General features: G+C 63.0%; 57 protein-coding genes and 2 pseudogenes (1 of these 59 only partly in view). 25 read left to right on the forward strand and 34 right to left on the reverse strand.

Features of this window, described 5'->3' with window-relative positions; translation table 11 throughout:
- Nucleotides 1-49: 49 nt before the first annotated feature.
- From phnA to LB519_RS00015, 3 genes are all read right to left on the reverse strand, one after another.
- Entirely contained in the window at nt 50-1,309 is a 1,260-nt protein-coding gene (gene phnA, locus LB519_RS00005) for a phosphonoacetate hydrolase (RefSeq protein WP_224618236.1), read from the reverse strand.
- A 134-nt stretch (nt 1,310-1,443) separates the two neighbouring features.
- Nucleotides 1,444-3,117 carry a Na/Pi cotransporter family protein gene (locus tag LB519_RS00010; protein ID WP_224618238.1) on the reverse strand — a complete coding sequence of 558 codons (1,674 nt, stop codon included), beginning with the start codon at nt 3,115-3,117 and terminating at the stop codon, nt 1,444-1,446.
- Nucleotides 3,118-3,201: 84 nt separating this feature from the next.
- Nucleotides 3,202-4,092: a LysR substrate-binding domain-containing protein gene (locus tag LB519_RS00015; RefSeq protein ID WP_224618239.1), complete on the reverse strand. Its 891-nt coding sequence runs from the start codon at nt 4,090-4,092 to the stop codon at nt 3,202-3,204.
- A gap of 94 nt (nt 4,093-4,186) precedes the next feature.
- Here LB519_RS00015 and LB519_RS00020 point away from each other — a divergent pair, with 94 nt between their 5' ends.
- From LB519_RS00020 to phnE (LB519_RS00040), 5 genes are all read left to right on the forward strand, one after another.
- Nucleotides 4,187-5,314: a phosphonoacetaldehyde reductase gene (locus LB519_RS00020; RefSeq protein WP_224618241.1), complete on the forward strand. Its 1,128-nt coding sequence runs from the start codon at nt 4,187-4,189 to the stop codon at nt 5,312-5,314.
- A 75-nt stretch (nt 5,315-5,389) separates the two neighbouring features.
- A complete protein-coding gene (locus LB519_RS00025; RefSeq protein ID WP_224618242.1) occupies nt 5,390-6,304 on the forward strand; it encodes a phosphate/phosphite/phosphonate ABC transporter substrate-binding protein in 915 nt (304 codons plus the stop codon).
- Entirely contained in the window at nt 6,301-7,122 is an 822-nt protein-coding gene (phnC, locus tag LB519_RS00030) for a phosphonate ABC transporter ATP-binding protein (RefSeq protein ID WP_224618244.1), read from the forward strand. The genes LB519_RS00025 and phnC overlap by 4 nt, the downstream gene beginning before the upstream one ends.
- The gene (gene phnE / locus LB519_RS00035) at nt 7,122-7,946 is read left to right on the forward strand and encodes a phosphonate ABC transporter, permease protein PhnE (RefSeq protein WP_224618246.1); all 825 of its coding nucleotides are present in this window, start codon (nt 7,122-7,124) and stop codon (nt 7,944-7,946) included. Before phnC ends, phnE (LB519_RS00035) begins: the two co-directional genes overlap by 1 nt.
- A gap of 9 nt (nt 7,947-7,955) precedes the next feature.
- Nucleotides 7,956-8,801: a phosphonate ABC transporter, permease protein PhnE gene (gene phnE / locus LB519_RS00040; protein WP_224618248.1), complete on the forward strand. Its 846-nt coding sequence runs from the start codon at nt 7,956-7,958 to the stop codon at nt 8,799-8,801.
- Between the two features lie 11 nt (nt 8,802-8,812).
- Here the strand turns inward: phnE (LB519_RS00040) and LB519_RS00045 are convergent.
- From LB519_RS00045 to LB519_RS00070, 5 genes and pseudogenes are all read right to left on the reverse strand, one after another.
- A pseudogene (locus LB519_RS00045) lies at nt 8,813-9,936 on the reverse strand (tyrosine-type recombinase/integrase); the annotation flags it as partial.
- A 31-nt stretch (nt 9,937-9,967) separates the two neighbouring features.
- Nucleotides 9,968-10,081: pseudogene (locus tag LB519_RS00050) on the reverse strand (DUF899 family protein); the annotation flags it as partial.
- A gap of 198 nt (nt 10,082-10,279) precedes the next feature.
- Complete coding sequence (locus tag LB519_RS00060; RefSeq protein WP_013528384.1) at nt 10,280-10,672, reverse strand: MAPEG family protein; 393 nt, start codon at nt 10,670-10,672, stop codon at nt 10,280-10,282.
- A complete protein-coding gene (locus LB519_RS00065; RefSeq protein ID WP_127223424.1) occupies nt 10,629-10,874 on the reverse strand; it encodes a hypothetical protein in 246 nt (81 codons plus the stop codon). Before LB519_RS00065 ends, LB519_RS00060 begins: the two co-directional genes overlap by 44 nt.
- A gap of 808 nt (nt 10,875-11,682) precedes the next feature.
- A complete protein-coding gene (locus LB519_RS00070; protein ID WP_224618251.1) occupies nt 11,683-12,786 on the reverse strand; it encodes a LacI family DNA-binding transcriptional regulator in 1,104 nt (367 codons plus the stop codon).
- Nucleotides 12,787-13,344: 558 nt separating this feature from the next.
- On the opposite strand from LB519_RS00070, the gene LB519_RS00075 reads away from it, so the two are divergent.
- The 3 genes from LB519_RS00075 to LB519_RS00085 all read left to right on the forward strand — a co-directional run bounded on the left by LB519_RS00075 (nt 13,345) and on the right by LB519_RS00085 (nt 17,070).
- Nucleotides 13,345-14,307: a sugar-binding protein gene (locus LB519_RS00075; RefSeq protein ID WP_013528381.1), complete on the forward strand. Its 963-nt coding sequence runs from the start codon at nt 13,345-13,347 to the stop codon at nt 14,305-14,307.
- Nucleotides 14,308-14,478: 171 nt separating this feature from the next.
- Nucleotides 14,479-16,023: a sugar ABC transporter ATP-binding protein gene (locus LB519_RS00080; RefSeq protein ID WP_081714222.1), complete on the forward strand. Its 1,545-nt coding sequence runs from the start codon at nt 14,479-14,481 to the stop codon at nt 16,021-16,023.
- A 51-nt stretch (nt 16,024-16,074) separates the two neighbouring features.
- Nucleotides 16,075-17,070: an ABC transporter permease gene (locus LB519_RS00085; RefSeq protein ID WP_027161057.1), complete on the forward strand. Its 996-nt coding sequence runs from the start codon at nt 16,075-16,077 to the stop codon at nt 17,068-17,070.
- 5 nt (nt 17,071-17,075) lie between these two features.
- Here LB519_RS00085 and phnN read toward each other — a convergent pair whose 3' ends face one another.
- The 9 genes from phnN to LB519_RS00130 form a co-directional block, all read right to left on the reverse strand.
- Nucleotides 17,076-17,705 carry a phosphonate metabolism protein/1,5-bisphosphokinase (PRPP-forming) PhnN gene (gene phnN / locus LB519_RS00090; RefSeq protein ID WP_224618253.1) on the reverse strand — a complete coding sequence of 210 codons (630 nt, stop codon included), beginning with the start codon at nt 17,703-17,705 and terminating at the stop codon, nt 17,076-17,078.
- Complete coding sequence (locus LB519_RS00095; protein WP_063169766.1) at nt 17,702-18,853, reverse strand: alpha-D-ribose 1-methylphosphonate 5-triphosphate diphosphatase; 1,152 nt, start codon at nt 18,851-18,853, stop codon at nt 17,702-17,704. Before LB519_RS00095 ends, phnN begins: the two co-directional genes overlap by 4 nt.
- Before the next feature lie 13 nt (nt 18,854-18,866).
- Nucleotides 18,867-19,574 carry a DUF1045 domain-containing protein gene (locus tag LB519_RS00100; protein ID WP_224618254.1) on the reverse strand — a complete coding sequence of 236 codons (708 nt, stop codon included), beginning with the start codon at nt 19,572-19,574 and terminating at the stop codon, nt 18,867-18,869.
- A 153-nt stretch (nt 19,575-19,727) separates the two neighbouring features.
- On the reverse strand, nt 19,728-20,540 hold the full coding sequence (iolB, locus tag LB519_RS00105; RefSeq protein ID WP_224618256.1) for a 5-deoxy-glucuronate isomerase: 813 nt from the start codon (nt 20,538-20,540) through the stop codon (nt 19,728-19,730).
- 150 nt (nt 20,541-20,690) lie between these two features.
- Entirely contained in the window at nt 20,691-20,909 is a 219-nt protein-coding gene (locus LB519_RS00110) for a hypothetical protein (protein WP_027161053.1), read from the reverse strand.
- 58 nt (nt 20,910-20,967) lie between these two features.
- Nucleotides 20,968-21,885, reverse strand: coding sequence for a myo-inosose-2 dehydratase (iolE, locus tag LB519_RS00115; RefSeq protein ID WP_024502017.1), 918 nt, complete (start codon nt 21,883-21,885; stop codon nt 20,968-20,970).
- 114 nt (nt 21,886-21,999) lie between these two features.
- On the reverse strand, nt 22,000-23,850 hold the full coding sequence (iolD, locus tag LB519_RS00120; RefSeq protein WP_224618257.1) for a 3D-(3,5/4)-trihydroxycyclohexane-1,2-dione acylhydrolase (decyclizing): 1,851 nt from the start codon (nt 23,848-23,850) through the stop codon (nt 22,000-22,002).
- Between the two features lie 34 nt (nt 23,851-23,884).
- A complete protein-coding gene (locus LB519_RS00125; protein WP_224618258.1) occupies nt 23,885-25,819 on the reverse strand; it encodes a bifunctional 5-dehydro-2-deoxygluconokinase/5-dehydro-2-deoxyphosphogluconate aldolase in 1,935 nt (644 codons plus the stop codon).
- 141 nt (nt 25,820-25,960) lie between these two features.
- Nucleotides 25,961-26,806 (reverse strand): MurR/RpiR family transcriptional regulator, encoded by an 846-nt coding sequence (locus LB519_RS00130; RefSeq protein WP_224618700.1) that lies wholly within the window; start codon nt 26,804-26,806, stop codon nt 25,961-25,963.
- 155 nt (nt 26,807-26,961) lie between these two features.
- Between LB519_RS00130 and LB519_RS00135 the strand changes: the two genes are divergently transcribed.
- A complete protein-coding gene (locus tag LB519_RS00135) occupies nt 26,962-28,071 on the forward strand; it encodes a Gfo/Idh/MocA family protein (RefSeq protein WP_013528369.1) in 1,110 nt (369 codons plus the stop codon).
- A gap of 167 nt (nt 28,072-28,238) precedes the next feature.
- Here LB519_RS00135 and LB519_RS00140 read toward each other — a convergent pair whose 3' ends face one another.
- Complete coding sequence (locus LB519_RS00140) at nt 28,239-28,937, reverse strand: helix-turn-helix transcriptional regulator (RefSeq protein WP_224618259.1); 699 nt, start codon at nt 28,935-28,937, stop codon at nt 28,239-28,241.
- Between the two features lie 129 nt (nt 28,938-29,066).
- Here LB519_RS00140 and LB519_RS00145 point away from each other — a divergent pair, with 129 nt between their 5' ends.
- Nucleotides 29,067-29,702, forward strand: coding sequence for a LysE family translocator (locus LB519_RS00145; RefSeq protein ID WP_224618264.1), 636 nt, complete (start codon nt 29,067-29,069; stop codon nt 29,700-29,702).
- Between the two features lie 34 nt (nt 29,703-29,736).
- Here LB519_RS00145 and LB519_RS00150 read toward each other — a convergent pair whose 3' ends face one another.
- The 7 genes from LB519_RS00150 to LB519_RS00180 form a co-directional block, all read right to left on the reverse strand.
- Nucleotides 29,737-30,828, reverse strand: a complete 1,092-nt coding sequence (locus LB519_RS00150; protein WP_224618266.1) for a 3-deoxy-7-phosphoheptulonate synthase — start codon at nt 30,826-30,828, stop codon at nt 29,737-29,739.
- Between the two features lie 517 nt (nt 30,829-31,345).
- Nucleotides 31,346-32,140 (reverse strand): SDR family oxidoreductase, encoded by a 795-nt coding sequence (locus LB519_RS00155; RefSeq protein ID WP_013528365.1) that lies wholly within the window; start codon nt 32,138-32,140, stop codon nt 31,346-31,348.
- A gap of 29 nt (nt 32,141-32,169) precedes the next feature.
- The gene (gene iolG, locus LB519_RS00160) at nt 32,170-33,165 is read right to left on the reverse strand and encodes an inositol 2-dehydrogenase (RefSeq protein ID WP_063169773.1); all 996 of its coding nucleotides are present in this window, start codon (nt 33,163-33,165) and stop codon (nt 32,170-32,172) included.
- Between the two features lie 111 nt (nt 33,166-33,276).
- Complete coding sequence (locus LB519_RS00165; RefSeq protein ID WP_023810655.1) at nt 33,277-34,044, reverse strand: ATP-binding cassette domain-containing protein; 768 nt, start codon at nt 34,042-34,044, stop codon at nt 33,277-33,279.
- Between the two features lie 2 nt (nt 34,045-34,046).
- Complete coding sequence (locus tag LB519_RS00170; protein ID WP_013528362.1) at nt 34,047-35,123, reverse strand: ABC transporter permease; 1,077 nt, start codon at nt 35,121-35,123, stop codon at nt 34,047-34,049.
- A 114-nt stretch (nt 35,124-35,237) separates the two neighbouring features.
- Nucleotides 35,238-36,179 carry a sugar ABC transporter substrate-binding protein gene (locus LB519_RS00175; protein WP_024502009.1) on the reverse strand — a complete coding sequence of 314 codons (942 nt, stop codon included), beginning with the start codon at nt 36,177-36,179 and terminating at the stop codon, nt 35,238-35,240.
- Nucleotides 36,180-36,479: 300 nt separating this feature from the next.
- Entirely contained in the window at nt 36,480-37,511 is a 1,032-nt protein-coding gene (locus tag LB519_RS00180; RefSeq protein WP_013528360.1) for a LacI family DNA-binding transcriptional regulator, read from the reverse strand.
- Between the two features lie 170 nt (nt 37,512-37,681).
- Between LB519_RS00180 and LB519_RS00185 the strand changes: the two genes are divergently transcribed.
- From LB519_RS00185 to LB519_RS00195, 3 genes are all read left to right on the forward strand, one after another.
- Entirely contained in the window at nt 37,682-38,773 is a 1,092-nt protein-coding gene (locus LB519_RS00185) for a fatty acid desaturase family protein (RefSeq protein WP_224618267.1), read from the forward strand.
- Between the two features lie 88 nt (nt 38,774-38,861).
- Nucleotides 38,862-39,176: a MocE family 2Fe-2S type ferredoxin gene (locus LB519_RS00190; RefSeq protein WP_013528358.1), complete on the forward strand. Its 315-nt coding sequence runs from the start codon at nt 38,862-38,864 to the stop codon at nt 39,174-39,176.
- Nucleotides 39,173-40,411: an NAD(P)/FAD-dependent oxidoreductase gene (locus LB519_RS00195; RefSeq protein ID WP_224618268.1), complete on the forward strand. Its 1,239-nt coding sequence runs from the start codon at nt 39,173-39,175 to the stop codon at nt 40,409-40,411. The genes LB519_RS00190 and LB519_RS00195 overlap by 4 nt, the downstream gene beginning before the upstream one ends.
- A gap of 117 nt (nt 40,412-40,528) precedes the next feature.
- On the opposite strand, the gene LB519_RS00200 is transcribed toward LB519_RS00195, so the two are convergent.
- The 6 genes from LB519_RS00200 to hslV form a co-directional block, all read right to left on the reverse strand.
- Entirely contained in the window at nt 40,529-41,488 is a 960-nt protein-coding gene (locus tag LB519_RS00200) for a DUF1402 family protein (protein WP_027161039.1), read from the reverse strand.
- Nucleotides 41,489-41,719: 231 nt separating this feature from the next.
- Nucleotides 41,720-43,030 carry an ATP-dependent protease ATPase subunit HslU gene (hslU, locus tag LB519_RS00205; RefSeq protein WP_024502005.1) on the reverse strand — a complete coding sequence of 437 codons (1,311 nt, stop codon included), beginning with the start codon at nt 43,028-43,030 and terminating at the stop codon, nt 41,720-41,722.
- Nucleotides 43,031-43,034: 4 nt separating this feature from the next.
- Entirely contained in the window at nt 43,035-43,634 is a 600-nt protein-coding gene (locus LB519_RS00210) for a DUF2585 domain-containing protein (RefSeq protein WP_013528354.1), read from the reverse strand.
- Between the two features lie 52 nt (nt 43,635-43,686).
- Nucleotides 43,687-44,847 (reverse strand): hypothetical protein, encoded by a 1,161-nt coding sequence (locus LB519_RS00215; protein ID WP_224618269.1) that lies wholly within the window; start codon nt 44,845-44,847, stop codon nt 43,687-43,689.
- A complete protein-coding gene (locus tag LB519_RS00220; RefSeq protein WP_127369768.1) occupies nt 44,844-45,359 on the reverse strand; it encodes a GNAT family N-acetyltransferase in 516 nt (171 codons plus the stop codon). Before LB519_RS00220 ends, LB519_RS00215 begins: the two co-directional genes overlap by 4 nt.
- Nucleotides 45,349-45,900, reverse strand: a complete 552-nt coding sequence (gene hslV, locus LB519_RS00225; RefSeq protein WP_013528351.1) for an ATP-dependent protease subunit HslV — start codon at nt 45,898-45,900, stop codon at nt 45,349-45,351. Before hslV ends, LB519_RS00220 begins: the two co-directional genes overlap by 11 nt.
- A gap of 242 nt (nt 45,901-46,142) precedes the next feature.
- Between hslV and hisB the strand changes: the two genes are divergently transcribed.
- The 9 genes from hisB (at nt 46,143) to coaA (ending at nt 52,024) form a co-directional block, all read left to right on the forward strand.
- Nucleotides 46,143-46,742: an imidazoleglycerol-phosphate dehydratase HisB gene (hisB, locus tag LB519_RS00230; RefSeq protein ID WP_063169777.1), complete on the forward strand. Its 600-nt coding sequence runs from the start codon at nt 46,143-46,145 to the stop codon at nt 46,740-46,742.
- A 4-nt stretch (nt 46,743-46,746) separates the two neighbouring features.
- The gene (locus tag LB519_RS00235; RefSeq protein ID WP_224618270.1) at nt 46,747-47,223 is read left to right on the forward strand and encodes a DUF2628 domain-containing protein; all 477 of its coding nucleotides are present in this window, start codon (nt 46,747-46,749) and stop codon (nt 47,221-47,223) included.
- Between the two features lie 23 nt (nt 47,224-47,246).
- Nucleotides 47,247-47,897: an imidazole glycerol phosphate synthase subunit HisH gene (gene hisH, locus LB519_RS00240; protein WP_024502000.1), complete on the forward strand. Its 651-nt coding sequence runs from the start codon at nt 47,247-47,249 to the stop codon at nt 47,895-47,897.
- Between the two features lie 86 nt (nt 47,898-47,983).
- Complete coding sequence (locus tag LB519_RS00245) at nt 47,984-48,274, forward strand: DUF1330 domain-containing protein (RefSeq protein WP_013528347.1); 291 nt, start codon at nt 47,984-47,986, stop codon at nt 48,272-48,274.
- 4 nt (nt 48,275-48,278) lie between these two features.
- Nucleotides 48,279-49,022: a 1-(5-phosphoribosyl)-5-[(5-phosphoribosylamino)methylideneamino]imidazole-4-carboxamide isomerase gene (gene hisA / locus LB519_RS00250; protein ID WP_224618271.1), complete on the forward strand. Its 744-nt coding sequence runs from the start codon at nt 48,279-48,281 to the stop codon at nt 49,020-49,022.
- On the forward strand, nt 49,019-49,855 hold the full coding sequence (locus LB519_RS00255) for an arginase family protein (protein WP_224618272.1): 837 nt from the start codon (nt 49,019-49,021) through the stop codon (nt 49,853-49,855). The genes hisA and LB519_RS00255 overlap by 4 nt, the downstream gene beginning before the upstream one ends.
- Nucleotides 49,852-50,646 (forward strand): imidazole glycerol phosphate synthase subunit HisF, encoded by a 795-nt coding sequence (gene hisF, locus LB519_RS00260; RefSeq protein ID WP_024501998.1) that lies wholly within the window; start codon nt 49,852-49,854, stop codon nt 50,644-50,646. The genes LB519_RS00255 and hisF overlap by 4 nt, the downstream gene beginning before the upstream one ends.
- Nucleotides 50,647-50,716: 70 nt before the next feature.
- Nucleotides 50,717-51,040 carry a phosphoribosyl-ATP diphosphatase gene (locus LB519_RS00265; protein ID WP_024501997.1) on the forward strand — a complete coding sequence of 108 codons (324 nt, stop codon included), beginning with the start codon at nt 50,717-50,719 and terminating at the stop codon, nt 51,038-51,040.
- Nucleotides 51,041-51,064: 24 nt separating this feature from the next.
- Nucleotides 51,065-52,024 (forward strand): type I pantothenate kinase, encoded by a 960-nt coding sequence (gene coaA, locus LB519_RS00270; protein WP_013528342.1) that lies wholly within the window; start codon nt 51,065-51,067, stop codon nt 52,022-52,024.
- Here coaA and LB519_RS00275 read toward each other — a convergent pair.
- From LB519_RS00275 to LB519_RS00285, 3 genes are all read right to left on the reverse strand, one after another.
- Nucleotides 52,011-52,640: an alpha-ketoglutarate-dependent dioxygenase AlkB family protein gene (locus LB519_RS00275; RefSeq protein ID WP_024501996.1), complete on the reverse strand. Its 630-nt coding sequence runs from the start codon at nt 52,638-52,640 to the stop codon at nt 52,011-52,013. The genes coaA and LB519_RS00275 overlap by 14 nt on opposite strands.
- 103 nt (nt 52,641-52,743) lie before the next feature.
- Nucleotides 52,744-53,217, reverse strand: coding sequence for a peptidoglycan-binding protein LysM (gene lysM, locus LB519_RS00280; RefSeq protein ID WP_013528340.1), 474 nt, complete (start codon nt 53,215-53,217; stop codon nt 52,744-52,746).
- A gap of 90 nt (nt 53,218-53,307) precedes the next feature.
- The gene (locus LB519_RS00285) at nt 53,308-53,823 is read right to left on the reverse strand and encodes a hypothetical protein (RefSeq protein ID WP_224618273.1); all 516 of its coding nucleotides are present in this window, start codon (nt 53,821-53,823) and stop codon (nt 53,308-53,310) included.
- On the opposite strand from LB519_RS00285, the gene LB519_RS00290 reads away from it, so the two are divergent.
- The 3 genes in view from LB519_RS00290 to LB519_RS00300 are tightly spaced (each overlapping or abutting the next) and all read left to right on the forward strand, a layout consistent with a single transcriptional unit that may run on beyond the window.
- Nucleotides 53,764-54,831, forward strand: coding sequence for a type III polyketide synthase (locus LB519_RS00290; protein ID WP_224618274.1), 1,068 nt, complete (start codon nt 53,764-53,766; stop codon nt 54,829-54,831). The genes LB519_RS00285 and LB519_RS00290 overlap by 60 nt on opposite strands.
- Entirely contained in the window at nt 54,828-55,547 is a 720-nt protein-coding gene (locus tag LB519_RS00295; RefSeq protein ID WP_224618276.1) for a methyltransferase domain-containing protein, read from the forward strand. Before LB519_RS00290 ends, LB519_RS00295 begins: the two co-directional genes overlap by 4 nt.
- Nucleotides 55,544-55,749, forward strand: partial view of an NAD(P)/FAD-dependent oxidoreductase gene (locus LB519_RS00300; protein WP_224618278.1) — the 5' portion only. 1,045 nt of this gene lie beyond the right edge of the window; the window shows 206 of its 1,251 coding nt (coding positions 1-206); it begins with the start codon at nt 55,544-55,546; its stop codon lies off the right edge, out of view. Before LB519_RS00295 ends, LB519_RS00300 begins: the two co-directional genes overlap by 4 nt.

A 55,749-nucleotide genomic window follows, 5' to 3' on the forward strand; every position in this document is an offset into this window, starting at 1 on the left:
GGGGGAGAGGTGCCGAGCGTAGCTCGGCGGAGTGGGGGTCGACATTGGCTCAGCCCGCCAGCGCCGCCGCCATCGTCGCGTAATAGAAGGCATCGAAATTGCGCAGCGTCGGCTCGTTCGGCAATTCCGGCAGCACACGATTGACGATGAACGGCACCTCCTGCTCGGTCAGCCCGCCATGCGACCGTAGCGGCTCGTTCAGAGCCGCCAGGTCATGGCGATGTTCCGAGGTGCCGATCGTCTTGTTCTCGGTCGAGATCAGCACGATGTCGCCGATGCGATCGGCCGGCAGTTCGAAGCGCTCGCAGGCGGTCGGGCTGTCGACGACCAGCATGATGCCATCGATCTTGGCCAACCGCGCCATGATGCCGGCCTGGTCTGCGCCATCAGGCAGATAGGCGGTGGCAAACGAGCCGAGCGCGCCATGATGCACGACATAGGGGTCGGTGATCGGCAGGATGACGCGGGCGGCGTCCTTGCCCAGCCACTCGTCGAGAAGGTCCTGGACATAGACGACATCAGGCGAACCGTCCGCCTTGTGCTTGGGCTTCATGCCATGGTCGGCGGTCACGACGATCGCCGCGCCCAGCGCATCGAGCTCGGTCAGGTATTTGTCGAACATCTCGTAGAAGGCGTTGGCCTGCGGCACGCCGGGCGCATATTTGTGCTGCACATAGTCGGTGGTCGTCAGGTACATGATGTCGGGGCGGAATTCCTTCAGCAACTGGACGCCGGCGGCGAAGACGAACTCCGACAATTCTGCCGAATAGACCTCCGGCACCGGCAGCCCAAAGTGCTTCGAGGCATTGTCGATGCCGTGCTCGGCCTTGCTGGTGGTGTCGGATTTTTCAGCCGAGAAGCACAGCGCGCGGCCTTCATCGAAGGCGAGGCCCTTGCCAAGCAAGGCACGCAGCTTGTCCTTGGCGGTGACCACGGCGACCTTGGCGCCGGCATCGTAGAAGGCCTGGAAGATGGTCGGCGCGCGCAGGAAGCGCGGGTCGTTCATCATCACTTCCTTGCCGGTCTCGCGCTCATAGAGATAATTACCGCAAATGCCATGCACCGACGGCGGCCGGCCGGTGGCGATCGACAGATTGTTGGGGTTGGTGAAGCTCGGGATGACCGAATGCGCAAAGCGCACCGTGCCCTTCTCTTTGATCCTGACCAGAGCCGGCATCAGCCCGGCCTCGATCGCCTCGTCGAGATAGGCCGGCTCGCAGCCGTCAAGGCAGATGGCGATCGCCGGCACGCGCGGCCAGGCATAGGTGCGGCCGTTGACCGCGACGTTGATGGGAGACATCTGGTTCATCACAGGAGCTTTCCCTGGTTCGAGCGGATGGGAAGTATCCGACCGCTGCGCCTTGTTTCGGTTTCGGAGACAGTCTTGGACCATTCCAATCTATTTTAAAAATCGTTATTCTGAATTGAAAGCATAGACAAAAGCTATGACTGACCGACCTTCGCCAGCCTGCTTTGCAGAAGGTCACCACTCTCGGTCAGGATAGGGTAGGCAACGGTCACCAGCAGCGAATTGATCTCCTTCAAGCCGCGCGCGAATTCGAGATGCAAACCGCTGGTCTCGATGCTTTCGGGTGTTCCCGATTGCAGCCGCTTCAGGTGGCGGTCATGGCTGCGGCGTTCGAGCGTACGCATCTTTTCCTTCTCGACGACAAGCTGGCGGGCCGACGACAGGTCCTGCGATACGAGCACGTTGAGGGCCAGATGCATGTTCTCCATCAGCCGCCCATGCAATTCGGTGAGTTCGGTCCAGCCTTCATTGGAAAAGCGCATTTGGCTTTCCGCGCGCTCGGCCGCCAGCACCAGAAGGTTCTTGGCTATTATGTCGCCGGCATGTTCGAGATTGATGGCGAAGTCGGTGAGTTCGATGCTGCGTCGCGCCTCTCCGGCAGTCATCTCTCCCCGATTGACTTCCGCCAGGTAGAGCTTGATGTCGGTGTGAGCCTGATTGACCGCCTCGTCGACGTCACGGACCTGCGCGATCTCGGCAGCCGCGCCGGTGCGCAACAGATCCATCACCGGGCGCACAATGATCTCGACCAGTTCGCCCATGCGCAGCAACTCGCGCGTCGCGCTGGCCAGCGCAAGTCTTGGCGTGTCGACCACGCTCTTGTCGAGCGCGCTGCTGCGGTGTTTGAGCAGATCGTTCTCGGTCTGCTTGTCCGGAGCATCGGGGAGCAGGCGTCGGATCAATTTGTCCATCGCGCCGCAGAACGGTAGGCTGGCGACAACCAGAGCGGCATTGAAACAGAGATGGAAATTGACCAGAGCGGCACCGGGATTGGTGCCTAGCGCCGAAACCGGAAGGCCAACCGTCTCGATTGCAATGAGTCCGACGACAGCCCCCGTCGCACGGAAGATCAGATTGCCGACCGGAATGCGCTGGGCGGCGACAGGCATGCCGCGCGACAGCCAGAATGCGATGAGGCCGCCGCCGAGATTGGCACCCAATATAAGCGGCACACCAGCCTCCAGCGGCAGCAAGCCTTGCGCGACGAAGGCGACCACCATCAGGATCGCCGCGACGCTGGAATGGACCAGCCAGGTGAACACCGCACCGATCAAAAACGCGGTCAGATAGTCGTCGGCAAGATAGCCCGACAAAGACGGCAGCATGGCGCCGTTGCGCAGGGGGCCGGTGGCGGCGCCGATGAGCTGCAGTGACAAAAGCACGAAGCCGACGCCGAGCACCATGCGGCCGGTTTCCCGAACTTTCTGGCCCGAGAATTTCAGGTGCATCACGCCGCCGACAAACAGGCAGACCGGTGCCAGCCAACTGAGATCGAAGGACAGGATGCGCACCACGAGCGCCGAGCCGAGATCGGCGCCGAGCAGCAGCGCAAGGCCGGTCGAAAGCGCCAGCACGCCGCTGGCGGCGAAACCGCAGGCAAGCATGGCTACGGCGGTGGAACTCTGCAGCAACACTGCCATCGCCAATCCGCCAACTGTCGCCTTGATCCGGCCGCGCTTGGCTTCTCTCAGCAGGGTTCGGAGCGTGTCGCCATAAGCGCGCTCCATGCCGGTGCGCACCGTGTGCACGGCAAACAACAGAAGCATGGTGGCGCCGGCCAGATGCAACAGAATGACCGAAAAATGCATAGTCGGCTCCCTTCGACAGGGAAGGTCATAGTCCGATCCGGCTATTCGTCAATTTGATAGTTTCAATGAAACCATAGGCCAGACCTATGGATGGGGGACGGCCCGGCTACTTTTAATAAGCACCGACTGCATGAACGCCTCGATCTTGGGCGAATGCCTTCGCTCCATGAGACAGGCAAGCCGATACTCGGTCTGCACTGTGGCGTCGCCGATCCGGATCGTGCGAAGACGGGGATGGGCGACGAACTCGAAATCGGCAACGACACCGATGCCCAGCCCCATTTCGACGGCCTTCCAGACGCCTTCGCGACTGCCGATCTCCAGCAGCGGCTTGATGACGACATTTGCTCTCTCCGCCGCGCGCTCGAAGGCGCGCCGCGTTGTCGAGCCGGTTTCGCGCAGGATCAGCGGCTGGTCCGCCAGCTCGCCGATAGCGACATTTTCGCGCCCGTGCCAGGGATGGTCCGTGTTCACGAAAACCACGACGTCGTGGGTGCTGAAGGGAACCGAATAGACGCGCGGATCGTCGACGACGTGAGCGAGGATGGCGACGTCGGACTCCAATTCGAGAATCCGTTGCAAAGTCTGATCCGAGTTGCCGAGCAGCATGCTCACCTTGATCGCCGGATATTTCGCAAGGAAGCGTGCCACCATCTCGGTGGCGTGGAAAGGCCCGACGGCGGCGAGCCGCAATTGACCGGTGGTCAGCCGTCCGCTGCTGAGTAGAAGCTCCTCGGCCTCCTCATGCAGGCTCATGATGCGCCGGCTGATATCAAACAACGCAGCGCCGGTTTCACTCAGTTCGACACGCCTGCCGCGCCGCACAAGGAGTTCGACGCCGTAACGCTCTTCCAGTTCCTTGACCTGCGTAGTGACTGTCGGTTGGCTGATGTGCAACGCATCGGCTCCAGCCGTGAAGCCGCGATTTTCGGCAACCGCATGGAATGACCTGAGTTGGGTGAATGCTATAGCCACAGCCTATGATAAACGAGATAAATTTGTATTAGTCAATGGATCGAAAGTTCGACAGAGTTCGCCTGCCTAACAATATCAGGACAGGAATTCTGCCGTGTGGTCATATCGTAATCCCGTTGACGTTCGCTTTGGCCGGGGCAGCTTTTCCCGGCTGTCGGACGCCATTGGCGGTCGCCGCTACGCCCTTGTCACCTACGGCGAACCCTATTTCCGCACGCTCTCGGCCGAACTCGAAGCCAAGGCGGGCAAGCCGGTCCTGGTCATCGACGACATCGCTCCCAATCCCGACATCGCACAACTCGAGCCACAGACAGCGCGTTTCGCCGGTCTCGGCGCCGAGCCGGAAGTGGTCGTCGCACTCGGCGGCGGTTCGGTCATCGACTCGGCCAAGGTCTTCGCGGCGGCGCGTGGCGATTTTGCCGTCATGGATGCCTATCTCAAGAAGCGGGCCGGCGCCGAGACGATCAGCCCCTGGCCGCTGATAGCGGTGCCGACGACCGCTGGAACCGGAAGTGAGGTCACCTGCTGGGGCACGGTATGGGACAATGCGGGCGGCGTGAAGTTCTCGCTCGCGCATCTCGGCCTCTATCCGGAGTTGTCCCTGGTCGATCCCGATCTGATGCTCGGCAAGCCGCGTGATCTGACCATCCAGACCGGTCTCGACGCGCTGTCGCATTCGCTGGAAAGCCTTTGGAACCGCAGCGCCAACCCCGTCTCGATGGCGCATGCAATCGCAGCCGCGCGTGGTGTCCTCGCCACCTTGCCGTTGCTCGCCGACGACCTGCGCAATCCCGCACTGAGAGAACGCATGGCGCGCGCTGCCACGCTTGCGGGATTTGCCTTTTCCAACACCAAGACCGCGATCGCGCATTCGCTGTCCTATCCGATCACGCTGCGCCATGGCGTGCCGCACGGCATCGCCTGTTCGTTCTCACTGCCGATGATCATCCGCAGCGTCGCCGGGGAGGGCGGCATCTGCGCGGAGGGTCTCAAGGCGATCTTCGGCGAGGAAGCACGCGCCGCCGCCGACGGGCTGACGACGTTCCTCAGCAAGCTCGGCGTCGCCACCGACTACCGCCACTACGGCATTGACGACGCCGAATGGCGCGAGTTGATCGACATCGCCTTTGACGGCGAGCGCGGCCAGAATTTCATCGGCAAAAAAGAGAGCATCCTTGCAGCCGCCGACACCAACGAGAAGCTTCGCATGACTGTCGCATAACGGAAGTTTCGGGGTAGTGCGTGCGGGTGTCCCCTGCGCGTCACCTCGTCGAAAAGGTTCAAAAGGGAGGAACTTATGACCATTTTCAAACGCACAATCGCCAGCCTGATGACGGTAGGCGCTCTCATTGCATACAACGCCGGTGCTCAAGCCGCCGAGGAGTGCAAGAATCCGGATTCGCTGGTGTTCTCGATCATCCCGACCGAGGAGACGACGCAGGAACTCGATATCTACAAGCCCCTGATCGACAAGTTGAAGGAAAAGACCGGCAAGAGCGTCGAATTCTTCATGCCGACATCCTACGCCTCGGTGATCGAAGGCATGGTCAACGGCTGGGTGCAGATTGGTGTGCACGGGCCAAATTCCTATGTCCTGGCCAAGGAAAAGGATCCGGCGCTCGAAGTCTTCGCCACCTATACGAAGGCCAAGGGACATTTCCAGGAGGAAGGCCCGGGCTACCGTGCCGTCCTCGTGGTCAAGACCGGTTCCAAGTTCGACAGCATCGAAAGTCTGAAGGGCAGCGTTCTTGGCCTCGCAGATCCGGCCAGCACCTCCGGTAACCTTCTGCCGCGCATGGTATTTGGCGAAAAGGTCGGAGTCGGTCCAGACCTCGAGAAGTATTTTTCGAAAGTGGTCTACACCGGGGGGCACGACCAGTCGGCACTCGCGGTCGAGGAAGGTCGCGTCGACGCCGCTTTCGTCGCCACGCACCGGCTTGACAATGTCATCGACCGGGGTCTGGCCAAACCGGAAGACTACAAGGTGTTGTGGACGTCGGATCTCATCCCGCAGGACCCGATGGTCTACGACGGCAAGCTGTGCGAGCCGCTCAAGGCTCAGATCCGCGACGCCTTCCTGACTCTGAACGAGGATCCGGCCTCCAAGCCTTTCTTCGACGGCATCCATTCGACCAAATTCGTGGCGATGAAGGACAGCGATTACGATATCATTCGCAAGTTCGTCGAAGCCGAGAAGGCCGCCGGCAAGTGAGACACGAAACCATGATAGCCGAGGGCCGCGCACCGCGCGGCCCTGCGGTCAACCGGGCGGACGCCATGTCGATCCTCGAAGTGCGTGGTCTCAAGGTCAGGTATGGGGCGAATGGACCCCAGATCCTGAAAGGTATCGATTTCGAGGTCGGCTGCGATGATTTCTGCGCGGTCATTGGGCCAAGCGGCGCTGGAAAGTCCACCCTGATCCGCTGCATCAACCGACTGGTCGAGCCGACCGAGGGCGACATTGTTTTGTTCGGCCAGCCGGTTCGGCAACTCGATGGCGGCGATCTGCGCCGTCTGCGTCGCCGCATCGGCATGATCTTCCAGGAATTCAACCTGGTGAACCGCATGTCGGTAATGGACAACGTGCTGTCCGGCCGGCTCGGCTACACGGGTCCCGTCCGCAGCTTCTTCAAGGCGTTCCCCAAGGACGACATCGACGGGGCACTGCATCTGCTCGAACGCGTCGGCCTTCAGGATCATGTCGACAAGCGCGCCGACGCCTTATCCGGCGGCCAGCGCCAGCGTGTCGGCATCGCCCGCGCACTGATGCAGAAGCCGGAGATCCTGCTGCTTGACGAGCCGACTTCGGCGCTCGACCCCAAAATATCGCGCGATGTCATGGGCCTAATTCGTGAGCTAGCCAGCGAGTTCAAGATACCGGTGCTGTGCAATATCCACGATGTGCAACTGGCGCTCGAAACCTGCAACCGCATCATCGGCATGCAGGACGGCTGTAAGAAATTCGACGGCCCGGCGAAAGGCATGCGCAAGCAGGACCTCGACGAGATCTACGCCATGGAGGTGCTGTGATGAGCATCGCCACGCCGGTTTCCGAGCACGGGTTCGATGCCTGGCGTGCCCACAAGCGCAGCCGCCGCGTCAACAACTGGCTGCTCGTCGCCGGCGGCGCCGGCCTTCTCGCCTGGTGCTTCTGGGACACCATCATGGTCGATACCGACTGGGCGCGTATGGGCGGCACGCTGGGCATCGGCGGTACGCTGGCGCGGTTCCTGCAGATCGACTGGTCGCTGCTGCCCAAGCTCGTCGTGCCGGCGCTTGAAACGCTGATGATGGCGACACTCGGCACCATCCTTGGCTGTGTTTTCTCGCTGCCGGTCGCCTGGTTCGGCGCCGCCAATGTGACGCCGAACAGATACATCTCGTATCCGATCGGCCGCCTGCTGATGGTGCTTAGCCGCTCGATCCACGAGATCATCTGGGCGCTGCTGTTCGTTGGCGCCGTTGGGCTCGGCGCACTGCCGGGCATCCTGGCTGTCGCCATGCGCTCGATCGGCTTCATCTCCAAGATCATCGCCGAGGCGATCGAGAACATCGACCCCAAGCCGGTCGAGGCGATCCGAGCGGTCGGCGGCAGCCAGTTCCAGGTCATGTATTACGGCATCGTGCCGCAGATCCTGCCGGTCATCATCGGCACCATCATCTTCGAGTGGGATATCAACATCCGCCGCTCGGCCATCATGGGTCTGGTCGGAGCAGGCGGGCTTGGCCTCGTCTTCTTCCGCCAGATGGCGATGTTCAACTATGGCGGCGTGACGCTTGTCGTTCTGGCGGTGCTGGTGCTGATCGCCATCGGCGAGATCGTCTCCCACTACGCCCGCAAAGCTGTGATCTGAGGAGTTAAGATGTCCATGACCGCTGCCGACATCCGCTCCATCCCGGCGCCAAAGCGTGAATGGTCGCGCTATCGGCACCCGGAATCGACCATCCGCTTTGCGGTCGTCCTGGCGATCCTTGCCTTCCTCGGCTGGTCGATCGCCTTCCTCAACATCGACCTTTCGCGCATTTTTGGCGCATTCCCCCGCCTCGCGCAGATTCTCGCCACTCGCTATTTTCCCCCGGATATCGGCTACATCTCGGATGGTGAATTCGTGCAATCAGTCATTCGCACACTGGAAATGTCGCTGCTCGGCGGCTTCTTCGGTGTCGTCTGCTCGGTCCCGCTGGCATGGCTCGCGGCACGCAACATCACTGTCTCGAAACGTATCGCCTATCCGTTCGGCCGCTTCGCCATCATGGCTAGCCGTTCAATCCACGAGACGATCTGGACGATCCTCTTCGTCACCGTGCTCGGCTTCGGTATGCTGGCTGGCACGCTGGCGCTCACCGTGTTCTGCATAGGGTTTGCCGGCAAGCTGTTTTCCGACGAACTGGAGGCGATCGACATGGGCCCAGTCGATGCCCTGCGCTCCGTTGGCGCCAGCCCGCTGCAGGTATTCCAATACGCCGTCATCCCGCAGATCCGTGTCGCCTTCACCGGCATCGCCATCTACACCTGGGATGTCGCCTTCCGTGCCGCCACGGTGGTGGGATTCTTCGGCGGCGGCGGCATGGGCTGGTACCTCAAGCGCACAACCCAGCAGATGGAAAGCACGCGCGTCGCCGCCATTCTGCTGGTCATCGTCGCGCTCGTCCTGCTGGCCGAAATTGGCTCCGGCTGGCTGCGCAAGAAGATCGGCAGGATGCGCTGAAGCACGCGGGCTTATGCCGCGTCACAAACACCTTCCTCCACGGCTGTGGTCTGTCCCAGAAAATGCGCAAGCGCTGACTTCCTGGAATCCCGATCGAGCGCATAGGAGGTGTGGCTGTGAATGTAACGGCTAGTCACCGTCCCTCGGGCATGACCGACCAAGGCGGCGATCGTCGCCTCGGTGAAGCCTAGGTCATTGGCAATGCTGGCGAAGCTGTGCCGCAGAACGTGGGGTGTGATGCCGGCCAGGTCGGTCTTCTCGAGTAGCTTCGTCCAGTGCCTGGGGAAGCTCCCGAATGCCGTGTCATCCTCCCAGCCGGGAAAGACATAGTCTTCGGCACGCTGTTCCTCTTCGCGGCGATCCTCAAGGTATTCCAGGACCGGCAGACCGATCGGACGCACCGAGGCTCCCTCCTTGCTGTCGGTCAGGCGCAGGCAACTGCCCTCAACATCGATTTCGCCGCATCGTAGTCCGATAACCTCGCTGCGTCGGCATCCCGTTAAGGCGATCACCCGGATCATTTCCGCGGTGGTCTCATATTGCCCGTCCTCGACCGCCTTCTTCAGAATATCGCCGAGCGTGCGATACTCCTGCTCGCTCAGGCGTCGGGCGTTTATCTTGTCCTTCGGCTTGCGAACGCCATGCACGGGATTCTGCTCGATGATGCCGAGTTCAACCGCATAGCTGAGAATGCCGCCGAAGAGACCGATCGTTCGAGCTGCCGTGCCGGCTCCGCCGCGCACGATTGCTCGGCCACGCAATTTGTCCGTCTTGACGTTCGCACGTGTCTTGCCCGCCATGATGTCCTTCATGGCTTGGGTTACGTCGGACTTGGCCAAATCCCGCACCCGTCGACTGCCCAGTAGCGGAACGATGTGGCGCTCGACGCGCCCGACATCGGTGGAGATTGTCGTGGGCTTCTTTGGCCGTCCTCGTTTGCCGAGCACGAGCCCATTCTTGAGATCTTCGAGGTAACGGGTGCAGAGTTCCTTGACGGTGATCGCCTCGCGATCGAGCTTGCGCTCCTCGGCGGGGTTGCCGCCTCTGGCGACCTGACCCAGCAGGACTTTCGCCTCGCGCCCGCTTCCTCAGGGGTCCAAACTCCATGCAGTCCGATCGTGTAGGGACCGTTTCGGGGCACTGCGTTTGTCGTGGGCAGCTTTGCGGTCGAGCAGGCTCACGCGGCCCTTCAGCCCTTCAAAGGCATAATTCTTCTCAACCGCCAGCCAGGGCAACCGCCAGCGTTCGGCGGCGAGGGTGTCGCGAGCCCGCGAATGGGCCACCTGCGTCGTGAAGAAGGTGCACCCCTCATTGCTCGGCTGCCGGCCGGCCGTCGAACCACATGTAATAGTAGGCGATGAGCATTTGGCGCCCCTCGAACGCGTCCAGCAATGTTACCGACCCGACACCGATCGGAGGGAGTGCGCCCTATCTCCGCTTATGAGGTACCGTGCCGTTCTCCCGCGGCTGGGGAGCGCCTAGAGCATCAGATAGATGATCCGGCCCAGAGCGCCAAAAAGCAGCGCGAAGGCTGCAATCGACTGGACGAAGAAGCCGGGATAGCGCTTCAAGGGCGCGGTGCGATACCCTACGAAATATGCAATCCGACCTATCATCCAGAGCAGCCCAAGGCCGGAAGCCCACGCGGCATTCCAGTAGATCGCGAACAGCCACATCGACGGCATAAAGATAGGAAACCATTCCACCGCGTTGGCATGTGCCCGGATGGTTCGTTCAAGGAGCGGGTCGCCGGTCATTGCGGGCGCCAGTATGCCAGTCTTCTTGTGGGTTCTCGCGACCGTCACCGCCATTCCGAATATCATCAAGCTACAAAACAGCGTCACGAGAGCTACCGGGTAAAGCCGTTCCATGTTTGCCTCCTCTCATGGTCGGGACAGTAGGCAAGCAAAGGTTATCGGCAAGGGCAAGGCGCAGGCAGATCTTTCCTGACAGCCAGCGCCAATAAGAGCCGGGTTTGTCAGTTACATAATTGCCCTTTTTGTTAATCATCCGAAAACGATGGGCAAGTTGGAATGCCATCAGCGTTCCTTCCGTGGAGGCGGTGATGGCCATCGACATACCGCCGTGACCGGCCTGCTGCCGAAAGGTGGCGGCATTTTGTTGCGCGATTGACACGCTGCCCGGCGGAAGGCAAAGAGTGACACATTATTGGCAAAGGGGAATGTCGATGAAGAAAATCTATCAGAAGCCCGTTTTCACGAAGCGTGAGCGACTGTCGTCAGTGACGGCTTCGCCCAGCTCATCCGGGATTATCGATTAACCACGAGAGTTACAGTTTTGGAAAGCCCGCTGCCGAAAGGTGGCGGGCTTTTTGCTTTCTCCAGGAAACGACAGCCGATTCCGCAAGTCGGCACCGCCAACGTCAATTTCAAGTTCGGCAGACGCAACTGCCTGTGGGACCGCGTGCAGGGCAAGGTTAGCGGACCAGTGCCGAAGGCCTGAAGAAAGACAAGGCGGAATGGTTCAAGCCCGGCCTTGTCGGACGGGTGCGAAGAAATGCATCGCCATGCGAAGCTGCTGGACTACCCGGAGGAGAAGTAATGCCCGTGGTAAAAGGGCTCCCTGAAGCGCGAGAACAGGCTCTGCACTCGCGATCTAGACCATCAGGCTTAATTGCTGGATTCCTGTTGTGCCGGTAGCGTAATCGGGCTGGGGTGTCCAGCACTGGCCGGCACGGCGTGTCCAACCCCAAATTCGCAACCGTGCCGGTCTGTTGCACCAATGGAATGAATGTCTCGGGCTTCGACCTTGACCCCCTTCCGCGCAAGAATTGTCTGCATTGCCGCCATCAGCTCTTCGTCCCACTGGTCAGGTTTCCCTAACGGTCGAAGGTAAGCCAGCGCGGGCCCGCCGAGTCGCGTTACCCTACCACCCCCCGCACACTCTCCCGTTCCACCAGCGGGCACTCCAGCTTCGTGATCGGATACCGCCCCCGTCCAGGCGCCGCCGGCGCTTCCAGCTGTTCGATCGCCCATTGGCCCATCGCCATGTGCGGCAGGATCGAGGTGGTCAGCGGCGGGAACAGATGCCGGGCGATTTCCTCGTCGTCGTAGCCGACCACGGAAATGTCTTGCGGAATGTGCAGGCCGGCTTCCTTCAGCGCTTCGTAGCAGCCGATCGCGGTGCGGTCGTTCTGGCAGAAGATGGCGGTGGGCTTATCCCTGAGCGCCAGCAGCTTGACGGTGGCGGCATAGCCGGCGCTGGCCGACCAGTCGCCCTCGACCACCAGCTCGGGATCGAACGGGATGTCGGCCGTGGCGAGCGCGCGGCGGTAGCCCTTCAGCCGGTCCTGTGCCGCCTGCATCCACGGCTCGCCGGTGATGGTGGCGATGCGGCGGTGGCCGTGGCTGATCAAATGGCGGGTCGAGCTCTGGCCGCCGGCGATCTCGCTCGGCACCACGGACGGGAAGGCGTAGTCCGCCGTGTAGCAGTTGAGCAGGATCACCGGGATGTCGAGGCCGTAGAGATAGTCGGGCGCTGTGATCTCGCGGGTGAAGATGGTCATGTAGATCAGCGCCGAAATGCCCCGCTTGGTCAGCGCTGAAATGGCGCGCGGCTCCATGACGGAATCGCCCAGCGTCTGCGCCACCAGAAGCACGTTGCCGGCATTCCACGAGGCCTGGCGCGCGCCCTCGATGGCGACCACGGCTTCGGGGCTGGTGGCGAGCTGGTCGACGGCAAAGCCGATCACCCCGTCCAGCCCTTCGAAGGCCGGCAGTGGCGGGTGAAGCGCCTCGAAAGCGGGCGCGGTGTAGCCAAGCGTCCGTGCGGCCTCGATCACCCGTTCGCGGGTCTGCTGCGACAGCTTGATCCCTGGCGAATTGTTGAGCACGAAGGACACGGTCGCCTGCGAGCAGCCGGCGGCCCTGGCGATATCGATCATGGTGACGCGGCCCTTGGCGCCCTTGGCCGGCGCCTTGCGCCGCCTGGCCGTGTCGCTGGCCCGATCCGTCGTCTCGCTCATGGCAAATCCCAGTCTGGCTGGCCGGTCAGGCCGGCAAGGTGGCGTGACGCCGTCGATTTATCGGAATAACGTCAAGCTCGTTTATAACTATTAGTATGCCGGAGGTCCATCCGCCACGCATCTCCATACAAGCGAAAGCTCAATTAACAAAAGGCCTGGGCGGCGGCCCAGCGGTGAGGGCGGCATGCCGGCGGGCACACCGCGAAACCGCTGGCATTGGCTCGGAACTAATACTGTTTACTAATACAAAAATGCGCTGTACCGTCAATCGTCGCATCCGGCCGGTCACGTCCGGGGCGGCGGGAGAGTACGAAAAATGGCCCGGTGGCGAGCGGATCCTATCTCCGCAAGCCTTGTCTCGGATATGTGATATGTCAGACAAATCGGACTATTTACGAATGAAGGATGAGTCTCTAAGGTCGCTGTCGTGGCTGGAACGACGCCATTCTTTCGGTGCCGGGAACCCCTTTGAGGAGGAGGGCGTCCACGCTGCAAACGGCAAATCAGGTCAGTGCAAGATCGGCCGGTCCAACGACTGAGCCAAACGGGAGGTTGAACATGAAATCCTTGATACGCAATGCATCCGTAGCCGCGACCGCGCTGCTGCTTGGCCTGTCGGCCACGGCAATCGCGCGCGCCGACGACAAGCCGACGCTGGCCTTCGTGGTCAACGGCGCTTCCGATTTCTGGAAGGCCGCCGAAGCCGGCGTCAAGAAGGCGCAGGGCGAACTGCCCGACTATACGCTCGAGCTCAAATATCCCGAGCAGTCCTCGGTCGCCATCCAGCAGCGGCTGATGGACGATCTGGTGACCGCCGGCGTCAAGGGCATCATGGTCTCGGCCGTCGATCCCAAGACCTCGACCGATGGCCTCAACAAGATCGCTTCGGAAACGGCGCTGTTCACCACCGACTCGGACGCCCCGCAGACCAAGCGCGTCGCCTATATCGGCTCGTCCAACGTCGATGCCGGCAAGCAGGCGGCCGAAATCGCCAAGAAGGCGATGCCCAATGGCGGCAAGTGCCTCGGCTTCGTCGGCCTGCTCGGCGCCGACAATGCCAAGGAACGCATCCAGGGCATGAAGGACGGCCTCGCCGGCACCAAGATCGAGCTGATCGACGTGCGCGGCGACGACATCGACCAGGCGCGCGCCAAGAAGAACGTCGAGGACGCGCTGGTCGCCAGCCCCGACGTCACCTGCATGGTCGGCTTCTATTCCTACAACACGCCGCGCATCTATGAAGCGCTGCGCGACGCCGGCAAGCTCGGCTCGATCACCGTCGTCGGCTTCGATGACGATCCGATCACGCTGGGCGGCGTCAAGGAAGGCACCATTGCCGCCACCGTCGTGCAGCAGCCCTTCGAATGGGCCTATCAGGGCATGAAGCTGATGGCGGCCTATCTCAAGGGCGACAAGTCGGGCATCCCGGAAGGCAACCTCATCATCATCCCGACCAAGATCATCGGCAAGGATGACGTCGACGCCTACGCCGCCAATCTGAAGGCGATGGCTGGAAACTAAGACTGAAGCAGTTCAGCCGGCTCAACGTCGCTTGGGCCGGCTGCTCGCATTGACGAACACCGCGAGGATCGTCAGTCTGCCAAAAGCCAAGAGCATGATCCCGAAAAGTGGAAGCCGGTTCTCGGAAAAGATCATGCTCAGAAATTGGCCCGCCAATCGCTGTCAGGCATGATGAATTATTCCGACACATCCATTGCTGCATCCGTGACCGCCCCGTTCCTCAGCCTTGAGAACGTGCGCAAGACCTATCCGGGCGTCGTTGCGCTCGACGGCTTCTCCATGGAGGTCAGGCCGGGCGAGGTCATCGGCCTTGTCGGCGAAAACGGCGCCGGCAAATCGACGTTGATGAAGATCCTCGGCGGCGTCACCAGGCCCGACAGCGGCACGATCACCGTCGACGGCACCGCGCATGACAGGCTCTCCGTCGAAGCCAGCCTGGGATCGGGCATCGCCTTCGTCCACCAGGAACTCAACTTGTTCGAAAATCTGGACGTCGCCGCCAACATCTTCTTCGGCCGCGAGCCGTTGCGCGCCGGGCCGCTCAAGCTCGTCGACCGCGCCAAGCTGCGCACCATGGTGGCGCCGCTTTTGAAGCGCGTCGGCGCCAATTTTTCCGCCGACACGCCGGTCGCGACCCTGTCTCTGGCGCAGCAGCAGATGGTCGAGATCGCCAAGGCGCTGTCGATCGAGGCGCGGCTGGTCATCCTCGACGAGCCGACATCCAGCCTGCCGCTCGCCGAGACCGACAAATTGCTCGACGTCATCAAGGCGCTGAAGGCCGACGGCATCAGCGTCATCTTCATTTCGCACCGCCTGCACGAAGTCGAACGCGTCGCCGACCGCGTCGTGGTGCTGCGCGACGGCATGCTGGCCGGCACCTTGCCGAAGAGCGATATCGGCCACGACCAGATGGTCAAGCTGATGATCGGCCGCATGCTGAAGGAGCGCGAGAAGGCCTCGGAAGCGGCGCGTGCGCCCGGCGCCGTAGCACTTGCGGCCAAGGCCATCCGCACCCCTGCCTATCCCGGCCGCCCGGTCGATCTCGACGTCAGGCGCGGCGAAATCCTCGGCCTCGCCGGTCTTGTCGGTTCCGGCCGCACCGAGCTGGCGCGGGTGTTCTTCGGCATCGATTCGAAGCTCGGCGGCGCGCTGGAACTCGACGGCAAGCCGCTTGCGCTGGCTTCCGCGGCCGACGCCGTCGCGCACGGCATCTTCCTGGTGCCGGAAGACCGCAAGCTCACCGGTATCCTGCTCGACCTGTCGATCGCTCAGAACATTTCGCTGCCCAATCTGCCCGCGCATGCGCGCCGCTCCCTGGTGTCCTCAAGCGCCGAGACCTCCACCGCCGAGAAGCAGAAGAAAGATCTCGGCATCAAGGCGCCTTCGGTGCAGACGCGCACCGGCACGCTGTCGGGCGGCAATCAGCAGAAGGTCGTGCTCGGCAAGTGGCTGGCCATGAACCCCAAGGTGATGATCCTCGACGAGCCGACGCGCGGCATCGACATCGGCGCCAAGGCGGAAATCTACGGCCTGATGCGCGCATTGGCCGATGCCGGCGTCGCCGTGCTGATGATCTCGTCGGACATGGAAGAGGTGATCGGCGTGTCCGACCGCATCGCCGTCATGCATGAGGGCCAGATCTCCGGCATTCTCGACAAGGACCGGTTCAGCCAGGAAAACGTGCTGCTGCTGGCGGTGGGCAAGCAGCCGAAGTAGTTTTGCCGGGGTCGCGCAAGCGCGATCTGCTCAGGCATTGGGGAGACGACGATGAGCAAGAAAGATCTCGGCCTGCTGATCCTGATCCTGGTGGTCGGGGCGATCGTGGCGATCATCAATCCGCGCTTCCTGCTGCCGATCAACCTCGCCAACACCTCGAACCTGATCGGCCTGTTCGGCATCCTGTCGATCGGCCAGGCCTTCGTCATCATCACCGGCGGCATCGAATTGTCGGTCGGCTCGGTGGTCGCGCTGCTTGGAACGCTGTTCATCGACTTCATCGCCGTGCGCGAGGTGGGCTGGCCGCTGGCCTTCGTGCTGATCCTGTTCCTCGGCGCCATCATCGGCCTGGTGCATGGCTGGCTGATCACAAGGCTCAAGCTGCAGCCTTTCGTCGTCACTTTGTGCGGCCTGTTGATCTACCGCGGTGTCGCCCGCTTCTACACTGCCGACGGCACGGCGGGTTTTGCGTTCGGCCAGAATTTTCCCGAGCTCGAATTCCTCACCGCCGGCCGCTCCTATGGCGTGCCGAACAGTTTCATCGCGCTGATCGTTATTTCGATCGTCATGTGGGTGGTGCTGCACCGCTCGGTGTTCGGCCGCTATCTCTACGCCATCGGCAAGAACGAGGAGGCGGCGAAATATTCGGGCATCCGCACCGGCCGTGTCGTCATCGCCGCCTATGTCATCTGCGGCGTGTTGACGGCGCTGTCGGCGATCTATTTCGCCATGTACACGCGCTCGATCTCGCCGGCCAGCCACGGCCAGTTCTACGAGCTCTACGCCATCGCCGCCGCCGTGCTCGGCGGCTTCTCGCTGCGCGGCGGCGAAGGCTCGCTGATCGGCGTCATCCTCGGCACGGTGCTGCTGCAGGAGCTGCAGAATCTCGTCAACCTGCTAGGCATCCCGTCCTCGCTCAACTTCGCGGTGATGGGCGGCGTCATCCTCATCGGCGTGCTGGTCGACCAGCAATGGGGCGTGTTCCGGGAACGGCGGCTGATGGTCGACGCCACCCGCAAGGGCGTGGCGGGCCAGGCTGCGGAATAGCTAGCCTAGATCAGGCCCGAGATGTCGGAAAAGGCCATCGCCTTGCGCAGCACCTCGGCGAAGCGTTCGCCGGCGGCTTCGCGCGGGCCGCTGTTGTCGATCGAGGTGACGCCGGGCCCGGACAGAGTGACATTGGCGCTGCGTGCCAGCCGCGCCAGCACTTCGCCGCGGGACTCCCGGCCGCGCATCGCCAGACGCTCGGCCAGCACTTCAGGCGAGGCAGTGATCTCGACGACGGCCAGGTTGGCATAGCGTTCGCGCAAGGAGGGGATGATCGCGCGCGACACATTGGCGACAGCGACACGGCCATTGGCGACAGACCAGTCGACATCGGCGGGGATGCCGTAGCGCAAGCCGTGTGCTTCCCAGGAAATGGCGAAGGCGCCATCGGCTTCGGCTTCGGCGAAGGCAGCGTCGGCCAGCGTGTCGTGATCCTCGCTTGCGGCATCGCTCGGCCTGGTGATAACCCGGCGGACGAACTCCAGCCGCGTTTCGTCGGCAAAATGGTTGCGGGCGTAGCCGATCACCGTGTCCTTGCCGGCGCCGCTTGGGCCGACGACGGCGACGAAAACGCCATCGCGGATCGGAAACGTCTCGGCCGAAAGTTCCCGCTCGATCAGTGCCGACACCATCATGCCACCCGGCGTCCCTGCCGCCACACGGTGCGCACGACCGGAACATGGTCGTCGACGCGCACCCGCACCAGATCGGCGCGGCGGCCCTGCTCGATGACGCCGCGGTCGGTCAGGCCAACCGCATCGGCCGGGTTCTTCGAGACCATGGCGACGGCCTGCGGCAGGGAAATGCCTTCGACGACATCGCCGAGGAAGAACGCCGATTGGATCAGGCTGAAGGGAATGTAGTCGGACGACAGGATGTCGAGCAGGCCGTCGCTGGCCAGCGTACGGGCCGAGACATTGCCCGAATGCGAGGCGCCGCGCATAACGTTTGGCGCGCCCATCAGCACACCCATCCCGGCCTCTTTCGAGGCCCTGGCGGCCTCTTCCGTGGTCGGGAATTCGGCGACCCGCACGCCCTGCTCGATCGCTTCGTCGACATGGCCCGATGTGGCGTCGTCGTGGCTGGCCAGCACGATGCCGCGCTCCTGGCAGGCGGCGGCGATCACCGCCCGGTTCGGCGCCGAATTGCGCGCCGATTCGGCCATCCGCTTTTCGCAGAACACCTTGAAGTCGCGATCGGTCAGCTTCAGCTTGCGCTGGTAATAGTAGGCATAGGTTTCGAGATTGACGAACTGGCGCTGGCCTGGCGCATGATCCATCAGCGATGCCAGCTTAACCCGCTCGTCGCCGTCGAAATTAGCGAAAGCCCTGAGGCAGTCGGGTGCCGAAACCTCGCAGCGCAGGTGGATGAAATGGTCGGCGCGCAGACGGTCCTGCTTCACACTGTCCTCGATCGCGTCGGCCAGCTTGCGGATGTCGGCCGATGTCAGGTCGGCGTCTTCGTCCATGCCGACGCGCAAGGCGTCCAGCACGGTGGTGATGCCGGCGGTTGCCACCTGCGCGTCATGGGCGAGCACGGCGGCGATCGGATTCCAGCGCACCTTGGGCCGCGGCGCGTAATGGCCTTCGAGATGGTCGGTGTGCAACTCGACCAGCCCGGGAATAATATAGTCGCCGCCCATATCCTCGCCGATGCGGCCAGAGCCAAGGCTTGCGCCGGCTTCGATGCCGGCGATAAAGCCGTCGCGCAGCACCAGCGAACCTTCGACGATCTCGTCGGCAAGCACGATGCGGGCATTGTGGAGAACAGTCTCGGCGGTCATTTCAGGCAGTCCTTCAGGCGGTTTTTCTGGCCGGGCGGCGCCCGAGCGCGTGATGCGAGAGCACCATGAACGGCGCACCCGGTTCGGTTTCGACAAATAAGGTCAGCGCATCCACCAGCACCTTCTGTTGCAGCACTTCCGCGAACAGGCTGTCGATCGCTGCGCGCAAACGCGGGCTCTCCTGTGACCCCGCCCGGCCGGAGAGCGTCATGTGGAAGCGAAAGGTTTCGAAGACATAGGGGTAGCCCCATTGGCAGAGATTGCGGAACTCGGCCGGCTTCAGCGAATCCGGGCTGCGCCGCTCGATTTCCGCCTCGCTCAGCGGTGCGCGAAACCGGTCGAAGTCGCGCACCACGTCATCGGCGAACCGGTTGAGCGCAGGCACTGGCCCTTCCGGCACCAGTGCGAAGAAGCCGTCGATCTGGCTGACCACGAGACGGGGAATGGTCACCACCGGCGTCACCTCGGCAAAATGGTCGAGCGCGGCGCGCAGCGAGACTTCCGTCTCGTTGGCAGCCAGGCGGAACGGTGCTTTCAGCGTCGCATGGAAACCATAGCGGCGCGCCGAAGCGGTGTGGAAAGCGACTTCCGCCGCCGACAGGTCGGCCACCGCTTCGACCGGCCTCGTGGCGGCGCCAAACGGGTCGCGGCCCAGCCAGTTGGCGGCAATCCGCGCCAGTGGCTCGTCCTGCCGGGGAGTGAAATAGAGGGCGTAGCGCATGGAAAGTCCTTGTCAGCTTCGCTGCCATAGGTGATTTCCATGACGAATTGACGAAGCCTTGCTGGCTTTCAGGTAACAAAACGCCGCGGCGGGGTCATTAGCCGACGATTTTTTCGTGCTGGACCAGGGAGCGAGTGCTCACGCAGCGACCGATCAGGCCTTCATCAGCCATTCATGCTCGGGCGCATTGTGGAACTTCCACGTCCGCTTCGGTCCTGCCATGACGTTGAGATAATAGAGGTCGTAGCCATGGCAGGCGGCGCAGGGGTGATAACCCCTGGGTACCAGCACGACATCGCCATCCTCGATCGCCATTGCTTCGTCGAGCGCGCGATGGCCGTTCTTGTCGGCGTCGGTGTAGACGCGCTGGAAAGCAAAGCCCTGCGGCGGGTTGAGGCGGTGATAGTAAGTTTCCTCGAGGTAGGATTCAGCGGGCAGATTGTCCTGGTCGTGCTTGTGCGGCGGATAGCTCGACGTATGCCCCCCGGGCGTGATGACCTCGACCACCAGCAGCGAATCGGCCGGCTTGCCCTCCGGCAATATGTTAGTGACATAGCGCGTGTTGGTGCCCTTGCCGCGCACCTCCTGGCCGAGATCGTCCGGTCCGATGACGCGAACCGGCAGGCGGCCGCCAAGACCCGGCGCCGAGCAGACCGCGAGCTCCAGTTCGGTGTCCGCGGTCACCGACCAGTCGGAGCCTTGCGGAATGTAGACCGACCACGGCTTGCCCTCGAAGGGCGACATGCGCTCGCCGAGCAGGCCGAGCTCCTTGCCGCCGGCTGAAGCCTTGCCCTTGCCGGTGACGAACACCAGGCAGACTTCGCGATCCTCCGTCTTGCCGGAGGCGCTCTCGCCGGGCTTCAGCCGATGCAGGTCGAAACCGACATAGGTCCAGCCGGCGCTTTTCGGCGTCACATGGGCGACGCGACCGTGGCCCTTGTCGGCTTTGACGAGCAGCTTCGACATTTTTGTCTCTCCTATCGCAAATCTTCGAGATCGGCCGAAGCCTCTCAACTTCGTCATCCTAGGGCCTAGCAGGAGCGAAGCTCCGTCGCGGAGACCCTAGGATGACGAAGTTAGAAGCACTGGAAGCTAACCGCCGACGCATGCGATCAGTCACTCCTTCGGCTCGGGCCCGACCGGAGGCCTCGCCTCGTCAGCAGGCTTGTAGAGATAAAAAAACTGCCAGACGGCGTAGCCGGCGAAGCCGAGCGCGATCATGCCCCAGAACGGCGTGCCGGTGGCGAACTCGATGATCGACCAGATGACGCAGACCGCGACGACGGCGACACGCCGCCACAAAGGCCGGAAGAAGGGGTGTTCGGAATCTTTCATCGGGCCAATCTACAGCAATCGGCCTCGCCGGGAACCCGTCGCACCAGCCATTGGGAGACTAGACATTTGGAAAGCCTTGCGTCTCGACCGTGTATCCGGCCGCCGTCATGACGCGCATCAATTCCTTGTAGCCCACTTGCGCCATCCTGAGCGGCGGGTTCTTCTTCGGGTCCTGCTCGGCCTCGACCACGAACCAGCCCTCATAGCCATGGTCGGCGAAGCGCTGCACGATGGCGCCGAAGTCCAGCGAACCGTCGCCCGGCACGGTGAAGGCGCCGAGCGCCACCGCATCGAGGAAGGACTGCTTCGTGCGGTCGAGCTTTTCGATCACCCCCATGCGGACGTCTTTCACATGCACATGGCTGATCCGGGTATGATGGTTGTCGATGGCGCGCAGCACGTTACCGCCGGCGAATGCCAGATGGCCTGCATCGAGCAGCAGCGGAATGCCGGCTCCGGAATAGCGCATGAAGGCATCGAGTTCCGGCTCGGTCTCGACCACTGCCGCCATGTGGTGGTGGTAGGACAGCGGCATGCCTTGTTCGGCGCACCATTCGCCAAATTCGGTCAGGCGCTTCGCATAGGCTTTCATCTCGTCGTCCGACAGCTTCGGCTTGGTCGCCAGCGGCTTCGAGCGGTCGCCCTGGATCGAACGGCCAACCTCGCCATAGACGATGCAAGGCGCGTTCACCGCCTTGAACAGGTCGATCATCGGCTGGATGCGATCCTTGTTGTCGGCCATCTCCCCATCGACCAGCGTGCCCGAGAACCAGCCGCCGCACAGCGTGACGTCGGCGGCCTTCAGGATCGGCAGCATGATTTCGGGGTCATTGGGAAAACGCCGGCCCATCTCCATGCCGGTGAAGCCGGCCGAGCGCGACTGGCGCAGACATTCTTCCAGCGACACGTCATCGCTGAGCTCCGCAAGATCGTCGTTCCACCACGCAATGGGGGACATGCCCAGTTTGGCTTTCAAGTCGTCACTCCGGTCCTAAAACAGTTTCTTGCTCGTTGGCGCCGCCCCTCATCTGCCTGCCGGCATCTTCTCCCCGTGTAGAGGCGGGGAGAAGGAGGAGCTTCGGCGCCTCTATCAATCGCCGATGGTCTGCATCTGCCGCTTTTCGTCATACGCCTTGCGCGCCGCGTTGACCTGCGGCCGCACTGACACTTCCGGCACCGCCACATCCCACCAGTGACCGCCGGCATCGGTGGAAACCAGCGGGTCGGTGTCGATGACGAGCACCGTGGTGCGCGTATTCTTCCTGGCCTGTGCCAGCGCGTTTTCCAGCCCGGCGATCGACGGCACTTTCTCGGCAATCGCCCCCATGCTCGCCGCATGCGCGGCGAAGTCGATGTCGGGCAGAACCTCGTGGCGCGAGTCCTTCAGCAGATTGTTGAAGTTGGCGCCGCCGGTCGCCATCTGCAGCCGGTTGATGCAGCCATAGCCGCGGTTGTCGAGCAGCACGATGGTCAGCTTGAGGCCGAGCATCACCGAGGTGGCGATCTCCGAATTCATCATCAGGTAGGAGCCGTCGCCGATCATGACGACGATCTCCTCGCCGGGCTTCGCCATCTTGGCGCCGAGCCCGCCGGCAATCTCGTAGCCCATGGTCGAGAAGCCGTATTCGCCATGGTACGAGCCGGGCGCGCCCGCCTGCCAAAGCTTGTGCAATTCGCCCGGCAACCCGCCGGAGGCATTCAGCAGCGTCACACCGGAGCCCATGGCGCGCTGCACCGCGCCGATCACCTGCGCATCGGACGGATAGGCGGCATTGGTCGACGCCGTCACCTTGGCCGCCTCGACCGCCCAGGCCTTCTTGCCGGAGGACGCATTGTCGGTCCAGCTTGCCGGCGCCTTCCAACCCTTCAGCGCAGCACCGAGTTCCCCCAGGCCCTCGGCCGCATCGGCCACCAGTGGCAGGGCGCGGTGCTTGCCGGCATCGAAGGGCTGCACGTTGAGCCCGATGATGGTCTTGCCCGAATTCTTGAACAGCGCCCACGAACCGGTGGTGAAATCCTGCAGGCGCGTGCCGATGGCCAGCACGACATCGGCTTCCTCAGCCAGCCGGTTGGCGGCAGAAGTGCCGGTGACGCCGACCGCCGCCATGTTGAGCGGGTGGTTGTCCGGCAGCGAGGATTTGCCGCCTTGCGTCTCGCAGACAGGAATGCCGGCGCCCTCGGCGAATTTCGCCAGTTCGTCCGACGCCTGCGAATAGAGGACACCGCCGCCGGCGATCACCAACGGCTTTTTTGCACCCTTGAGCGCGGCGACCGCGGCCGCCAGTTCCTGGCGATCCGGGCGCGGCCGGCGCTGGTGCCAGACGCGCTCCGCGAAAAAACTCTCGGGATAGTCATAGGCCTCGGCCTGGACGTCCTGGCAGAGCGACAGCGTCACCGGGCCGCATTCGGCCGGATCGGTCAGCACGGCCATGGCACGGCTCAGCGCAGGAATGATCTGCTCCGGCCGGGTGATGCGGTCGAAATAGCGCGAAACCGGACGGAAGCAGTCGTTGACCGTCGCCGTGCCGTCGGAAAAATCCTCGGCCTGCTGCAGCACCGGGTCGGGGATGCGGTTGGCGAAGACATCGCCTGGCAAAAACAGGACGGGCAACCTGTTTACATGGGCGAGCGCCGCCGCCGTCACCATGTTGAGCGCGCCGGGGCCGATCGAAGAGGTCGCGGCCATGAAGCGGCGGCGGAAATTGGCCTTGGCGTAGGCGATTGCCGCATGCGCCATCGCCTGTTCGTTGTGGGCGCGAAAGGTCGGCAGTTCGTCGCGGACCTGATAGAGCGCCTCGCCGATGCCGGCGACATTGCCGTGGCCGAAGATCGCCCAGACGCCGCCGAAGATCGGGACTTTGCTACCGTCGATCTCGGTCATCTGGCGCGACAGGAAGCGGGTCAGCGCCTGCGCCATCGTCAGGCGGATTGTCTTGCTCATGGTGTTTTCCTCCGCAGTCCTATTCCGCGCCTTCTTATGCCGCCTTGCGGCCGCGCGCGGCAAGCCACGCATCCGTCAACTGTTCGAAGCGCTGCGCCATGTCGGCGATCGCCTCGTCATCCGACATCCTGCCGGCCAGCCATTGTTCGGCCGCATGGACGAAGATGGTGCGGCCGACGGCAAAACCCTTGACGATGGGTGCCTTGGCGGTGGCGGCGAATGCCGCTTCCAGTTCGTCCTGCGGCGCTTCCAGGCCCAGCAGCACGACGCCGCGGCACCAAGGGTCGTGCTTCAGGATCACGGCCTCGATCTTCGCCCAGGCGCCGCTCGACGCCTGCGGCTCGAGCTTCCACCAGTCCGGCTTGATGCCGAGCGCATAGAGTTCCTCCAGCGCGCGCGGGATCGTCGTGTCGTCGAGCTTGCCATGCTTGCCGGCGATGATCTCGATGAGAAGTTCCCTGCCGACCTTCCGCGCGCCTTCGAACAGCGCGCGCAACTTCTGCTGCTGTTCTTCCTTGAGCGCGGCCGGATCGTCGGGATGATAGAAGCACAGGCACTTGATGCAGTGGTCGACCGGCCACTCGGTGAGATGCGAGCCGATGTCCTGCGAGAATTCGAAGCGCAGCGGCCGCGAACCCGGCAGCTCCACCGGCCGCCCGAGCCAGGCGAAGGAATGCCTGGCGAATTCGAACATCGCCTTGCGGCCGTGTTTCTCGTCGATCAGCATGCCGTAGCCGTCGCGGCCGGCGGCAACCTTCGCCGCCGCCTTGACCGCCAGCACCTTGAAATCCTGGATGCGTGCGGGATCGGCACCGGCCTTCGCCGCCACATCCTCGAGCTGCACGCGGTGGTCGCAGGCGAGCGCCATCATCGAGGGAATGTCGCGCCGGCGCGTCGTTGCCCAATGGATGTGGTTGATCGCCTCGTCCTTGCGCAACGCCAGATGCCTGCTGCCGTTCTTGAGGAAGAACCGCAGCTCCTCGAAGGTCGGATATTCCGGCGCGCAGAGCAGCCGCGACACGGCGAAGGCGCCGCAGGCATTGGCCCAGGTCGCCGCCGTCGCATGGTCTTCGCCGCCCAGCCAGCCGCGCAGGAAGCCCGACATGAAGGCGTCGCCGGCGCCGAGCACATTGTAGATCTCGATCGGAAACCCCTTGCCGACGACGCCGTCCTCGAGATCGTCGCTGATCGGTCCGTCATAGACGATGCAGCCCATCGCGCCGCGCTTCAGGACGATGGTGGCGGACGACAGCGAGCGGATCGTCTTCAAGGCGCTCAGGCAATCATCGGCGCCCGACGCGATCATGATCTCTTCCTCGGTGCCGACGATGAGGTCGCAGTCGGGCAGCACCGTCTTCAGCTGCGCCGAGACGCGGTCCGATTTTACATAGCGCTCGAACCCTTCGGCATGGCCGGCGAGACCCCACAGGTTCGGCCGGTAGTCGATGTCGAACACCACCTTGCCGCCCTTGGCCTTCATGATGCGGATCGCCTTGCGCTGCGCGGCATCGCTGTTGGGCCTGGAAAAATGCGTGCCGGTGACGACGATCGAGCGCGCCGAGGCGATGAAGGCCTCATCGATGTCTTCCGGCGCCAGCGCCATGTCGGCGCAGTCCGAGCGATAGAAGATCATCGGCGAGACGCCTTCGTCCTCGACCGACAGCAGCACCAGTGCGGTTAGCCGCTCCTTGTCGGTCTTGAGCCCGTCGACATTGACGCCTTCACGCGTCAGCTGCTCGCGGATGAAGCGGCCCATCTGCTCGTCGCCGACGCGGGTGAGCAGCGCCGAGCGCAGGCCGAGCCTGGCGGTGCCGACCGAGATGTTGGCCGGGCAGCCGCCGACCGACTTGGCGAAGGAGGTGATGTCCTCCAGCCGCGAGCCGATCTGCTGGCCGTAAAGGTCGACGGAAGCGCGACCGATGGTGATGACGTCGAGCGGCGCGTATTCAGCGTCCACGGCTTCGCTCATTGGAACCTCCCGTCGGCCTTGTTGTCTTGGGGTACACGCGCGAGCGGCAGCGTGGCGCCGGGAATATGAAATAATAATTCCAATCGATAGTCAATATGGAATGAGTATTCCTTCGGTGAAAAGTACCTTTTCGGCGGTGGATCAGGCCTTGCGCTTCCTGCCCATGTCGCGCCGCTTCTCGCCGACGCCGACGGTCAGTGCCATGGCCAGCGCCATTGTCGCCGACAGCGAGCGGAAGCCGGCGAAATCGGCCTCGGCAACCTCGAACCAGACCTTGGCGAACTGGGCGAGCGGCGAAAACGAGCTGTCGGTGATGGCGACGATCGGCACGCCCTGTTCCGAAATGCTGCGCGCCTCCTCGATCGTGGCGGGCGCGTAGGGCGAGAAGGAGATGGCGATGACGGCATCCGCCGGCGTGGCGAAGCCGATCATCTCGGCATTCAGCCCGGCCGCCGATTCGATCAGCTGGTTGCGGATCTTCAGCTTGCCCAGCGCATAGGCGATGTAGGACGCCACCGGATAGGAGCGCCGCTTGGCCAGCACATAGATGGTTTCCGCCTTTGCCAGCAGGGAAATAGCGTCTTCCAGATGCGCTTCGTCCAGCGTGCGCGAGATATCGTTGAGCGAGGTCGAGGCGGCGGCGACGAAGCCGTCGAAGATCGCCCGGTGGCCGGCGCCTCCCTCAGCCTTGACGCGCAGCGCCTGCAGCCTTTCGTCATAGGATGAGTTGCGCTCGCGCAGCCGCTCGCGAAACACCTGCTGCAGGCTGGTGAAACCATCGAAGCCAAGCTGCTGGGCAAATCGGATCAGGGTCGAAGGCTGCACGCCGGCCGAAGCGGCGATGCTGGCGGCGGTGCCGAAGGCGATATCGTCTGGATTGTCGAGCGCATGGGCAGCGATCTGGGCGATGCGCTTCGGCAGGCTTTCGCGCCGCTCCAGGATGGTGGTGCGCAGCGTCTCGAAATCGCGAGGTACCCGTTCGTCCATCGTCGCTCTGTCCAGGCTCATGCGTGAAGCGTCCTCTGTGCCTCATCATAGCGAGCCTGCGCAAGAACACCATAAAAAATGAGGCAGACATTCCATTTCAGGAGAAAATGGACTAATTCATCCACGCAGCGCTTCAAGCAGTGGAGAAACGGAAAATGGTCGGCGTCGGTCTCATCGGTACGGGTTTCATGGGCAAGTGTCACGCCATCGCATGGAGTGCCGTCAGCGCTGTCTTTCCCGACGTGGCCAAGCCACGGCTGGTCCATCTCGGCGAGGTCAATGAAGAGCTTGCCCGGCGCAAGGCCGGCGAGTTCGGTTTCGCCAAGGCGTCGGGCGACTGGCGCGCCGTCGTCAACGATCCCGAAGTCGACATCGTCTCGCTGACCACGCCCAACCAGTTCCACCCGGAAATGGCCGTCGCCATCCTCGAAGCAGGCAAGCATCTGTGGTGCGAAAAGCCGATGGCGCCGAGCTTTGCCGAGGCCGAGGCGATGGCGGCCGCGGCGAAAAAGTCCGGCAAGGTCGCGGCCCTCGGCTACAACTACATCCAGAGCCCGGCCATCCGCCATATCGGCGCGCTGCTGGAAGAGAAGATCATCGGCGAGGTCAACCATCTGCGCATCGAGATGGACGAGGACTTCATGGCCGACCCCGAAGCGCTGTTCTTCTGGAAGCACGAAGCAGCTTCCGGCTATGGCGCGCTCGACGATTTCGCCGTGCATCCGCTGTCTCTGGTCTCGGCCCTGTTCGGCCGCGTCGCCAGTGTCATCTGCGACATGGCTAAACCTTATGCCGATCGCAAGCTGGCCAGCGGCGGTCGTCGCGCGGTGGAGACCTACGACATCGCCAGCGTGCTGATGCATCTGGAAAACGGCATTGCCGGCACGCTGCTGGTCAACCGCTCAGCCTGGGGCCGCAAGGGCCGCATCGCCGTCCAGATCTTCGGCTCTAAAGGGTCGATCCTGTTCGACCAGGAACGATCGAACGAATTCCAGCTCTATCTCACATCAGACCGGCCGACCGAACAGGGCTACCGCACCATCCTGGTGGCGCCGCACCACAAGCCCTATGACCTCTTCGTGCCGGCGCCGGGCCATGGCCTCGGCTTCAATGATCTCAAGATCATCGAGTGCCACGAATTGCTGACGCGGCTTGAAGGCAAGCCGGCGCGGCTCATCGAGTTTGCCGAAGGGCTGGAGATCGAGCGCACGGTGCACGCGATGGCGCGCTCGTTCGAGGAAAAGCGCTGGGTGGACGTACGGTAGAGCGGCTGCTTCCCTTCTCCCCCTTGTGGGAGAAGGTGTCGCCGAAGGCGACGGATGAGGGGTGTTCCAGGGAACGCCAGCGTCTCATTCCGCTGGAACACCCCTCAACCGTCTCGGCGCTAACGCGCCGATCCACCTTCTCCCACAAGGGGAGAAGGGAAATCGCGTCAGCCGCCAACCGCGACGTTCGTCTCCCATCCATTCACCCAGACCTGCCGCAAGCGGTCGCCTTCGCCCTTGAAGCGTAACCCGGTCGCCTGGCAATCCGCGATCCGGTCGCTGCGGAAATTGCGGATCGCCTGGCGCAGCTCGCACCAGGCGACGATGTTGGCGGTTTCGGCGTAGTAGATGAGCGCGATCGGGCGGATGAGGCGCTCGGAGGCGCGGCCCATTTCGTCTCGATAGGAGAGGTCGAGCTTTTCCTCGTCGCGGATGGCGCGTCGCACCAGCGCAAGGTCGATCGCGCCGGTCGAAGGCGCGGCGAACCCCCACGCATGCAGCGCATTGGCGTCGAATACCTGGCGCAAGGGCGGCGGCACCGCGCCGGCGATCTTGGCGCTGATGCGCTTGGCCGCCTGCTTGAGCTCGCTGTCGCCGGTGCGCTCCAGCAGCGCCAGCGACAGGACGATCGCCTCCATCTCCTCGATCGAGAACATCAGCGGCGGCAGGTCGAAGCCGGGACGCAGGATGTAGCCGATGCCGCGCCCGCCCTCGATCGGCACGCGCATCGCCTGCAGGGCGGCAATGTCGCGATAGATCGAGCGCACCGTCACCTCCAGCCGCTCGGCGATCGTCGCTGCCGTCACCGGCTGCCGCGCCAGCCGCAGGATCTGGATGATCTCGAACAGGCGCGACGCCTTGCGCATTTTTCTCGCCCGGTTTCCATCACAACTGACACACCATCGTCAGTTGGGCTGACCTATAGGAGCGCCTATCGAATTGAAAATCAACAGGTTCCGCTGCGGTTTGGCGGAGCGAGGCGGCAGGCAACTGACATGGGCTATGCGGAAAATCTCTGGCTTTTCTTTATCCTGCTGTTAGGCATCATCGCCGTTCCGGGCATGGATATGCTCTTCGTGCTTGCCAATGCACTGACGGGCGGCCGCGACCGAGGCCTTGCCGCGACCGGCGGCATCATGGTCGGCGGCATGGTGCACACGCTGAACGGCGCCATCGGCGTCGGCCTGCTGATGCATTTCGTGCCGATCCTGTTCAAGCCGCTGCTGCTTGCCGGCGCCGCCTACATGGCCTTCATAGGCATCACGCTGATGCGCAGTTCCATCATCGTCGGCCAGGAGGGGCCTGCCGGCAGCCGTTCCGCATGGAAGGCGTTTCGCCAGGGGTTTGTGACCTGCCTGATCAACCCGAAGGCATACCTGTTCGTGCTTGCCGTCTACCCGCAGTTCCTGAAACCGGACTACGGTCCGATCTGGATGCAGGCGACGGTCATGGGGCTGCTGACCGTGGTGACGCAGGCTGCGATCTATGGCGGGCTGGCGATCACGGCCGGCCGCAGCCGCAACCTTCTGATCGCCAATCCGCGGGCGACCATTTTTGCCGGCCGGGCGGCCGGACTGCTGCTCTTTGCCGTGTCGGTGTTCACGGCATGGGAAGGATTAAGGGCGGCGTAATCCCGGTCACCGCCGCCCACTTCCCTATGCCCTGTCAGGCAGCTCCCTGCCGGTTGTCGATCATGGCGCGGCGTGCCGAGCGGCGCCACTCGACGGCGCCGGCAAGGCCGTGCAGCACGGTCTCGGTGGTCGCCCAGTCGATGCAGCCATCGGTGATGCTCTGGCCATAGACCAGCGGCTTGCCCGGCACCACGTCCTGCCGGCCGGCGACGAGATTGCTCTCGATCATCAGGCCGATGATGCGCTCGTCGCCTGCCGCGACCTGGCCGGCGACATCTGCCGCCACCTTGGGCTGGTTCTCGGGCTTCTTGGCCGAGTTGGCGTGGCTGACATCGATCATCAGACGGGGCGCAATGCCGATGCGGGCGAGTTCCACAGCGGCGGCTTCGACGCTCGCCGCGTCATAGTTGGGCTGAACGCCGCCGCGCAGGATAACGTGGCAGTCCTCATTGCCCGTGGTCGTGGCGATGCCGCTGCGCCCGCCCTTGGTCACCGCCATGAAATGATGCGGCTGCGCGGCGGATTTCACCGCCTCGGCGGCTATGCGCAGATTGCCGTCGGTGCCGTTCTTGAAGCCGACCGGGCAGGAGAGGCCCGAGGCCAGTTCGCGGTGGATCTGGCTCTCGGTCGTGCGCGCGCCGATCGCGCCCCAGGCCACGAGGTCGGCAATGTATTGCGGGGTGGTCATGTCGAGGAATTCGGTCGCCGCCGGCAGGCCGAGATTGTTGACGGCCGACAGCACATTGCGTGCCATCCGCAGCCCCTTGTCGATGTTGAAGCTGCCGTCGAGGTCGGGATCGTTGATCAGGCCTTTCCAGCCGACCGTCGTGCGCGGCTTTTCGAAATAGACCCGCATCACGATCTCCAGCCGGTCCGACAGGCTCTCGCGCAGCGCCGCGAGACGGCTGGCGTAATCGACGGCCGCGACCGGATCGTGGATCGAACACGGGCCGACGATGACGAGCAGCCGGTCGTCGGTCCCGTTCAAGATGGCATGGATTGCGTTGCGCGATGCGCTGACGGTGCGCGTCGCCGTCAAAGTGCGCGGTATCTCCCGCATCACCTCGTCCGGTGTGCTCAGTTCTCGGATTTCTTTGACCCGGAGGTCGTCTGTGGTGGTCAACACGGCTTTCTGCTCCTGTCGAGAGCATGATGCCGAAAAGTGTGAAGCGGTTTTCGGACGACATCATGCTCCTCTTTGATTTAGAGGGAACCTGCCGGCTGAAAACAAAAAAGCCGCCAGGTATGGCGGCTGTTCGGATCTTGTTGCTGCAATCTTCAGATCGAGCGCAATCCTCCCGCCGCCAGCGAGCTCCTAAAGTACCAATATGTGGCGGTCAGGTTGATCATGAGGCTCATATAGTCGATGCGGAGGCACTTGTCACGTGCCCTGATGCGGAGACAATTCGGGATGGCCGAAGCACCCAAACTTCGTGCTCCCTGGGCGGAGCAGGAGCGAAGCTCCGTCGCGGAGACCCTGGGATCCATTCCGTGACTTTGGCCGAATGGTGCAGCGGAGCAGAATTCCGCACCGCAGCACCGCTCAGAAGTCGCGGCATGGATCCTCGGGTCTGCGCCGCGTCGCTACGCTCCTTGCTCCGCCCGTGGATGACGAAGTGATGGGCGTTTGAGACTCGCCGGCGTTACTCCGGTGACGCCCCCGCAATGCTTTGATCGTAGTCGACCAGCGACCCGGTCATGACACCGGACTGTGGGCTGACCATGTAGCTGATCAGACGGGCAAGCTGGTCCGGCTTGACCAACTGGCCCATCGGCTGCGTCGCTTCGGCCTTCGCCAGCCAGTCGTCCGGCGCGTCGTGCCACTTCTTCTGCACGATGTCCTCACCTTCCGTGTCCATCCAGCCGGGCAGCACCGCATTGCAGCGGATGCGGTTGTAGCGATAGGCATTGGCCACGTTCTTGGTCAGCGTCATCAGCGCGCCCTTGCTGGTCGAATAGGGCGTCAGGAACGACTGGCCGGTATGCGCCGACATCGACAGCACGTTGACGATCGAGCCGGGTGCCTTCTTTTCCAGGAGATGCGCCACCACGCCCTGCATCAGGAAGAACGGGCCGCGCACATTGGTATCGAAAATCGTATCGAACAACTCTTCGGAGGTTTCGACCAGCGAACCGCGCGCCGAAGTGGCGGCGGCGTTGACCAGCGCGTTGACGGTGCCGAAATGCGAGATCGCGGTGGCGACCGCGCGCTTGCAGTCCGCCACTTTTGACACATCGGCGCTGATGAAAATGGCATCGACGCCGGCTTTCTTGAAATGGGCGACAGCCTTGTCGCCCTTCTCCTGCGAGCGGCCGATGAGCGCCAGCGCCCGGCAGCCCTCGTCGGCCAACGCTTCGGCAACGGCAAAGCCGATGCCTTGCGCGCCGCCGGTGACGATGGCGCGTGTCTGTGAATTGCGATCGGCGGATGCGCTCATCGCTTTGCTCCTGGATTGAGTTCCGGTTCTTACTTGTCGAGGCGGACGGTCTTGCCGGTGGTTGCCGACTTTAGCGCGGCGTCCGCCAATCGAAGCGCGATAAGCCCATCGGCGCCGCTGGGTGATGCCTTCTTGCCCGAGGTCGCGGCGGCGATGAAAGAGGCAATCTCGATGGCATAGGCGTCGAGATAGCGGGTCATGAAGAAGTCGTGCAGCGGCGGGCGCGTATAGCCCTTCTCATTGGCCAGTTCGATCGACACCGGCCGCTGGTTCTCGGCAGCCACCATGCCTTTCGAGCCATGCACCTCGATGCGCTGGTCGTAGCCATAGGTGGCGCGGCGCGAGTTGGAGATGACGGCCTGCTTGCCGGACGCGGTCTCGAGAATGACGCTGACCGAGTCGAAATCGCCGGCCTCGCCGATCTTCTTGTCCACAAGCACCGAGGCATGCGCGCTCACGGCAACTGGTTCCTCGCCGAGCAGGAAGCGCGCCATGTCGAAATCATGGATGGTCATGTCGCGGAAAATGCCGCCCGAGCGCTTGATGTAATCGATCGGCGGCGCGCCCGGATCGCGCGAGGTGATGGTGACCATCTCGACGGTGCCGATGGCGCCGTCGTCGATCGCCTTGCGCACAGCGGCGAAATGCGGGTCGAAACGCCGGTTGAAACCGACCATCAGCGTCGCCTTGGCCTTGTCGACCACGGCCAGGCATTTCTCGACGCGCTTGACGTCGAGGTCGATCGGCTTCTCGCAGAAGATCGCCTTGCCGGCCTTGGCGAAGCGCTCGATCAGATCGGCATGGGTGTCGGTCGGCGTGCAGATGATGACGGCGTCGATATCTCCGGCTTTCTCGATGTCCTCGATGCTGCGCACCTCGGCGCCATAGGCGCTGGCCAGTTCGGTGGCCGCCTTCTCGAACGCATCGGCAACCGCAACCAGTTTGGCCTGCGGATTGGAGCCGACGGCACGGGCGTGGACCTTGCCGATGCGGCCGGCACCGAGGAGAGCGAAGCGAACGGTCATGGGTATTTCCTCTGGGGAATGGGTTGGAGAGAGTTGTCCGCACCTTGCTTTTGGGGAAAGGTGGCAAGGCTATTTTTCGAGCGCGCCAGAAAACAGGATGACCATCCTGTTTTAGGCCGCGAGTTCCGCCTCCCCGGTCTTGGCGCCGGTGATGTAGGAGACGATATCGTTTCCGTCGGTGTTCTCCTTGCGCAGATTGGCGACGATGCGGCCGCGCCGGAACACGACGATACGGTCGCAGAGATCGAACACCTGGCGCATATTGTGGCTGATCAGGATCAGCGGCTCGCCATTGTCCTTGAGCGTACGCACGATGTTTTCGACCTGCGCGGTCTCTTGCACGCCAAGGGCGGCGGTGGGCTCGTCCATGATGATCAGCTTGGAGGCGAAGGTCGCGGTCCGGGCGATCGCCACGCACTGGCGCTGGCCGCCTGACATGTGGCGGATGGTGTTGGACAGATTGGGGATCTTCACCGCCGTGCGGACCAGCGCCGCCTCGGTTGCCTTGCGCATATATTTGCGGTCGAGGATCGAGAACGGGCCGAGGTTGAACAAAACCTTCTCGCGGCCGAGGAACAGGTTCGACGGCACGTCGAGATCGTCGGCCAGCGCCAGATTCTGGAACACGGTCTCGATGCCCGCCGTGCGGGCCTCGATCGGCCCGGCAAAGTTCACTTCCTTGCCGTCGAACCAGATCTGGCCGCTGGTGCGCTGCTCGACGCCGGTGATCTGGCGCACGAAGGTCGATTTGCCGGCGCCGTTGTCGCCCATGATGGCGACATGCTCGCCCTTGCGCAGCTCGAAGTTCGCGCCTTCCAGCGCATGCACGCCGCCATAGCGCTTGGTCAGGTTTTCGGTCTTCAGGACGATGTCTGACATGGTCATGCCCTCATTGCCCGCAGGCGTTGGCGCCACTGGTCGAGAACCACCGCACCGACGATGATCACGCCCTTGACCATCTCCTGGTAGTAGGCGTCGAGGCGCAGGAAGGTGAAGCCGGAGATGATGACGCCGAAGATCAGCGAGCCGATCACCGTGCCGATGATCGAGCCGCGGCCGCCCGACAGCGAGACCCCGCCGATGACCGCCATGGCGATGGCGTCGAGTTCGTACATCACGCCCATGCCGGACTGCGCGGTCAGGTTCTTGGAGCTCAGCACCACGGCGGCGAGCGCGGCGAGAATGCCGGCGATGACGTAGACCAGGATCTTGTGATTGGCGATCTTGATGCCGGACATGCGCGCGGCGTCCTCGTTGGAGCCGATCGCGTAACAGTGCTTGCCGTACCTCGTATAGGTCATGATCAGCTGGAACAGGATGGCCAGCGACAGGAAGATGACGACCGGCATCAGGCCTTTGCCGATGCTGGCGAAACTCTCGGTGGGAAACGAGATCGGCTGGCCCTTGGACCACCATTTGGCGATGCCGCGCGCGGTCACCATCATGCCGAGCGTGGCGATGAATGGCGGAATGCGCGTGTAGGCGATCAGCGCGCCATTGACCAGGCCGGCGAAGAGGCCGCAGGCGATCGCCACCAGCAGCGGCACGATGACAGGCAGGTCGGTCCAGCCCTGCGCCAGGAACATCGCCTTGGGATTGGGGTTGCCGTTGACCGTCGCCACCTGGGCGAAGCTCATGGCGATCATGGCGGTCGCGCCGACGATCGAGCCCGAGGACAGGTCGATGCCGCCGGTGATGATGACCTGTGTCACGCCGATGGCGATGATGCCGACGATCGACACCTGCAGGATGATGATCTGCAGGCGCGCTTCGTTGAAGATGCCGCCGACATCGCTGCGTGTGTTGAACAGGAAGCTGTCGCCGAGAAAGATGCGGCCGATCAGTTCGAAGATGACGACGAGAATGACCAGGGCCAGGAAAACATTGAACTCGGCCGGCCATGTGCGCTTCTTCGCATCATAACCGACGCCGCCGACGCCATGAGATGTCTGTGCCACGTATTCTGTCCTCCATCAGCCGCGGTCGCCCTCGCGCCGTGCCGGCGCTGAGGGAGAGAGGGGAGCGGCGCTGTCTTGATCGAGAGCGCCGCTCCGTATCGAACCGCTGGCGGCTCAGTTCTTCTTCAGGAACTTGTCGATGTTGGCTGGCGTCACCAGCTGGAAGGGCACGTAGACCTTGTGCTCGACCTTCTCGCCCTTGGAGAGCTTGAGCGCCGCATCGAGAGCGCCGGCGCCCTGGCCGGCGGCGTCCTGGAACACGGTTACGTCGAGGTCGCCCGCCTGCATGGCCGCCAGCGCGTCCTGGGTGGCATCGACGCCGCCGACGACAACCGCCTTCATGTCGATGTTGCCGGCCTTCATCGCCTGGATGGCGCCGATGGCGCTTTCGTCATTGTTGGCGATGACGCCATCGAACGGCTTGCCGGTCGAAAGCCAGTTGGTCATCAGGTTCTGCGCCTCGTCGCGGTTCCAGTTCGACGTCTGCTTGTCGATGATCTTGATGAAGCTGCAATCCGGCGTCGCGATCACATCGTCGATGTCCTTGGTGCGCTGCACGGCGGCCTGGTTGGAAAGCTCGCCCATGATCACATAGACATTGGCTTCCTTCTTGCCGGCTTCCTTGAACAGGCGGCAGACTTCCTTGGTCTCGAGCGTGCCGGAATCGGCTTCGTTCGAGGCGACGAAGGCCTGGTTGTCGGGCAGCGTGTCGACATTGACCGGCTCGCGGTTGACATAGACCAGCGGGATCTTGGCTGCGGCGGCGGCATCCGACATCGCCTGCGTGGCCGAAGTGTCGACCGGGTTGACGATGATGGCGTCGACGCCCGAAGCGGCGAAGTTCTTGATCTGGTCAAGCTGCTTGGCAACGTCGTTCTGTGCGTCCTCGACCTGCAACTCGACGCCGCTCATGCCCTTGGCCTGCTCGATCATGCCGTTGCGCAGCACGGTCAGGAAGTTGTCGTCGAACTTGGCCATCGACACGCCAACCTTGGCGGCCAGGGCGGATGAACTCATCAGCGCCGCGAAGGCGACGCCTAAAATCAATTTCTTCATTGTGTTTCTCCTCCACATATTGGTGTCCGGTTTCACCGATTTATCCGGAATCCCCGATCTCCCCGGGGAATCTCTCCCTGATGTCATTTCTATTCCGGGTGACGCTTGCCGTTGGCTGGAACGTCAAACCCTCTGTTTGAAACAGATATTCCGGAACGAAAGAACCAAAATATACAGATGATGAAATATTTATTCCATTTCACATCGGGGCGTCAAGGGCGATTCCGCGGCCTGCGGGCCGATTTACGCATCGCTCTGATGGATTCTATCATTTGCCTCGGCACCTCGCGCGGCGGCTGGCTAGATGTTTTCCGGCAGATAGATGTCGAAGGGCAGAAAGGTCTGGCCCGGAGCGTTGGCGGCGCCGGTTTCGATGGCATGCGCCATCAGGTCGACGAGCTCACGGCATAAAGCAGCGAGCGGGGTCGAGATCACCATGGTGAGGATGTTGTCGGCGAGTGCCGCGCGCGACTCGGCGTTGATCTCGTTGCAGACGACCACCGGCATAGTCGCGGGCTTCGCTGCCCGCAGCGCCGAGACCGCGCCTTCCATGCCACCGCCGGCGACGTAGCAGCCGGCAAGATCCGGATAGCGCGCCAGAAGATCGATCATCGCGTCATGGGTCACCTGGTTGGCTTCCAGATTGACCAGCGTTTCAAGCACGCTGAACTCCGGCGCATGCTCGCGGAAGAAGGAGCGAAAGCCGATCTCGCGCAGCTCATGGCCGTGGAAGCGGTGGCTGCCGACGAAGAGGGCGACCTTGCCGGGCCGCTTGGCTGCCTTGGAGATCATCCATGCGGCGGTGCGCCCGACCTTGCGGTTGTCGAGGCCGATATAGCCCTCCCGGATGCCGGCGGCAAAATCGGACAGCACCGAAAAGACCGGCTGCCCTCTCGCCTTCAAGGTTTCCACGACGGCTGTCAGGGTCGGATGGTCCGGACCGACAACGGCGATGGCCCTCGATTTCGCCGCCAGCCTGCGCATCTGCAAGGCGATCTCGTCGGGAGCCAGGGAGCTGGCGAAATCGATGCTCGCAACGCCGCGGAAGCGCTGCGATTGCGAGATGGCCAGTTCGAGTTCCCGCGCGAAGTCACCGTAGAAGGCATCGTTGCCCCGCAGCAGCAGGAAGCCCAGGCGGTACTCCGGCAACTCCTGGCGCATGCGCTGCTTGATAAGGCCGGCGGCGTGGTAGCCGATGTCGGTAGCGGTCTCGTAGACGCGGCGCGCTGTCTCTTCGCGCACCGGCAGCCGGTTGTTCAGCACGCGGTCGACGGTGGCGACACTGACGCCCGAGATGCGCGCCAGATCGGATATTGTCGGCCGCTTCACCATGCTTGCCTCGTCGGGTTTGCTCGAGCCCTTCGTAAATCATTCTGATGGGAAATGATAGAAACTATCTTTATGATGTTGAGTCTATCATCGGTCGGCGTTACTTTGACGCCTGAAGCCAAGGGATTTCATGGCATTCGCTCTGGCGGATGCCTTTGCCGAGGGAGGCAATCATGTCCACTGCGCCGTCCCGGCGTGACTACAGCCTGATCGGCCGCGACGCCAAGCTCGCCGTCGAGACCGGCCTGTCGGCGGCCGAGTGGTATCACACCGACGTACCGCGCAAGCAGATGAAGGAGCTGATGCAGCGCTCCGACGGGCCGGCGATCCGCGATACGGCGATCTGGTTCGCCGCCCTGATCGTCAGCGGCGCCGGCGGCGCCTGGCTCTGGGGCACATGGTGGTGCGTGCCGTTCTTCTTCGTCTATGGCGTAGTCTACGGCTCCTCGACGGATTCACGCTGGCACGAATGCGGTCACGGCACCGCCTTCCGCACGCAATGGATGAACGATGCGGTCTATCAGATCGCCTGCTTCATGATCATGCGCAATCCGGTTACCTGGCGCTGGAGCCACACGCGCCACCACACCGACACCGTCATCGTCGGCCGCGACCCGGAAATCTCGGTCATGCGGCCGCCGGATCTGGTTCGCGCCATGCTGGGCTTCGTCGGCGTGCTCGACGCCTGGCATGCGATGAGCGATATGCTTCGCAACGCCGCCGGCACCGTCAGCGCCGCCGAAAAGACCTTCATTCCAGAACAGGAACAGCCCAAGGCGATCCGCGTCGCCCGCATCTGGACGGCGATCTATGCCGCCACCGTCGGGCTGGCGCTCTACACCGGTTCGTTCCTGCCGCTGATGCTGGTCGGCCTGCCCAGGCTCTACGGCGCCTGGCACCATGTCATGGTCGGGCTGCTGCAGCATGGCGGCCTGGCCGACAATGTCACCGACCACAGGCTGAACAGCCGCACCGTCTACATGAACCCGATCAGCCGCTTCATCTACTGGAACATGAACTACCATGTCGAGCATCACATGTTTCCGATGGTGCCCTATCATGCGCTGCCGAGGCTGCACGAACTGATCAAGCACGATCTGCCGGAAGCGACACCGTCGATCCTGGCCGGCTACCGCGAGATGATCCCGGTCTTCCTGCGCCAGCTGCGCAACGAGGACTATTTCCTCAAGCGCGAGCTGCCGCCGACCGCACGGCCATATCGCGAGGAATTCCACAACGACACTATCGCCGCCGCGGCGGAATGATCGTGCTTCCATCCGATCCAGACTGTTTATTTAACGCAATTCCGGACGGAAAACCGCTGCGCACTTTTTTGCTTTTGGGAGGACTTGAATGAGCGACTGGGTCGAGGCCTGCGCCACCGGCGACATAGACGAGGAGGATGTGATGCGCTTCGACCATGGCGGCCGTACCTTCGCCATCTATCGCAGCCCCGACGACGAGTTCTTCGCCACCGACGGCCTTTGTACGCATGAAAAGGTGCACCTGGCCGACGGGCTGGTGATGGATGACATCATCGAATGCCCCAAGCACAATGGGCGCTTCAACTACAAGACGGGTGACGCCCGCGGCGCCCCGGTCTGCATCAATCTCAAGACCTATCCGGTCAAGGTCGATGCCGGCAAAGTCCTGATCCAGATCGGATGACTGACATGGCGGGGGGGATGCTCATCATCGGCGCCGGCGAATGCGGCGGGCGGGCGGCATTGGCGCTGCGCGACCTCGATTATCAGGGGCCGGTGACGCTGGTCGGCGACGAGCCGCATCTGCCCTATGAGCGCCCGCCTCTGTCCAAGGAGGCGATGGCCAGCGATGCGCCCGAGATCAAGGCGATCGCCAGCGACGCAATTCTGGCCGAGAAATCGATCCGGCATGTCCATTCCGTCCAGGCCGTCGCGATCGATCGCGCGGCGCATACTGTGCGCCTGTCGGACGGATCGGTCCTGCCTTACGACAAGCTCCTGCTGGCAACCGGTTCGACGCCGCGCAAGCTGCCGATGCCGGGCCTGGGCCCGCGCTGCGTCTACCTCAGAACCTTCGCTGATGCGCTCGCCATTCGCGCGCATCTCACCCCCGGCAACCGTATCGCCGTCATCGGCGGCGGCTTTATCGGCCTCGAACTCGCCGCCGCGGCCCGCAAGCTCGGTGCCGCGGTCACCGTCATCGAGGCGCAGCCTCGAATCCTGATGCGCGGCGTGCCGGCGGAGATCGCGGAAATCATCCATGAGGCGCATGTCGCCGAGGGCGCCGACGTCCTGTGCGGCGACGGCATCGCGTCCATCGCCGACGATGGCAACGAGGTGCGCGTCACCCTTGCCGGCGGACGGGAGATATCAGCCGACCTCGCGATCATCGGCATCGGCGCCGTGCCGGTGACCGGGCTTGCGGCCGAAGCGGGGCTGACGATCGACAATGGCATTGCAGTCGATGCCGAGCTGCGTAGCAGCGATCCCGACATCTTTGCCGCCGGCGATTGCTGCTCGTTTCCGCTCGCCGTCTATGGCGGCCGCCGGGTGCGGCTGGAAGCCTGGCGCAACGCCCAGGAGCAGGGCGCGCTGGCGGCCAGGAACATGCTCGGCGCCGGCGAGGCGCATGCGGCGGTGCCGTGGTTCTGGTCGGATCAGTATGGTCTGTCCCTGCAGATCGCCGGGCTCCCCGACGAGGGCAAAAACACCGTGCGCCGCGATCTCGGCAACGGCGCCTTCATCCTCTTCCATCTGGCTGAAGACGGCAGGCTGGTCGCGGCGAGCGGCATCGGCCCCGGCAACGCGGTCGCCCGCGACATCAGGCTGGCCGAAATGCTGATCGCCAAGCGGGCCAAGCCGGCGCCGGAAGCGCTGGGATCACAGGATGTGAAGCTGAAGTCGTTGTTGGCCGCCTGAGCCTACGCTCCCCCTTTTCGGGGGCCGCTGCGCAGCTGCGGGATGGGAGTGCGGCACCGCCCCTAACCTTCGGTCCGACCTACTACAAGGCGGAGGTAAAGGCTCTGAACCTCAGCCCTAAAACAGCGCCTTCAGCTCCGGCAGTTTGTCGTTCACCAGCCAACCATAATAATTCTCTTCCGGCAGCTTTTCGGGCTCACCGGCGGCGCGGCGCCTGTCGTTCTCCGCCTTCAACGCATAAGCGCGCTGCTCCGGATTGCCGACATTGTAGAGCGTGGCGGTCAGCCCGGGATTGCCCGAAATGTCGAAGCCGGCAATGCTTTTATAGGCATCGATCGATTTCCTGATCGTCGCGGCGACGTAGGGCAGCGTCAGGTCGGGATCCATGATGGTCTTGTAGACCGAATTGGGATCGCCGACGTCGAGCTTGGGCAGGCCCGAAACCTTGTGCACCAGATCGCTCATCTGCAGGGCGGTCAGCGGATTGAGCTGGCCGAGGCCGAAGGTCTGGCCGGCATAATAAGGCTGGAAGAAGGTGGCGCCGAAGCGGTCGTCGGGAAAGCTGGTCCCGCCGACCGACTTGCCGCGAAACGAACGGTTCCACACCTGTTCGCGGCATTCCCACAGATCGTAGCTGTCGGACATCCCCGCGCATTTCTTGAATTCCGGCCGCTGGACGAAGTCGGTGATGTCCTCGCCGTCATAAGCGAAGGACAGCTTGCTGGAGAGATAGGAGATCGCCTTGACATAGTAGGTCTGCAGCCGGTCATAAGCATCGACATTGTAGGTGTGCTCGCCGACGATGGCGCCGACGATGTGCAGGGGATCGATGCCGTAGGCGGCCGCCGCCTTCCTGATCTTGCCGCGCAATTCGGCGTCGTTCTGCAGCAGGGCATAGACCTTGCGGTACTTCGCCTGGAAGCTGGTGTTGGTCGCCTGCGTGCGCCGGCTGGAGGCGCCGGGAATGTCGGGCTGCACGGCATTGCGATTTCCCGGCGGCACCAATGTCGCTGCCTCGGCGGCGAACAGCGTCGCCGCCAGCGTCAAGCCGAGAATGACCAGGATCAGTTTTTTCATGCACCCGCCGCCCAAGCAATTCCAGGAAAAGTGTGAAACGGTTTTCCGGAATTGCGTCAACCAAGAGATCGAGAATTGCCGCGCAAACTAGGTAAAGCTCTTGGTCGAGTCGAGAGCGCCCCTTCACCCGGCAGGACGAAAGGTGGCCAGATGGTACCATCTGGCCACACATGATTTTGCTTGCCGGAAAATGTTGCCTGGACCGGCGCCGGAACGTTTCGGCGCCGTCGTTTAAAGGATGAACCGCGACAGGTCGGTATTCCTGGACAGATCGCCGACATGCTTTTCGACATAGGCGGCGTCGATAGTGACGCTCGTTCCGTTGCGGTCGGGCGCATCGTAGGAGATTTCGTCCAGCACCCGCTCCATCACCGTCTGCAGGCGCCTGGCGCCTATGTTCTCGACGCTGGCGTTGAGATCGACGGCGATGCCGGCGAGCGAATCGATGGCGTCTTCGGTGAAGGTCAACTCGACGCCCTCGGTCTTCATCAGAGCGATATACTGCTTGATCAGGCTGGCCTCGGTCTCGGTCAGGATGCGCACGAAATCGTCCTTCTCCAGCGCCCGCAGTTCGACGCGGATCGGCAGGCGGCCCTGCAATTCCGGCAACAGGTCGGACGGCTTCGAGACGTGGAAGGCGCCGGAGGCGATGAACAGGATGTGATCCGTCTTCAACGGTCCGTATTTGGTCGCCACCGTGGTGCCTTCGACCAGCGGCAGCAGGTCGCGCTGCACGCCTTCGCGCGAGGGCCCGCCGGAAATGTCCGATCTCGCCGCGATCTTGTCGATCTCGTCGAGGAAGACGATGCCGTCGTTTTCCGCGGCATCGAGCGCCCGGCGCACCACCTCGTCCTGATCGAGCAGCTTGTCGGACTCGTCATTGACCAGCAGGTCGTAGGACTCCTTCACCGTCGTCTTGCGCATCTTGGTTTTCTTGCCGCCCATCGCCTTCGACAGCATGTCGTTGATGTTCAGCACGCCGATATTGGCGCCCGGCATGCCGGGGATTTCAAATCCGGGCATGCCGCCGCTGCCGGTGTCGGCAACCTCGACCTCGATTTCCTTGTCGTCGAGCTCGCCGTCGCGCAGCTTCTTGCGGAAACTGTCGCGGGTGGCCGGGCTCGCCGTCTTGCCGACCAGTGCTTCCAGCACACGTTCCTCGGCGTTGACGTGGGCGCGCGCCTTGACGTCCTCACGCATCTTCTCGCGCACCAGGCCGATGGCGATCTCGACCAGGTCGCGGATGATCTGCTCGACATCGCGGCCGACATAGCCGACTTCGGTGAACTTGGTCGCCTCGACCTTGACGAAGGGCGCACCGGCCAGCCGCGCCAGGCGGCGCGAGATTTCCGTCTTGCCGACGCCGGTCGGCCCGATCATCAGGATGTTCTTGGGCATCACCTCTTCGCGCATCTGGCCTTCCAGCTGCTGGCGGCGCCAGCGGTTGCGCAAGGCAATGGCCACGGCGCGCTTGGCGTCCTTCTGGCCGATGATGAAGCGGTCGAGTTCCGAAACGATTTCGCGGGGAGAAAATGTGCTCATATCACTAAATTCCACTTTGCCACTGCTTGATGGCCTCGAACGGATGCAGCAGCATGATCACGTTGAGTGTCAGATTGTCCCGGATGAGGTAGCCGGTGCCGAGTTCGAAGATGATGGCGAGGCTGACGATCACCCATATAGGTAGCCTTCGCGCCATCACAAATCCCAGCACCATGGCCAGTGTGTCCGACACCGAATTGATGATGCTGTCGCCATAGTAATCGAGCGAAATGGTGCCGGCGCGGTAGCGGTCGATGATGAACGGGCTGTTTTCCAGCAGCTCCCAGCCGCCCTCGATGAAGACGGCGAACGCCAGCCTCAGGCCGATCGGCGAACGCGGGAACAGGAACCGCGCCAGCGCATAGAACAGGAAGCCGTGGATGATGTGCGAGAAGGTGTACCAGTCCGAAATGTGCTGGGAATTCTCCGAACTGTTCACCACGCCATGCCAGAGCTTGACGTAGCCGCAGGTGCAGATCGGCGTCCGCCCCATGCCGTAGAGCGCCCCGGCCTGGAAGATGACCAGGGCAAGCACCAGCAGAAGCCCCATCCGCCAGCTGTCTTCGTAGGCCGAATAGCTGTTTTCCGTGGCCGGTGTCGTCATCGGTTCATTCCCCCTCGTTTCGCGTCGCCGTCTCGATCATCACAAAGCCCTGTCACGCCTTCAGCGGCGGCAGCCGGCGGATCACGGCCGCCGGCAAGGTGGGGTTGACCACAATCCGCCGGATACGCTGCCAGCCGGCCCCGAACAGAATAATCAGCGCGCCAACAACGACCAGGATCAAGGCAAAAGGCGGGATGCCCGTCGAATCGGAGGCGGAATTCACCAGATAATAGATGCCCAGCGAGCCGAAGTAAGCCAATGTAGGAACCAGAAGCGAACGGCGGTCTATGGCCAGCGCGACATAGAGGAAGCCAAGGATCAGAATCGTCAGCATGATGGTTGCATTGGCATCCGGCGCGATATGTCCGAATACGACGTTTTGGCCGGTTGCCATGATAAAGAGCGGATGCACCAGCATCGGCGCCGAGACGACATGGAGCCAGAAAGCGCAATCGGACCAGATCTTGCGTCGATCCCTGTCGTAAATGTCAAAAGCGACACCCGTTGCGAACACGATCAGGCCGCAGATCAGCGGCATGTAAAGGGCCGCGCGAAGCAATTCGGGAACGTCCTCGAGGCGCGGCGGCGCAATCGCGCCGGTTGTCACACTGTCATACAGGATTATCGCCGTTTGCAGGAAGGCAAGCAGTGTGAAGGCGATGGCGATGGTCCCGGCAATGATGGGGACGCGAAAGCGCCAGAAATAGATCGCCGCCGCGATTATTCCTCCGCCCAGGAACAGATATCCGGCCCGGGACGCCGTCTGGCGCAACGCCAATAGCTGCCAGATGGTTTCCGGCTTGCGTATGCCGAAGCTGGCCTCCACTTGCAGCGCCAGAGCGGCCAGAATGGCGGCCATGAAAATCAGGGCAAGCACGGACGACGATAGCTTCATCCGGTGCTGACGCGTGACGATTTCGGCGAGCCCCCAGGCGAAAACCGCGAGGATGCCGGCGATCCAGAATGTCTGGCCTGGAAGCAAGGTGGTGAGGACAAAGAAGAAGCCGGCGCTGAGCAGAACGGTTCCCACGGTGACGAACAGATCGTTGCCGCCGCCGACCAGCCGCAGGTTTTCCTCGTCACCCTCGTCATCGGCGGGCCTGGCCTCGGGGGCGAGAGCGACCGCGCGTTCCATGGCCTCCAACTGATCGCGCAAGGTCTGCGAGATCAAACCTTTCGCGACTGCCTTGTCGAGGGTTTCGGCGCTGATCAATTGGGCTCCTGCGTCGCGTCGCGCGCCATCAACAGGGCTGGCCCGTACTCCGATGTTCTGGTGTCAAAGGCAACAAAGCCGGCCTTTTCGTAGGCGCGGATCGCCCTGACATTGGCGGGATCCGGGTCGATGATGACGCGCGGAACACCTTCCTCGAAAAGCTGTTCGACGAATTGGCGCACGATCGCCGAGCCATGGCCACGCCCGACCAGCTCCGGCACGCCGATCGACACGTCGATGCCGAGCGTGCCGAACGGCTGGTCGGCGTAGGGGTGGTCGTCTTCCAGATGCGGATCGTAGCTCTGCAGATAGGCGATCGGCTTGCCGTCGAGCTCGACGATCAGCGGCTCGACGGAAATCGAGTCGATATGATCGCTAATCCCGGCGATTTCCGTCTCCGGATCGTCCCACCACTCTGCAACATGCGGCTGGGCAAGCCAGCCGGCGATCATCGGCAGGTCTTTCTCCGTCACCGGCCGAAAATCATAGGTCACCACCTCTTCAGGCGGCATCGAGCGTTTCGACGACGAAATTGTTGTTGGTGTAGACGCAGATGTCGGATGCGATCTGCATCGCCTTGCGGGCGATCTCCTCGGCATCCTTGTCGCTGTCCATCAGCGCGCGGGCCGCGGCCAGCGCGTAATTGCCGCCCGAACCGATGGCCATGACGCCGAATTCGGGTTCGAGCACGTCGCCGGTGCCGGTCAGCGCCAGCGAGACTGACTTGTCTGCCACCAGCATCATCGCTTCCAGCCGGCGCAGATAGCGGTCGGTGCGCCAGTCCTTGGCGAGCTCGACGCAGGCGCGCGTCAGCTGGTCGGGATATTGTTCGAGCTTGGCCTCGAGCCGCTCCAAAAGCGTGAAGGCGTCGGCGGTGGCGCCGGCGAAACCGGCAATCACATTGCCGCCCTTGCCGATGCGGCGCACCTTCTTGGCGTTGCCCTTCATGATGGTCTGGCCAAGGCTGACCTGGCCGTCGCCGGCGATCACCACCTTGTTGCCCTTGCGCACCGTCACGATGGTCGTGGCGTGCATGGTCAGTTCATTGGACATTTCTTGGGCTCCGAGCAGCGCCATCCCGATAAGGCGATTGGCGCGGTACGAGTAACTTTGATCGGCCATATGTATGCATGGGGCCGGTGATTGCAAATCGCTCTCTGGCAAGGCCGATACCGATGCCGGAGGCAACTGGCAATCGCCGGATCATGCTGCTAGAAGGCTTTCGTTTTCAAGCCTGCGAGCGCTTGAAGCCTCTGAGCCGGTCACGATGTGAACCTCTGGACAAGGATAGAGTGATGCCGCCCCGTTCCGCCGAAGCGAGCCGTAAGACCAAGGAAACCGACATCTCCGTGTCGGTCCATGTCGACGGTTCCGGCAAGTCGGATATCGCCACGGGGGTGGGCTTCTTCGATCATATGCTGGACCAGCTGTCGCGCCATTCCCTGATCGACATGACGGTCAGGGCCAAGGGCGACCTGCATATCGACGATCACCACACGGTCGAGGACACCGGCATCGCGCTCGGCCAGGCCTTGACCAAGGCGCTCGGCGAGCGGCGCGGCATCATGCGCTATGCCTCGATCGACCTTGCCATGGACGAGACGCTGACGCGCGCCGCGATCGATGTGTCCGGCCGTCCCTTCCTGGTCTGGAACGTTTCCTTCTCGTCGCCGAAGATCGGCACCTTCGACACCGAACTGGTGCGCGAGTTCTTCCAGGCGCTGGCGCAGAATGCCGGCATTACGCTGCATGTCACCAACCACTATGGCGCCAACAACCATCACATCGCCGAGACCTGCTTCAAGGCGGTGGCGCGCGCGCTGCGCGCTGCTCTCGAACGCGATCCGCGCCAGCCGGATGCGGTTCCCTCCACCAAGGGATCGTTGAAGGGATAAGGCCATGGCCACCTACGTCGTGATGGAACCGCCAGGCCGCAGCGAAAAGGCTGATGCGACGGCCTTTGTCCGCGATGGCTTCACCTGGCTGGGCCTCCTGGTGCCGCCGCTATGGTTCGCCTGGCATCGGCTGTGGATCGAAGCAGCACTTGCCTTCGTCGTCATGGGCCTGCTTTCGATGCTGGGCCAGAAGCTCGGCCTTGGTGTGGCCGGGTCGCTGCTGTCGTTGCTGGTTTCGCTCTATGTCGGCCTGGAAGGGCAAGGCCTGCGCATCGCGGCACTTCGCCGGCGTGGTTGGCACGAGTGGGGCGCGGTCGAAGCCGGTTGGCTCGACGATGCCGACACACGCTATGCGCTGGAGGCGGAAGCGCTTGCCGATGAGGTTGTGCCGGCGCCGCGCATGGTCCCCGATGCTGCCTTCGCGCGGCCAGCGCAGCCGGGCATTGCGCTGGGGCTGACCCACATACCGGGAAGAAACTGACATGATTCCGGGAAGAAGCTGATATGCGGGTTGCGATCATCGACTACGGCTCGGGCAATCTGCGCTCGGCCACCAAGGCTTTCGAGCGCGCCGCGCGCGAAGCCGGCATCGCGGCGCAGATCGACCTGACGGCCGATGCCGAGCGGGTGCGCACGGCCGATCGCATCGTCCTGCCCGGCGTCGGCGCCTATGCCGATTGCGCGGCCGGCCTGCAGGCCGTCGAAGGCATGCGGGAAGCCGTCGAGGATGTCGCGATCGTCAAGGGCCGGCCTTTCCTCGGCATCTGCGTCGGCATGCAACTGATGTCGCAGCGCGGCCTTGAAAAGACAATTACCGAGGGCTTCGGCTGGATATCGGGCGACGTCAAGGAGATCATGCCTTCCGATCCGGCGCTGAAGATCCCGCAGATCGGCTGGAACACGATCGAACTCAAACGCCAGCATCCACTGTTTGCCGGCATTCCCACCGGGACCAACGGGCTGCACGCCTATTTCGTGCACTCCTACCACCTCGATGCGCGCAAGCCGGACGAAGTGCTGGCGGTCGCCGATTATGGCGGGCCGGTGACGGCGGCCGTCGCCCGCGACAATCTCGTCGGCACGCAATTCCACCCGGAAAAGAGCCAGGCGCTGGGCCTCGCCCTGATCACCAATTTCCTGCGCTGGAGGCCCTAGAGCATGATCCCGAAAAGTGGACCCCGGTTTTCTCGGACAAACGGTCCCGTTTGTCCCGAGATCATGCTCAAGCAAAGGGGAAACCGATGAGCAAGAAGGGTTACTGGATGGCGATGGTCGAGGTGACCGATCCGGAAAACTATCCGCTATACATTGCCGCCAACAAAGCGGCTTTCGACAAATATGGCGCAAAATTCCTGACCCGCGGCGGTCAGTCGTCGAGCCCGGAAGGGTCGTCGGGCAATCGCCATGTCATCATCGAGTTCGAGAGCTACGCGGTCGCACTCGCCTGCTTCCATTCGCCCGAATACCAGGCGGCGCTGAAGTTCCGACGTCTCTATTCGACATCGCATTTCGCCATTGTGGAAGGCGCCTGAACGGATGATCCTTTTCCCCGCCATCGATCTCAAGGACGGCCAGTGCGTGCGCCTGAAGCACGGCGACATGGCCACCGCGACCATCTACAACGATGATCCTGCAGCGCAGGCGCGGGCCTTCGAGCAACAGGGCTTCGAATGGCTGCATGTCGTCGACCTCAACGGCGCCTTCCAGGGCCAGAGCGTCAACAGCGCGGCGGTCGGCGCCATCCTCAAGGCGACGAAGAACCCTGTGCAGCTCGGCGGCGGCATCCGCACGCTGGCGCAGATCGAGGACTGGCTCGATCGCGGGCTGGCCCGTGTCATCCTCGGCACGGTGGCGGTGCGTGACCCGGACCTGGTCAGACAGGCCTGCAAGGCGTTTCCGGGCAAGGTCGCCGTCGGCATCGACGCTAAGGGCGGCAAGGTCGCCGTCGAGGGCTGGGCCGAGGCGTCGAGCCTCGGCGTCGTCGAACTGGCGAGGAAATTCGAGGGCGCCGGAGTCGCCGCCATCATCTACACCGATATCGACCGCGACGGCGTTTTGACCGGCATCAACTGGGACGCCACCATCGATCTCGCCGATGCCGTATCGATCCCGGTCATCGCGTCGGGCGGCCTCGCCTCGGTCGCCGACATCGTGCGCATGACCATGCCCGATGCGCAAAAGCTCGAAGGGGCGATCTCCGGGCGCGCGCTCTATGACGGCCGCATCGATCCGGCCGAGGCCCTGGCGATCCTGCAGGGCAGGGCGGAGACGCGGACGTGAAAATCTCCATCATCCTGGCCTCCTACGACAGCGGTCATTACCATGGCGGCATGGGCCAGGGCCCGGACGCACTGATATCAGGCGGGCTCGTCGACGCGCTGACCATGGCCGGCCATGACGTTACGGTGGAAGACATCGGCAGGGTCGGAGACATCCAGGAGCGCGAGATCGCCACCGGCTTTGCTGTCTGCAACGCGGTTGCGACCGAGGTTCGCCTTGCCCGTGACGCCGGTCGGTTTCCCATCGTCCTTGCGGGAAACTGCCTGACATCAGCCGGTGCGGTCGCCGGCGAGGACGCCGATGCGATCATCTGGGCCGACCAGCATGGCGACCTCAACACGCCCGAGACATCGGCATACGGCTTTCTCGACGGCATGGCGCTGGCGACGGTGCTTGGCCTGTGCTGGAGGCCGATGGCGTCGGCCATTCCCGGCTTCAAGCCGATCGATCCGTCGCGTTGCGTGCTCGTCAACGCGCGCGATCTCGATCCGGACGAGAAGCGGCTGCTGGAGACGCTGCCGATCGTGCGGACGGAATGCGCCGGGGTGGCCCAGGCGACCGAAAGACTGAAGATCGCCGGCGCCAAACGCGTGCACATGCACCTCGACATGGACGTGCATGATCCCCGGGAGTTGCAGGCCAACCGCTATATCACTTCGGGCGGCCCGAGCCCGGAGCAGTTGCGCGACGCCACTTGCGCCATGGCGCTTGCGCTGCCGGTCGTCGGCATCACCGTCTCCGCCTACGACCCGGCTTTCGACGCGCAGGCCGATGTTCCGCCGCTGGTCGGCCAGTTGCTGAACGATCTCATCGCCACGATAGAGGGCCGCTGATGCTGAAAGCCCGTGTCATCCCCTGTCTCGACGTCAAGAACGGCCGTGTCGTCAAGGGCGTCAACTTCGTCGATCTCGTCGACGCCGGCGATCCGGTCGAGGCGGCCAAGGCCTATGACGCGGCCGGCGCCGACGAGCTTTGCTTCCTCGACATCACTGCTTCGTCGGACAATCGCGAAACCATCTTCGACGTCATCGCACGCACCGCCGAACAATGCTTCATGCCGCTGACCGTCGGCGGCGGCGTGCGCCAGGTCGCCGACATCAGGAAGCTGCTGCTGGCCGGCGCCGACAAGGTGTCGATCAACACGGCGGCGGTGAAGAACCCGGATTTCGTTGCCGAGGCCGCCGACAAGTTCGGCAACCAGTGCATCGTCGTCGCCATCGACGCCAAGAAAGTGTCCGCCACCGGTGAGGCCGACCGCTGGGAGATCTTCACCCATGGCGGGCGCGAAAAGACCGGCATCGACGCGGTCGAGTTCGCGCGGAAAATGGTCGATCGCGGCGCCGGCGAGATCCTGCTGACCTCGATGGATCGCGACGGCACCAAGGCCGGCTACGACATCGCGCTGACCCGCGCGATATCAGACGCCGTGCGCGCGCCGGTCATCGCTTCCGGCGGCGTCGGCACGCTCGACCACATGGTCGAAGGCATTCGCGACGGCCATGCCGGTGCGGTGCTGGCCGCGTCCATCTTCCATTTCGGTACCTACACGATAGCGCAGGCCAAAGCGCATATGGCCGCCGCAGGGCTGCCGATGCGGCTGGACTCTGTGAATAATCGGCCCTAAAGCATGATCCCGAAAAGTGGGAACCGGTTTTCGGAAAAGATCATGCCTAAACAAGCAGATAGATGGCGCCATGGCTGAGTTTTCGCTGTCAGATCTTGAAGAAACCATTAGGGAACGCGCCCATTCCGGCGACCGGGAATCGTGGACGGCAAAACTGTTCGCGCGCGGCATCGACAAGGCGGCGCAGAAACTCGGCGAGGAAGCAGTCGAGACGGTGATTGCCGCCGTCAAGGGCGACAAACAGGCCCTCGTTTCGGAAAGTGCCGATCTTATATATCATTGGCTCGTCGTTCTCGGCCTCTCGGGGGTTTCGCTGAGCGACGTGCTCAAGGAGCTCGAAGGCCGCACCCGGCGTTCGGGCATCGCCGAGAAGGCGTCACGGCCCAAGGGCTGACCGCGAGGAAGGGCAGGTATCTCGATGGATCAGCTCGCGCCGACCGAGAAGTATTCCCCGTTTCGCTTCTTCTCCGCCGAGCAATGGTCGCAATTCCGCGCCGACACGCCGCTGACGCTGAGTGCGGACGAATTCCGCCGCCTGCGGTCGCTCAACGATCCGGTCGATCTCGAAGAGGTCACGCGCATCTATCTGTCGCTGTCGCGGCTGTTGTCGGCTCATGTCGAAGCGAGCCAGCTGCTGTTTCGGCAACGCCAGGCCTTCTTCAACGCGGTCGACGTGGTCAAGACGCCCTTCATCATCGGCATCGCCGGTTCCGTCGCGGTCGGCAAATCGACCACCGCACGCGTGCTGAAGGAGCTTTTGGCGCGCTGGCCGTCGAGCCCCAAGGTCGATCTCATCACCACCGACGGCTTCCTGCTGCCCAACGAGGTCCTGCGCCGCGAGAACCTGATGGAGCGCAAGGGTTTTCCAGACAGTTACGATGTCGGCGCGCTGCTGCGCTTCCTGTCGGGCATCAAGTCGGCGCTGCCCGATGTCCGCGCGCCGGTCTATTCGCACCTCACCTATGACGTCATTCCCGGCGAGTTCGTCACCATCGACCGGCCCGACATATTGATCTTCGAAGGCATCAATGTCCTGCAGCCCGGCAAGCTGCCGCAGGACGGCAAGATCGTGCCTTTCCTGTCGGACTTCTTCGACTTCGCCATCTACATCGATGCCGACGAGAAGCTGATCCACAACTGGTACATTTCCCGCTTCATGCGGCTGCGTGAGACCGCATTCCGCAATCCGGACTCCTTCTTTCACCGCTACTCGCAGCTGTCGGAGGGTTCGGCGCGCGCCATCGCCGAAGGCCTGTGGACCAACATCAATTTGAAGAATCTGCGCGAGAACATCCTGCCGACGCGGGCCCGCGCCGACTTGATCCTGCGCAAGGGGGCCGACCACCTGATCGAGGAAGTGGCGCTCAGGAAGCTGTGACGGCCGGCTTCGTCACCCGTCGCAATGTCAGATTGATCCGCCCACCGTTTTTCAGCAGCGCCGAGGTCGAGGGATAGATCCGATCGACGCCGTGAAAGCACAGCCGCCCCTCGCCGCCGAGCACCACGACATCACCGCTTTGCAGCCTGAACGACTTGGTGGCGCCATCACGCGTGGTCTGGCCAACCCGGAACAGGCAGTCGTCGCCGAGCGAGACGGAGACGACCGGCGCCGAAAAATCGGTCTCGTCGCGGTCCTGATGCAGGCCCATCTTCGCATCCGCCGTGTAGAAATTGATCAGGCACGCTTCCGGCGGATGCGGATAGCCCGAGACCTCGCGCCACAGGTCGAGCAGCGCATCCGGAATTGGCGGCCAAGGCGCCCCGGTTAGCGGATGCGCCGGCTGGTAACGATAGCCGTGCTCCTTGTCGGTGACCCAGCCCAGCGGCCCGCAATTGGTCATGCGCACGCTCATCTCCTTGCCGGTGCGCGGCATGGCCGGCACGAACAGCGGCGCCTGCTGCACGATCCGTCTCACCTCGTCGACCAGTTCTTCCTGCACGGTGCGTGACAGGTAGGCCGGCATGTGGCGGACGCCTTTGGGCAGAACGAGCACGGATTCGATCGCCATCTTGGATGGTTCGGAACCGTAAAATGTCACGATCAAATGAAAACGGCGACCCGAAAGCCGCCGCTCTTGTCGAATTGGCAGTCGCCGATCAGGCGAGGTCGGGGATGCGCAGCACCTGGCCCGGATAGATCTTGTCGGGATGGGTCAGCATCGGCTTGTTGGCCTCGAATATGACCGTGTTCTTGACGCCTTGGCCCTTGCCGTAGCTTTTCTCGGCGATCTTCCAGAGATTGTCGCCCTTCTTCACGGTGTAAAAGGTGGGCTCCTTGGCCGGGGCGGCGGCGGTGCCAGGTGCTGGCGCGACCTGTAATTCGTCCGCCTGCACCTTGGAGACGCCGAGCGTGTTGCCGACGGCGATGACCGCCTTCTCGAAAATCGACTGGTCCTTGACCACACCCTTCAGCACCGCCGTATCGCCGTTGACGACGACCTCGACGCCATCGGTGCCGAGCTTGTGCGAATCGAGCTCCTTCTTGAGTGTGTCGGCCGTGGGTGCGGCTTCGTCGTCACCGCCGATGCCCAGTTTCTTGCCGACACTCTTGACGAAATCGAACATGCCCATCGTTGGTCTCCATTGCTGTGGTGGGTGATCGCAGCTTGCCATCTGCAACCCAGAATTGGAAGCCACCCGCGCGTTGCAGCTTCGCGGTGCTCAATCGTTCTCCACCCGGCCGCGCAGCTTCTTGATCGTGCCGCGCCCGGCCTTGCTCTTCAGCCGCCGTTCCACGGCACCTTTCGACGGCCCCGTCTTCTTGCGCGGCGGCGGTGGCGGCTCGGCGGCCTTGGCGACCAATGCCGTCAGCCGTGCCCGCGCATCCGCCCGGTTCTGTTCCTGGGTGCGGAAGCGGCCCGCTTCGATGACGATGATACCGTCCTTGGTGGTACGCTGGGATGAGCTGCGCCACCCATTGACATCAGCCCTGAGCAGAAAATGCTGCTGCAATGTCAGCCGGGCCGGCAGGCGGCCGCCCCGTCCGGGACGAAACTCGTTTTCTGAAACGTTTATGGAACAGGCAACGCTCAAAGCCCGGCGACCAACATTGGTGCCTATTGAGCAAAGACCCTTTGGCGGCAGCGCGACGCCGCACGACGCCCAGGGAGACCGGAAATGTCTGCCAACGCCTATATCAACCGGATCGCGACAGTGGTTCCGGAACATGAGGTTCATCAATTCTATCTGCAATTCGCGGCTTCCATGCTTGCTGCCGATCACCGGAGGATTTTTGAACGCATGGCCGGCCTTGCCGGCATCGAAAGCCGTTATTCCTGCTTTGCGCCCGCCCTCGACCCCGAGGGGGCCTATGTAGATCGTGCCGGAACCTTTGTCCGTGGTGCATTCCCCGGAACGGCCGCGAGAATGGCGATGTTTTGCGAAGCCGCGCCTGTGCTGGCACAAAAAGGCGTCGACGGATTGCAGCTTGGCGACGAAGCATCACGCATCACCCATCTCATCGTCACCACCTGCACAGGGTTTTCCGCGCCAGGTATCGACTTGGACCTGATTCAGCGCTGCGGTCTGTCGGACAGGGTCGAGCGCACGATGATCGGGTTCATGGGTTGCTATGCCGCGGTCAACGCCCTCAAGCTGGCCCGTCACATCGTTCGCTCCGACCCGCAATCGAGGGTCCTGCTGGTCAATATCGAACTCTGCACGTTGCATCTCAGGGAAACCGCCGAGCTGGAAAAACTGCTGTCCTTCTGCCTCTGGGGCGACGGCTGCGCGGCAGCACTTGTCACCGCCGAGCCGCCCGGCATCGAACTCGACAGCTTTCATTGCACCGTCGCCTACGAGCGGCGGGACCTGATGAGGTGGGACATTCGCGACCACGGCTTCGATATGGTTCTTTCCGGTCAGGTGCCGGCGACGGTTCATGAAATTGTGCGGACCAACCAGGGCGCCATCCTCGGCAACCGGCCAACCGAAGCGATCGATCTCTGGGCCATACACCCCGGCGGACGTTCGATTCTTGACGCCGTCGAAAGGGCGCTGAACCTCGCGCCCACCGCGCTCACTCCATCGCGCGATGTGCTGCGCCGATACGGCAACATGTCGTCGGCGACGGTCATGTTTGTGATGGAAGAGATGCTGAGGGCGCCGTCCGGACTGCTTGGCTGCGGCATGTCGTTCGGACCCGGATTGACGGCCGAAACCATGCTTTTTCGAACCGTGTCATGAATTCGCTCAGCCACCGCAGCCTTGTCCCGGAAATCCTTGACGGGCTTGCAGCCGACGATCCGCGGGCGCGCGCGTCGCGCCATGACCTTCGACGTATTAATGCGTTGATGTTTCAGGCGCCGATCATGGCGTCATTGTTGCGGAAATTCGTGCCAACGCCACCACGTCGCATTCTGGAGATCGGCGCTGGCGACGGTACCTCCATGCTCGCAGTGGCGCGGCGCATCGCCAGGCATTGGCCTGAGGTCGAACTGACGCTCCTCGATCGCGTCGGCCTCGTCACCACTGAACTTTCGGCCGAGTTCGACAGGCTGGGATGGGCTGTCGAAGGTATCACCGCCGACGTCTTCGACTGGATGGAAAGAACTGACGGCAGGGGCTTCGACGCTATCACTGTGAATCTTTTCCTGCATCATTTCGACGACGCAGAGCTGGTGCGTCTGTTTTTGCTGCTGGCGCCGAAGGCCCCGCTGCTCCTGGCGATCGAACCGCAGAGGGCAATGTCGGCGCTCGCCGCAGCCCGGCTTCTCCTGGCGATCGGCGCCAACGACGTCACCCGACATGACGCGGCCCAGAGCGTGCGCGCCGGCTTTCGCGGCAGGGAGCTATCTGCTCTCTGGCTTGCAGCGAATGGCAAGTCATTGAGAGAGCGGCGCGTTGGTCCCTTTTCGCACGTATTCGTCGGCGCCAGTACCAATGCCGGTAGTGACCCATGACGCGATTGTCGACCTACGATGCCATCATCATAGGCGCAGGCCCCGCAGGTTCCTCCGTCGCGCTGGCGCTGGCCCTGCGCGGATGGGCCGTGGCCATTGTGGAAAAGAGTGCATTCCCCCGCCGCAAAGTCTGCGGCGAGTACATCTCGGCGAGTAACATCGCTCTGCTCGACCGTCTGGACATCGGCGATGCTTGGCGCGC

It is taken from the genome of Mesorhizobium sp. AD1-1, assembly GCF_020164655.1.
Lineage (GTDB): Bacteria > Pseudomonadota > Alphaproteobacteria > Rhizobiales > Rhizobiaceae > Mesorhizobium > Mesorhizobium ciceri.

Bases quoted from the DNA above. Each gene is read 5' to 3' on its own strand.
- phnA (WP_224618236.1), bottom strand. From the start codon at position 1,309: ATGAACCAGATGTCTCCCATCAACGTCGCGGTCAACGGCCGCACCTAT.
- LB519_RS00010 (WP_224618238.1), bottom strand. From the start codon at position 3,117: ATGCATTTTTCGGTCATTCTGTTGCATCTGGCCGGCGCCACCATGCTT.
- LB519_RS00025 (WP_224618242.1), top strand. From the start codon at position 5,390: ATGACCATTTTCAAACGCACAATCGCCAGCCTGATGACGGTAGGCGCT.
- phnE (WP_224618246.1), top strand. From the start codon at position 7,122: ATGAGCATCGCCACGCCGGTTTCCGAGCACGGGTTCGATGCCTGGCGT.
- phnE (WP_224618248.1), top strand. From the start codon at position 7,956: ATGTCCATGACCGCTGCCGACATCCGCTCCATCCCGGCGCCAAAGCGT.
- LB519_RS00060 (WP_013528384.1), bottom strand. From the start codon at position 10,672: ATGGAACGGCTTTACCCGGTAGCTCTCGTGACGCTGTTTTGTAGCTTG.
- LB519_RS00065 (WP_127223424.1), bottom strand. From the start codon at position 10,874: ATGGCCATCACCGCCTCCACGGAAGGAACGCTGATGGCATTCCAACTT.
- LB519_RS00070 (WP_224618251.1), bottom strand. From the start codon at position 12,786: ATGAGCGAGACGACGGATCGGGCCAGCGACACGGCCAGGCGGCGCAAG.
- LB519_RS00075 (WP_013528381.1), top strand. From the start codon at position 13,345: ATGAAATCCTTGATACGCAATGCATCCGTAGCCGCGACCGCGCTGCTG.
- LB519_RS00080 (WP_081714222.1), top strand. From the start codon at position 14,479: ATGAATTATTCCGACACATCCATTGCTGCATCCGTGACCGCCCCGTTC.
- LB519_RS00085 (WP_027161057.1), top strand. From the start codon at position 16,075: ATGAGCAAGAAAGATCTCGGCCTGCTGATCCTGATCCTGGTGGTCGGG.
- phnN (WP_224618253.1), bottom strand. From the start codon at position 17,705: ATGATGGTGTCGGCACTGATCGAGCGGGAACTTTCGGCCGAGACGTTT.
- LB519_RS00095 (WP_063169766.1), bottom strand. From the start codon at position 18,853: ATGACCGCCGAGACTGTTCTCCACAATGCCCGCATCGTGCTTGCCGAC.
- LB519_RS00100 (WP_224618254.1), bottom strand. From the start codon at position 19,574: ATGCGCTACGCCCTCTATTTCACTCCCCGGCAGGACGAGCCACTGGCG.
- iolB (WP_224618256.1), bottom strand. From the start codon at position 20,540: ATGTCGAAGCTGCTCGTCAAAGCCGACAAGGGCCACGGTCGCGTCGCC.
- LB519_RS00110 (WP_027161053.1), bottom strand. From the start codon at position 20,909: ATGAAAGATTCCGAACACCCCTTCTTCCGGCCTTTGTGGCGGCGTGTC.
- iolD (WP_224618257.1), bottom strand. From the start codon at position 23,850: ATGAGCAAGACAATCCGCCTGACGATGGCGCAGGCGCTGACCCGCTTC.
- LB519_RS00125 (WP_224618258.1), bottom strand. From the start codon at position 25,819: ATGAGCGAAGCCGTGGACGCTGAATACGCGCCGCTCGACGTCATCACC.
- LB519_RS00130 (WP_224618700.1), bottom strand. From the start codon at position 26,806: ATGGACGAACGGGTACCTCGCGATTTCGAGACGCTGCGCACCACCATC.
- LB519_RS00135 (WP_013528369.1), top strand. From the start codon at position 26,962: ATGGTCGGCGTCGGTCTCATCGGTACGGGTTTCATGGGCAAGTGTCAC.
- LB519_RS00140 (WP_224618259.1), bottom strand. From the start codon at position 28,937: ATGCGCAAGGCGTCGCGCCTGTTCGAGATCATCCAGATCCTGCGGCTG.
- LB519_RS00145 (WP_224618264.1), top strand. From the start codon at position 29,067: ATGGGCTATGCGGAAAATCTCTGGCTTTTCTTTATCCTGCTGTTAGGC.
- LB519_RS00155 (WP_013528365.1), bottom strand. From the start codon at position 32,140: ATGAGCGCATCCGCCGATCGCAATTCACAGACACGCGCCATCGTCACC.
- iolG (WP_063169773.1), bottom strand. From the start codon at position 33,165: ATGACCGTTCGCTTCGCTCTCCTCGGTGCCGGCCGCATCGGCAAGGTC.
- LB519_RS00165 (WP_023810655.1), bottom strand. From the start codon at position 34,044: ATGTCAGACATCGTCCTGAAGACCGAAAACCTGACCAAGCGCTATGGC.
- LB519_RS00175 (WP_024502009.1), bottom strand. From the start codon at position 36,179: ATGAAGAAATTGATTTTAGGCGTCGCCTTCGCGGCGCTGATGAGTTCA.
- LB519_RS00180 (WP_013528360.1), bottom strand. From the start codon at position 37,511: ATGGTGAAGCGGCCGACAATATCCGATCTGGCGCGCATCTCGGGCGTC.
- LB519_RS00185 (WP_224618267.1), top strand. From the start codon at position 37,682: ATGTCCACTGCGCCGTCCCGGCGTGACTACAGCCTGATCGGCCGCGAC.
- LB519_RS00190 (WP_013528358.1), top strand. From the start codon at position 38,862: ATGAGCGACTGGGTCGAGGCCTGCGCCACCGGCGACATAGACGAGGAG.
- LB519_RS00195 (WP_224618268.1), top strand. From the start codon at position 39,173: ATGACTGACATGGCGGGGGGGATGCTCATCATCGGCGCCGGCGAATGC.
- LB519_RS00200 (WP_027161039.1), bottom strand. From the start codon at position 41,488: ATGAAAAAACTGATCCTGGTCATTCTCGGCTTGACGCTGGCGGCGACG.
- hslU (WP_024502005.1), bottom strand. From the start codon at position 43,030: ATGAGCACATTTTCTCCCCGCGAAATCGTTTCGGAACTCGACCGCTTC.
- LB519_RS00210 (WP_013528354.1), bottom strand. From the start codon at position 43,634: ATGACGACACCGGCCACGGAAAACAGCTATTCGGCCTACGAAGACAGC.
- LB519_RS00220 (WP_127369768.1), bottom strand. From the start codon at position 45,359: ATGCCGCCTGAAGAGGTGGTGACCTATGATTTTCGGCCGGTGACGGAG.
- hslV (WP_013528351.1), bottom strand. From the start codon at position 45,900: ATGTCCAATGAACTGACCATGCACGCCACGACCATCGTGACGGTGCGC.
- hisB (WP_063169777.1), top strand. From the start codon at position 46,143: ATGCCGCCCCGTTCCGCCGAAGCGAGCCGTAAGACCAAGGAAACCGAC.
- LB519_RS00235 (WP_224618270.1), top strand. From the start codon at position 46,747: ATGGCCACCTACGTCGTGATGGAACCGCCAGGCCGCAGCGAAAAGGCT.
- hisH (WP_024502000.1), top strand. From the start codon at position 47,247: ATGCGGGTTGCGATCATCGACTACGGCTCGGGCAATCTGCGCTCGGCC.
- LB519_RS00245 (WP_013528347.1), top strand. From the start codon at position 47,984: ATGAGCAAGAAGGGTTACTGGATGGCGATGGTCGAGGTGACCGATCCG.
- hisA (WP_224618271.1), top strand. From the start codon at position 48,279: ATGATCCTTTTCCCCGCCATCGATCTCAAGGACGGCCAGTGCGTGCGC.
- LB519_RS00265 (WP_024501997.1), top strand. From the start codon at position 50,717: ATGGCTGAGTTTTCGCTGTCAGATCTTGAAGAAACCATTAGGGAACGC.
- coaA (WP_013528342.1), top strand. From the start codon at position 51,065: ATGGATCAGCTCGCGCCGACCGAGAAGTATTCCCCGTTTCGCTTCTTC.
- lysM (WP_013528340.1), bottom strand. From the start codon at position 53,217: ATGGGCATGTTCGATTTCGTCAAGAGTGTCGGCAAGAAACTGGGCATC.
- LB519_RS00290 (WP_224618274.1), top strand. From the start codon at position 53,764: ATGTCTGCCAACGCCTATATCAACCGGATCGCGACAGTGGTTCCGGAA.
- LB519_RS00285 (WP_224618273.1), bottom strand. From the start codon at position 53,823: ATGAACCTCATGTTCCGGAACCACTGTCGCGATCCGGTTGATATAGGC.
- LB519_RS00295 (WP_224618276.1), top strand. From the start codon at position 54,828: ATGAATTCGCTCAGCCACCGCAGCCTTGTCCCGGAAATCCTTGACGGG.